42 protein-coding genes (2 of these 42 only partly in view) are annotated in these 57,671 nt (G+C 72.3%); 30 read left to right on the top strand and 12 right to left on the bottom strand.

Going from position 1 to position 57,671, the window contains the following annotated elements; translation table 11 throughout:
• The 5 genes in view from ACZ6AA_RS30770 to ACZ6AA_RS30750 are tightly spaced (at most 53 nt apart) and all read left to right on the top strand, a layout consistent with a single transcriptional unit that may run on beyond the window.
• Positions 1-1,252: the 3' portion of a Kelch repeat-containing protein gene (locus tag ACZ6AA_RS30770; protein WP_471461418.1), read on the top strand. 446 nt of this gene lie to the left of the window's left edge; 1,252 of the gene's 1,698 nt are visible here — the last part of the coding sequence; the start codon falls outside the window, past its left edge; its stop codon occupies positions 1,250-1,252.
• A 53-nt stretch (positions 1,253-1,305) separates the two neighbouring features.
• Positions 1,306-2,475, top strand: a complete 1,170-nt coding sequence (locus ACZ6AA_RS30765; RefSeq protein WP_471461414.1) for a Kelch repeat-containing protein — start codon at positions 1,306-1,308, stop codon at positions 2,473-2,475.
• A complete protein-coding gene (locus ACZ6AA_RS30760; RefSeq protein WP_471461372.1) occupies positions 2,472-5,651 on the top strand; it encodes a hypothetical protein in 3,180 nt (1,059 codons plus the stop codon). Before ACZ6AA_RS30765 ends, ACZ6AA_RS30760 begins: the two co-directional genes overlap by 4 nt.
• On the top strand, positions 5,648-10,858 hold the full coding sequence (locus tag ACZ6AA_RS30755; protein ID WP_471461370.1) for a hypothetical protein: 5,211 nt from the start codon (positions 5,648-5,650) through the stop codon (positions 10,856-10,858). The genes ACZ6AA_RS30760 and ACZ6AA_RS30755 overlap by 4 nt, the downstream gene beginning before the upstream one ends.
• Positions 10,851-12,668, top strand: a complete 1,818-nt coding sequence (locus ACZ6AA_RS30750; RefSeq protein ID WP_471461368.1) for a hypothetical protein — start codon at positions 10,851-10,853, stop codon at positions 12,666-12,668. Before ACZ6AA_RS30755 ends, ACZ6AA_RS30750 begins: the two co-directional genes overlap by 8 nt.
• A 5-nt stretch (positions 12,669-12,673) precedes the next feature.
• On the opposite strand, the gene ACZ6AA_RS30745 is transcribed toward ACZ6AA_RS30750, so the two are convergent.
• From ACZ6AA_RS30745 to ACZ6AA_RS30735, 3 genes are all read right to left on the bottom strand, one after another.
• Positions 12,674-14,068, bottom strand: a complete 1,395-nt coding sequence (locus ACZ6AA_RS30745) for a DUF6351 family protein (RefSeq protein ID WP_468484122.1) — start codon at positions 14,066-14,068, stop codon at positions 12,674-12,676.
• A 253-nt stretch (positions 14,069-14,321) separates the two neighbouring features.
• Complete coding sequence (locus ACZ6AA_RS30740) at positions 14,322-14,933, bottom strand: dihydrofolate reductase family protein (RefSeq protein WP_468461166.1); 612 nt, start codon at positions 14,931-14,933, stop codon at positions 14,322-14,324.
• A gap of 336 nt (positions 14,934-15,269) precedes the next feature.
• A complete protein-coding gene (locus ACZ6AA_RS30735) occupies positions 15,270-15,815 on the bottom strand; it encodes a dihydrofolate reductase family protein (protein WP_468484120.1) in 546 nt (181 codons plus the stop codon).
• 186 nt (positions 15,816-16,001) lie between these two features.
• Between ACZ6AA_RS30735 and ACZ6AA_RS30730 the strand changes: the two genes are divergently transcribed.
• The 3 genes from ACZ6AA_RS30730 to ACZ6AA_RS30720 all read left to right on the top strand — a co-directional run bounded on the left by ACZ6AA_RS30730 (position 16,002) and on the right by ACZ6AA_RS30720 (position 18,963).
• Entirely contained in the window at positions 16,002-16,967 is a 966-nt protein-coding gene (locus tag ACZ6AA_RS30730; protein WP_468461170.1) for a LysR family transcriptional regulator, read from the top strand.
• Between the two features lie 111 nt (positions 16,968-17,078).
• Positions 17,079-17,606 carry a DapH/DapD/GlmU-related protein gene (locus ACZ6AA_RS30725; protein ID WP_468484127.1) on the top strand — a complete coding sequence of 176 codons (528 nt, stop codon included), beginning with the start codon at positions 17,079-17,081 and terminating at the stop codon, positions 17,604-17,606.
• A gap of 94 nt (positions 17,607-17,700) precedes the next feature.
• Complete coding sequence (locus ACZ6AA_RS30720) at positions 17,701-18,963, top strand: FAD-dependent monooxygenase (protein WP_471461362.1); 1,263 nt, start codon at positions 17,701-17,703, stop codon at positions 18,961-18,963.
• A 14-nt stretch (positions 18,964-18,977) separates the two neighbouring features.
• On the opposite strand, the gene ACZ6AA_RS30715 is transcribed toward ACZ6AA_RS30720, so the two are convergent.
• Positions 18,978-22,022 carry a helix-turn-helix transcriptional regulator gene (locus tag ACZ6AA_RS30715; protein WP_471461360.1) on the bottom strand — a complete coding sequence of 1,015 codons (3,045 nt, stop codon included), beginning with the start codon at positions 22,020-22,022 and terminating at the stop codon, positions 18,978-18,980.
• A 286-nt stretch (positions 22,023-22,308) separates the two neighbouring features.
• Here ACZ6AA_RS30715 and ACZ6AA_RS30710 point away from each other — a divergent pair, with 286 nt between their 5' ends.
• The 11 genes from ACZ6AA_RS30710 to ACZ6AA_RS30660 all read left to right on the top strand — a co-directional run bounded on the left by ACZ6AA_RS30710 (position 22,309) and on the right by ACZ6AA_RS30660 (position 35,247).
• Positions 22,309-23,979 carry a Rossmann-fold NAD(P)-binding domain-containing protein gene (locus tag ACZ6AA_RS30710; protein WP_468484117.1) on the top strand — a complete coding sequence of 557 codons (1,671 nt, stop codon included), beginning with the start codon at positions 22,309-22,311 and terminating at the stop codon, positions 23,977-23,979.
• A complete protein-coding gene (locus ACZ6AA_RS30705) occupies positions 23,969-25,087 on the top strand; it encodes a Gfo/Idh/MocA family oxidoreductase (protein WP_471461358.1) in 1,119 nt (372 codons plus the stop codon). The genes ACZ6AA_RS30710 and ACZ6AA_RS30705 overlap by 11 nt, the downstream gene beginning before the upstream one ends.
• Positions 25,084-26,394 carry a B12-binding domain-containing radical SAM protein gene (locus ACZ6AA_RS30700; RefSeq protein WP_471461356.1) on the top strand — a complete coding sequence of 437 codons (1,311 nt, stop codon included), beginning with the start codon at positions 25,084-25,086 and terminating at the stop codon, positions 26,392-26,394. Before ACZ6AA_RS30705 ends, ACZ6AA_RS30700 begins: the two co-directional genes overlap by 4 nt.
• Positions 26,395-26,399: 5 nt before the next feature.
• The gene (locus ACZ6AA_RS30695; protein ID WP_471461353.1) at positions 26,400-27,521 is read left to right on the top strand and encodes a Gfo/Idh/MocA family protein; all 1,122 of its coding nucleotides are present in this window, start codon (positions 26,400-26,402) and stop codon (positions 27,519-27,521) included.
• On the top strand, positions 27,518-28,486 hold the full coding sequence (locus ACZ6AA_RS30690) for a class I SAM-dependent methyltransferase (protein WP_471461351.1): 969 nt from the start codon (positions 27,518-27,520) through the stop codon (positions 28,484-28,486). Before ACZ6AA_RS30695 ends, ACZ6AA_RS30690 begins: the two co-directional genes overlap by 4 nt.
• The gene (locus ACZ6AA_RS30685; RefSeq protein WP_471461348.1) at positions 28,483-30,249 is read left to right on the top strand and encodes a serine hydrolase domain-containing protein; all 1,767 of its coding nucleotides are present in this window, start codon (positions 28,483-28,485) and stop codon (positions 30,247-30,249) included. The genes ACZ6AA_RS30690 and ACZ6AA_RS30685 overlap by 4 nt, the downstream gene beginning before the upstream one ends.
• Before the next feature lie 47 nt (positions 30,250-30,296).
• Positions 30,297-31,415, top strand: a complete 1,119-nt coding sequence (locus ACZ6AA_RS30680; protein WP_471461346.1) for a methyltransferase — start codon at positions 30,297-30,299, stop codon at positions 31,413-31,415.
• A gap of 114 nt (positions 31,416-31,529) precedes the next feature.
• On the top strand, positions 31,530-32,753 hold the full coding sequence (locus ACZ6AA_RS30675) for a cytochrome P450 (RefSeq protein ID WP_471461344.1): 1,224 nt from the start codon (positions 31,530-31,532) through the stop codon (positions 32,751-32,753).
• Between the two features lie 166 nt (positions 32,754-32,919).
• Positions 32,920-33,222, top strand: a complete 303-nt coding sequence (locus tag ACZ6AA_RS30670; RefSeq protein WP_471461341.1) for a hypothetical protein — start codon at positions 32,920-32,922, stop codon at positions 33,220-33,222.
• A 210-nt stretch (positions 33,223-33,432) separates the two neighbouring features.
• A complete protein-coding gene (locus ACZ6AA_RS30665) occupies positions 33,433-34,173 on the top strand; it encodes a dienelactone hydrolase family protein (RefSeq protein WP_471461339.1) in 741 nt (246 codons plus the stop codon).
• 339 nt (positions 34,174-34,512) lie between these two features.
• Positions 34,513-35,247: a S1 family peptidase gene (locus ACZ6AA_RS30660; RefSeq protein WP_468461196.1), complete on the top strand. Its 735-nt coding sequence runs from the start codon at positions 34,513-34,515 to the stop codon at positions 35,245-35,247.
• 500 nt (positions 35,248-35,747) lie between these two features.
• On the opposite strand, the gene ACZ6AA_RS30655 is transcribed toward ACZ6AA_RS30660, so the two are convergent.
• Positions 35,748-36,308, bottom strand: a complete 561-nt coding sequence (locus tag ACZ6AA_RS30655; RefSeq protein WP_471461336.1) for an RNA polymerase sigma factor — start codon at positions 36,306-36,308, stop codon at positions 35,748-35,750.
• 398 nt (positions 36,309-36,706) lie between these two features.
• On the opposite strand from ACZ6AA_RS30655, the gene ACZ6AA_RS30650 reads away from it, so the two are divergent.
• Positions 36,707-37,522 (top strand): alpha/beta hydrolase, encoded by an 816-nt coding sequence (locus tag ACZ6AA_RS30650; protein ID WP_468461200.1) that lies wholly within the window; start codon positions 36,707-36,709, stop codon positions 37,520-37,522.
• 437 nt (positions 37,523-37,959) lie between these two features.
• Positions 37,960-38,847, top strand: coding sequence for a universal stress protein (locus tag ACZ6AA_RS30645; protein ID WP_471461334.1), 888 nt, complete (start codon positions 37,960-37,962; stop codon positions 38,845-38,847).
• A gap of 63 nt (positions 38,848-38,910) precedes the next feature.
• On the opposite strand, the gene ACZ6AA_RS30640 is transcribed toward ACZ6AA_RS30645, so the two are convergent.
• The gene (locus ACZ6AA_RS30640; protein WP_471461332.1) at positions 38,911-39,864 is read right to left on the bottom strand and encodes a phosphotransferase family protein; all 954 of its coding nucleotides are present in this window, start codon (positions 39,862-39,864) and stop codon (positions 38,911-38,913) included.
• Positions 39,865-40,038: 174 nt separating this feature from the next.
• On the opposite strand from ACZ6AA_RS30640, the gene ACZ6AA_RS30635 reads away from it, so the two are divergent.
• The 4 genes from ACZ6AA_RS30635 (at position 40,039) to ACZ6AA_RS30620 (ending at position 42,660) form a co-directional block, all read left to right on the top strand.
• Positions 40,039-40,821, top strand: coding sequence for a YqjF family protein (locus tag ACZ6AA_RS30635; protein WP_468483785.1), 783 nt, complete (start codon positions 40,039-40,041; stop codon positions 40,819-40,821).
• A gap of 4 nt (positions 40,822-40,825) precedes the next feature.
• Complete coding sequence (locus tag ACZ6AA_RS30630) at positions 40,826-41,095, top strand: hypothetical protein (protein WP_468483784.1); 270 nt, start codon at positions 40,826-40,828, stop codon at positions 41,093-41,095.
• 210 nt (positions 41,096-41,305) lie between these two features.
• Positions 41,306-41,968 carry a lysophospholipid acyltransferase family protein gene (locus ACZ6AA_RS30625; RefSeq protein WP_468483783.1) on the top strand — a complete coding sequence of 221 codons (663 nt, stop codon included), beginning with the start codon at positions 41,306-41,308 and terminating at the stop codon, positions 41,966-41,968.
• Between the two features lie 173 nt (positions 41,969-42,141).
• Positions 42,142-42,660: a hypothetical protein gene (locus tag ACZ6AA_RS30620; protein ID WP_471461327.1), complete on the top strand. Its 519-nt coding sequence runs from the start codon at positions 42,142-42,144 to the stop codon at positions 42,658-42,660.
• Between the two features lie 40 nt (positions 42,661-42,700).
• Here the strand turns inward: ACZ6AA_RS30620 and ACZ6AA_RS30615 are convergent, their stop codons facing one another.
• Together ACZ6AA_RS30615 and ACZ6AA_RS30610 are read right to left on the bottom strand one after the other, a co-directional pair.
• A complete protein-coding gene (locus ACZ6AA_RS30615; protein ID WP_468461209.1) occupies positions 42,701-43,237 on the bottom strand; it encodes a TetR/AcrR family transcriptional regulator in 537 nt (178 codons plus the stop codon).
• 469 nt (positions 43,238-43,706) lie between these two features.
• Positions 43,707-44,282 (bottom strand): CGNR zinc finger domain-containing protein, encoded by a 576-nt coding sequence (locus ACZ6AA_RS30610; RefSeq protein ID WP_468461211.1) that lies wholly within the window; start codon positions 44,280-44,282, stop codon positions 43,707-43,709.
• Positions 44,283-44,385: 103 nt separating this feature from the next.
• On the opposite strand from ACZ6AA_RS30610, the gene ACZ6AA_RS30605 reads away from it, so the two are divergent.
• A complete protein-coding gene (locus ACZ6AA_RS30605) occupies positions 44,386-45,558 on the top strand; it encodes an epoxide hydrolase family protein (protein WP_471461322.1) in 1,173 nt (390 codons plus the stop codon).
• Positions 45,559-45,675: 117 nt separating this feature from the next.
• On the opposite strand, the gene ACZ6AA_RS30600 is transcribed toward ACZ6AA_RS30605, so the two are convergent.
• Together ACZ6AA_RS30600 and ACZ6AA_RS30595 are read right to left on the bottom strand one after the other, a co-directional pair.
• Positions 45,676-46,248, bottom strand: coding sequence for a transcriptional regulator (locus ACZ6AA_RS30600; RefSeq protein WP_468461214.1), 573 nt, complete (start codon positions 46,246-46,248; stop codon positions 45,676-45,678).
• A 226-nt stretch (positions 46,249-46,474) separates the two neighbouring features.
• Positions 46,475-47,428, bottom strand: a complete 954-nt coding sequence (locus ACZ6AA_RS30595) for a RimK family alpha-L-glutamate ligase (RefSeq protein ID WP_471461316.1) — start codon at positions 47,426-47,428, stop codon at positions 46,475-46,477.
• 268 nt (positions 47,429-47,696) lie between these two features.
• Here ACZ6AA_RS30595 and ACZ6AA_RS30590 point away from each other — a divergent pair, with 268 nt between their 5' ends.
• The 4 genes from ACZ6AA_RS30590 to ACZ6AA_RS30575 all read left to right on the top strand — a co-directional run bounded on the left by ACZ6AA_RS30590 (position 47,697) and on the right by ACZ6AA_RS30575 (position 54,228).
• Positions 47,697-48,755 (top strand): vWA domain-containing protein, encoded by a 1,059-nt coding sequence (locus ACZ6AA_RS30590; protein WP_471461313.1) that lies wholly within the window; start codon positions 47,697-47,699, stop codon positions 48,753-48,755.
• A 217-nt stretch (positions 48,756-48,972) separates the two neighbouring features.
• Positions 48,973-49,899, top strand: a complete 927-nt coding sequence (locus ACZ6AA_RS30585; protein ID WP_468461218.1) for an NADP-dependent oxidoreductase — start codon at positions 48,973-48,975, stop codon at positions 49,897-49,899.
• Between the two features lie 170 nt (positions 49,900-50,069).
• Positions 50,070-51,014: an AraC family transcriptional regulator gene (locus tag ACZ6AA_RS30580; protein ID WP_468461220.1), complete on the top strand. Its 945-nt coding sequence runs from the start codon at positions 50,070-50,072 to the stop codon at positions 51,012-51,014.
• A gap of 403 nt (positions 51,015-51,417) precedes the next feature.
• The gene (locus tag ACZ6AA_RS30575) at positions 51,418-54,228 is read left to right on the top strand and encodes a LuxR C-terminal-related transcriptional regulator (RefSeq protein ID WP_471461310.1); all 2,811 of its coding nucleotides are present in this window, start codon (positions 51,418-51,420) and stop codon (positions 54,226-54,228) included.
• On the opposite strand, the gene ACZ6AA_RS30570 is transcribed toward ACZ6AA_RS30575, so the two are convergent.
• Both ACZ6AA_RS30570 and ACZ6AA_RS30565 read right to left on the bottom strand, forming a co-directional pair.
• On the bottom strand, positions 54,202-56,340 hold the full coding sequence (locus tag ACZ6AA_RS30570) for an ABC transporter ATP-binding protein (protein WP_471461308.1): 2,139 nt from the start codon (positions 56,338-56,340) through the stop codon (positions 54,202-54,204). The genes ACZ6AA_RS30575 and ACZ6AA_RS30570 overlap by 27 nt on opposite strands.
• A 19-nt stretch (positions 56,341-56,359) precedes the next feature.
• A protein-coding gene (locus ACZ6AA_RS30565; protein WP_471461306.1) for an ABC transporter ATP-binding protein crosses the window boundary here: on the bottom strand, positions 56,360-57,671 show its 3' portion. Its footprint extends 560 nt past the window's final position; 1,312 of the gene's 1,872 nt are visible here — the last part of the coding sequence; the start codon falls outside the window, past its right edge — the gene reads right to left on this strand; it ends in the stop codon at positions 56,360-56,362.

Here is a 57,671-nt window from a genome sequence, read left to right as displayed (position 1 = left end):
CCGCCGGGCATCGGGAGGGCCCGCGACGTTCCGCAGCCCGACCACGGCGGCCGACGCGCTCGCCGACTTCGTCGCCGCCGACCCGGCCCTCGACGGACTGCTGCACGTCATCCCCGCCTCGGAGGCAGCCGCCTCGCCCGCCGTCCCCGGCACCTGGACCGACGCGGGAACCCTGCCCGTTCCGGCAGCCCAGGTGGACGCGGTACCGCTGGCCACCGGCAAGGTGCTGGTCGCCGGAGGCACCGGCACGACGGGCTCGGCGCTCGCCGCGACCGCGCTGTTCGACCCGACCGCCGACGCCTGGTCGCCGACGGCCCCACTGGCGGCAGCCCGGCGCCTGCACACCCTCACCCGGCTCTCCGACGGCCGGGCGCTCGCGGCCGGTGGGCGGGGCGCGGACGGGGCGCCCCTGGCCTCGGCCGAGGTGTACGACCCGGCCGCCGGAACCTGGTCGGCGTCGGGGCCGTTGGGCACGGCCAGGTTCGCGCACTCCGCGACCCTGCTGCCCGGTGGCCGGGTGCTGGCCGCCGGAGGCAGCGGAACCCGGGGCGGGCAGGGCTTCGGTGCGCTCCGCTCGGCCGAGCTGTACGACCCGGTGACCCGCGTCTGGACCGGCACCGCGCCCATGAGCGACGCCCGTACGGGCCACCAGGCGGTGCTCCTGCGCGACGGCCGGGTCCTCGTCACGGGCGGAGCGCTGCCCACCGGCTCCACCGGCGACGCAGCACTCGCGTACTGCGAGCTGTACGACGTGGCCAGCGGCACCTGGACCCCGACCGGAAGCCTGCACACGGCCCGCAAGGGCCATCAGGCGACGCTGCTGCCCGACGGCCGGGTCCTCGTCACGGGCGGCGAGGCGGTCGTCGCGCCGGACGGCACGTTCAGCCCGCGCGCCCTCGACTGCGCCGAGCTGTACGACCCGGCCACCGGCACCTGGGCGTCCGCCGCCGCCATGCCGGGCGGCCGTGCCCGGCACCGCGCGCTCCTCACCCGCGCCGGAGACGTCCTGATCGTCGGCGGCACTGCGGGCCCGGGGTTCACTGCCGGATTCCGGAGCGTGACCGCGTACGACCCTGCGGCGGGCACCTGGACGACGCTCGCCGGGCCCACCCAGGGCAGGTGGTCCTTCGTCGTGGCCGAACTCGGCGACAGCCGCGTCCTCGTGGCCGGGGGCATCGCCGCCGCCGGTGCCGCTACTCCCGGTCCCGATCCACTGCAACTCGCCCTCACGGGCGAGACCTTGATCCCTTGACCTGCCCCCTGACCGCATTCGTGCCGGGTCCGCCCGGCGAGGGAGTTCACGCCATGACCAGCATCACCGCCCAGGCCACCGGGTCATGGACGTCCGCGCCCGACCTGCCCGCAGCCGCCACCTGGTACGGCCAGCACGACGGCGCCGTACTCCTCGCCGCCAGGAACGCCGTGCTCGTCGCGGGAGGAGCCGACAGCACGTCCGCCGCCGTCGACCGCAGCGCCGTCTACGACGCCGTCGCCGGAACCTGGCTCGCCGTCGGCGCCCTGAACACCCCCCGGCGGCTGCACACCTTGACCCTTCTCGCCGACGGCAAGGTCCTCGCCACCGGCGGCACCAGCGGATCGGCGCCGGGCGCTCCCGCGCTCGCGACGACCGAGCTGTACGACCCGGTGACCCGCGCCTGGACCGCCAGTGGCGCCATGGCGGGTCCCCGGGCCGGTCACAGCGCGGCCCTGCTCACCGACGGCAAGGTGCTCGTCGCCGGGGGCACCACCCTCCGCTCCGCGCAGACCACCAAAGCCCTGCGCACGACCGAGGTGTACGACCCCGCGACCGGAACCTGGTCCGCGGCGGGCGACATGACCGAGGCCCGCACCGGACACACCGCCGTCCCGCTGAGCGGCGGAGCCGTGCTGGTCTGCGGCGGTACGGCGCCGGTCGGCACCGCGGAGGACCCCGCGCTCGCCTTCTGCGAGCTGTACGACACCGCCGCGAGGAAGTGGGCGCCGACCGGGAGTCTGCGCGCGGCCCGCAGCCACCACCAGGCCACGCCGCTCTCCGCGACGAAGGTCCTGGTCACCGGCGGCACGGCGCCCGGAGCGCCGGGCGGTGGCCCGTTCGACCCGTTCAGTCAGCGCACCGCCGAGGTGTACGACCTGGCCTCGGGGACGTGGCAGGCGGTCGCGGACATGCCGTCCGGGCGGGCGTTGCACCGCGCGCTGCCGTTCGGCCAGGGCGCGGTCCTTGTCGTCGGCGGCGCCGCCGACGACAAGGACGAGGCCGGATACCGCAGCGCCGTCCTCTACGACTCCGCCACCGACACCTGGACCCCGGCCGCCGGACTGGCCACGGGGCGCTGGGCCTTCGCCGCCGCTCCGCTGCCCGGCGGGAAGGTCCTCGTGACCGGGGGCACCAGCCGCTCCGGCACGGCCGCCGCCGATCCCACGGTGCCCGAACTGACCCTGCGTACCGAGATCTTCGCGGCCGGAGGCGTCTCGTGAGCCCGAACGCCTACTCCTTCCTGCCGTGGCTGCGTGCGGGGATCGCGACACGGATCACCGGCGACCCGGGCACCGCGACCCGCGCCGCCCTCCCGGTCCGGCTGCGGATCTCCGGCGAGCCGCTCGCGGGCGGCCCGCTGGCCCAGGACATCGAGCGCACGGTCCAGCTGTACGGTCCCGGTGATGTGACGGGCGTCGACGCCCGCGCGATCACGCGCAGGGAACCGAGGCCCGGCACCACCAACTACGAGCCGAACCACCTCGCCCACATCGAGTTCTGCGACGAGGACTTCCCCTGGCGCTACAGTCCGGCCCCGCCCGACGACGCCACCAAGCGCCTTGCCCCCTGGCTCGCCCTCGTCGTCCTCGACGCCGGGCCCGGACCGGACGGCGCGGCACCGGAGTTCACCGAACGCCCGCAGGGAAGCGGGCCGCTGCCCGTGATCGCCGTGCGCTCCCCCGAGGCCACCTTGCCCAGGCCCGACCAGCTCGGCGCCTGGGCGCACGTGCACGTCAACGGTTCACTGGTGGGGCCGGTCGCCTCGGACAGCACGGGACCCGCGCTCGCCGCGCTCGGCGAGGTGCTGCGCACCAATGCCGACAACGCCTGCTCGCGGCTGCTGTGCCCGCGCCGCCTGCGCCCGGACACGGCATACGAGGCGTTCCTGGTACCGGCGTTCGAGACCGGGCGCCTTGCCGGACTCGGCCTCGAACCGGCGGGCTCGCCCGGCGCCCTGTACCTGAGCTGGGGCCCGCCGTATGCGGGCCGTCCCGCCCCGGGGCAGCTGCCGTACTACCACCGTTGGTCGTTCACCACGGGCAGCACCGGTGACTTCGAGTCCCTCGTGCGGCTGCTGCGCCCGCAGCAGCCCGACCCCCGCGTCGGGCGCAGAGACATCGACGTGCACCGCTCGCCGGGGCTCGGCCTGCCCGGCATCGACACTCCGGCCGGCCTCGGCGGCGTGCTGCCGCTCGGTGGCGCCCTCAAGGTGCCGCAGCCGCCGGGCACCGCGCCGGACGCGGCGGAGAACTGGGACAACTTCCACGACCGGCCGCCGCCCGCGGCGCCCTATCCGCACCCCTTCCAGCGGGCCCTGGCCGCGCTGGTCAACCTGTCCGACGACTACCAGCGCCAGGCTCCCGCGCAGGCGCACGCCGCGCTCCAGGCGCCGCCGCCGCTCGCGACGGCGTCCGACCCCGTCCTCACCCCGGAGCTGTACGGCCGGTGGCATGCCCTCACGCCCCGGCTGCTGACCCGTCAGGACGGCACCCCCGTCCCCGCGCCCGAGAACCGCAACTGGGTGCACCGGCTCAACCTCGACCCGCGCTTCCGGGTGGCCGCGCACCTCGGTGCGCAGGTCGTCCAGACCCGCCAGGAAGAGCTGATGGCCGCCGCCTGGGCCCAGGTGGGAGACGTACTGGCCGCCAACGCCAGGATCCGTGCGGCACAACTGGCCCGCGAGGTGGGGCACGTGCTCCAGACCAAGCACCTCGACCCGCCGGAGGGCACCACGGCGGCAGCGCTGACCGCTGTCTCGTCGGGACGTTCGCTCCGTCTGACCGCGCCCGCGCACTCGCGGGTGACGGCCGTCGTGGCGGAGGCCGCGGCGCTCGACGGGCAGGCGGTGAAGGTCGCGGTCGGGTTCCATGTGGCGGCCAGCCAGGTCGCGGGCGCGCCGCTCTCCGCGCCGATGCGCAGGATCACCCGGCCGGGATCCCGGCTGATGCGGACGCTGCCCTTCACCGCGGAGCGGCCGCCCGACGCGCTCGTTCCGCGGATGGACGCCCCCTCCGGTGCGGTCACCGCCGCGGCGCCGAAGGCCACCCCGGCCGGGCTCGTCACGGCCGAGCGGGTCGCCCGCGAGCTGCACCCCGGCCCGCCGGGGGACCCGGTCGACAGCCTGCCGCGCAGCCCCGACTTCACCCTGCGCGAGCTGGGCGATCCGGTGGCGCCACGGCCCGGTGCCACCGACAGCCCGGAGGCGCTGCGCTTCAAGGGCGCGCTGCGTGAGCTGTATCAGGGCCTGGCCGTCGCCACGTCGGTGGGCAGGGCCGGCCGACGCGGACGGCTCGACGTGGCCGTCACGATCAGCTCGGTCCTGACCGGTCTGCGCGCGGACACCACGGTGCCCAAGACCCTCCTCGGCTCGGTCGGCCTGCCCGAGCGGCTGCGGCCGTTCGCCGACGACTTCATCGAGGCCATGGCCTACCCGGTCTTCGACCTGCCCACCTACCAGGCGCTCCTCGACCAGTCCGTCGACACCTTCCTGCCCAACGTCGGCCTGGTCCCGCAGAACTCCCTCACCCTGCTCGCCAACAACCGCGAGTTCATCGAGTCCTACCTGGCGGGCCTCAACCACGAGATGGCCCGCGAGCTGCTCTGGCGGGAGTACCCCACCGACCAGCGCGGCACCTCGTTCCGGCAGTTCTGGGACCCGCGCGCCGCGCAGCTCCGCCCGGGCGAGACCCCCGAGCAGCGACGCGAACGCTGCTACGACATCCCGCCGGTCCACACCTGGCCCACCACCGCGCGACTCGGCCAGAACACCAACCCGCGCCCCGGCGGCGGCCCCCGCAAGGAGGACCTGGTCCTCGTCGTCCGGGGCGAACTGCTCAAGCGGTACCCGACAGCCGCCGTCTACGCGCAGCGGGCCCAGTGGCCCCCCGGCGAGGACGGCCTGCCCGACCTCACCCAGGAACGGGTGCCCGTGGACCCGCTGGAGAACGGCCTACCGCCCGCTTCCGTCCTCCGGCTGCCGCTGTACGAGGCGAGGATCGAGCCGGACATCACGCTCCTCGGATTCGACCTGGACGCCGACGAGGCGCGCGGCGCCCCACCCGCCGACGCGGGCTGGTTCTTCGTCCTCAAGGAGCGCCCGGGCGACCCGCGCTTCGGGGTCGACGACGCGGCGCCCACCCCGGTCGAGGTGTGGAACGACCTGTCGTGGACGGACGTGGACCCGAGCGGGCGCGGCTTCCTCGAACTCGATCCCCACGTGTCCGTACCCCTGGTCGGCTTCGACGGTTCCGAGGACGACCAGGAGAAGCGCGACCAGCGCGCCGAGGACGAGAACCTGCCGCTCTGGCACGCGGGGCTCAGCTCCGCCGACCTCGCCTACATCCTCTTCCAGGTCCCGGTCCTGGTCGCCGTCCACGCTCAGGAAATGCTGACATGAACACTCAGCTCAGTGATGACTTCCCCGTGCTCCTCGGCCCGGTCCGGATCGAGACGCGCTTCACCGAGGACGAGCTCCTGATCCGGGTGTTCCCCGACGAGTGGGCCGTAGACAAGTTCGAGCCCCGGCCCACCCCGGCCGAGATCGACGCGCTCGACGCGTACTGGACCGCGCGCTGGGCCGCCGCGCGCGACCCGGCGGCGCTGCGGGCCGCCGGTCTTGAGCTGTCCGCGCGCATCGCCCCCGGACGCGCCGCCTGGCTCCTCGGCCGGCGGATCCCGGCCAACCTCGCCCAGGAACCGGCCGCCGTACCCGCCGGCACGACGGTGCTCGTGGTCCGCAGCGCCCAGCCGGTGCCCGCCGCCGACGTGCAGCCGACGGTGACCTACTGGAGCGCCGTCTGGCGTGCGCACGGCGACCGGATCGCGCTGCGCCAGGCCGACGCCGCGCTGAACGCCGCCGTCGGTGCCACCCGTGCCGCAGCCGTCCGGGCTCGTCGCCCCTCCGGCGTCGAGGCGGCGCCCGTCAGCACGGGCGACGCCGTGCGGGTGGCGTTCCTGGTGCTGCCGCCGCCCGCCGCCGGGACCACGGCGGCCGAGTCCTGGACCCGATCGGCCCGGGCCCGCCTGCTGCCCGACCGCTTTCAGGTCCTCGGCTACGTCGGCGGGGCGCAGGTGCTGTCCGCGACCGGGGCACCCGTGCCGGACACGCTCCCCGTGAGCCCGGACCCGGCCGCCGCCGACCAGATCTCCGTGGACCCGGTCACCGGAGCCCTGCACGTCCCCGACGAGCTGCGCTGGCTGACCGACTTCGACCGTGCCGTCCAGTCCGGCATGGGGCTGCGGGTTCCCCTGGACGACCGTACGCGCGCCGGGCTCGACCGTCTGCTCGTGTTCGGCCTGCGCGGGCAGCCCGACCCGGTCACGTCCGCGCAGCAGCTCTCCGACCTGATCACGCAGCAGGTGCGGGGCCCCGACGGCTACGCCCTGCTGCCGCAGGGCACCCCGACGAACAACACCGAGCGGCTGCCCGCGGGGCAGAGCGAGGACGACGAGGCGGAGTCGGCGCTGCGCCCCGCGACCGCACCGGCCGCCGCGGCCACCGACTGGACCACCAAGACCGATGGCCGGCGCTTCGCCGAACTCCTCGGGCTCCCGCTCTCCGTGCTCGACGGCATGCCGCAAGCCGACGGCACGGACCAGCGCGACGCCCGCGCCGCCAACACCGCACTGTGGCCTGCCACGTGGGGCTCGTACCTCCAGACGGCGCTCCACCCCCTGCTGGACCGCGAGGCCGTCCGCCGGACGAGAGACTTCTTCCTCCGCTACGTCTCGGGGCGCGGTCCCGTCCCGGCCGTGCGGATCGGCGGCCAGCCGTACGGCATCCTCGTCACCACCGCGTTCTCCCGCCTCACGTGGCCCGACTCGGCCGTCCATCTGCGGGGGCTCGACCGCCTGCTCACCGCGGCCGCGCAGGACTGGCAGAACGCCGCCGCCGACGTCCCCCGTCTCGGCGCCGACACCGACGACCCGCACCAGCGCCTCCTGGACGTCCTCGCGCTGCACCCCACCTCGGCCGAGTACCACCAGCGGTACGCGCAGAGCGTCGAAGACGTGTTCAACCGGGAAAACCTCGGTGGCCAGGGTGCGGCCGTCCTGCCCGCGCTCGACCGGCTGAACATGCCGGGACCGCTGCGCGCGCTGCTGACCAGGCTCGGGCATCACAACGGCAGCCCCGCGCACGACCCGGACCTGCTGCGCAGGCTGTTCGTGGACTTCCAGCAGCCGCTGCTCGCACCGCTGGTCGACGACCGACCGCTGTCGGAGACCGAGCCGGTGCGCGCCTGCACCACCGACGACCGCAACTACCTGCGCTGGCTCGCGGACAAGGCGGCCCACGACCTCGACGCGGTCCGCCTGGAGATCGGCTTCGCCGACGACAAGCCGCCTGCCGCCCTGCTGTACCTGCTGCTGCGGCACGCGGTGCTGCTCGGCTGGGCCGACACGGCCCGCGATCTCGCCGTCGCCGCCGGTGTGGCCGCGCCCGACGAACTCGTCGCCGACCCGCCCTTCGTGCACATACGGATACCGGGGCCCGGGCAGTCGCTGCCGAGCGAGAGCCGGTTCCGGCGGCTGTACTCGCCGGAGCGCGCCGTGACCGGCAACGCGGACCAGCTCCTGGTCGATTTCATTCCCGGGGTGATCGGCGAGGCACCCGCCACCGTCGAACTCGCCGAGCAGACCAAGGCCCTCGGCATCCTCGCGGACCTGCCCACCGCGCGCCTGGAGCGGCTCCTCGCCGAACACCTCGACCTGGCCACCTACCGGCTCGACGCCTGGCGCATCGGCCTGGCCACGGCGCGCCTGGAGGAACTGCGGTTCGGCGTGAACGGCGACAGCGAGGCACGGCCCGGCCTGCACCTCGGTGCGTACGGCTGGCTGGAGGACCTCCGCCCCCGGGCCGCCCACCTCGCACCGGTCGAGTTGACCGGCAAGCTCGGGCAGATCTTCGCGGGGCCCGCGCCCCTGCTGCACGACCCCGAGAACGCGGGCTTCGTACACGCGCCCTCCCCCGGCCATGCCAGGACCGCCGCCGTCCTGCGCGCCGGGTACACCGCCAACTCCAGTCCCGCCAACCCCGGCGCCTTCGCCGTCGACCTGGGTTCCGCACGGGTACGGACCGCGCTCGGCCTCCTCGACGGGCTGCGCCAGGGCCAGCCGCTGGGCGCGCTGCTGGGCTACCGCCTCGAGCGCGGCCTGCACGACCGGCACGAGGAGGCGGAGGTGGACCGCTTCGTCTCCGCGCTGCGCGAGCGGTTCCCGCTGCGCGCCGGAAGGATCCCGCAGACCGCGACCGACCCGTCCCAGCAGGTTCCCATCGAGCAGGTCGAGGCCCGCAACGTCGTGGACGGCCTCTCGCTCGTACGGCACGTGACCCGCACCGATGTCCCGGACAGCTACCCGTTCGGGCTCGACGGCGTGCTGCCGCCCGCCACCGCGGGCCAGGCCGCGGCCCTCACCAGCGAGGTGCACGCACTCCTCGACGTGCACGACGCGCTCGCCGACCTCGCCGTCGCCGAGAGCGCCCACCAGGCCCTGGCAGGGAACACCGAGCGCGCCTCTGCGACCCTCGACGCCTACGCCAAGGCGGGCTTCCCGCCAGAGCCCACGGTGGTCGAGACCCCGCGCGGCGGCACCACTCTCACCCACCGTCTCGGCCTCCGGCTGCGCCCGGGGCTGCGTCCGGACAGCCGCACGGCGCCCCGGGCGCAGGCCGAACCGGCCGTCGACGACTGGCTGGAGGGGCTGCTGCCCGACGCCGACGACGTCGTCGCGCATGTCGCCTGGACCGATCCCGACGACGGCCGACCGCGAAGCCACGACGTCGCGCTGGACGACCTCGGCCTGGCCCCGATCGACCTGCTGTGGACCGTCCGTTCGGCGGGGGCGGCGGCGATGACCGACCTGGAGGACCGGATCGTCGGCGCGGTGATCGACCGGGCGGGCCCGCGGCCGGACGCCGTGTTGACCATCCGCCACACCGAACGGGTCCACGACAAGATCACCTTCTTTGAACTCTCCCCGCTCATCGACGCGTTGCGCACGCTGCTCACCACGTCGCGACCACTGCGCGCGAGCGACCTGGTGCCCGCGGCGGGCGGCGCGCCCGTCGACCGCGCCGCCGACGACGCGGTGTCCTTGCCCCGAGCCCGCCCGGCCGCCGTCCGCGCCTCCCTCGCCGCACTCGACGAGGAGGTCGCCGACTACGTCCACGACCTCTCGCCCCTCTACCCCGACCCGCCCGCGCCACCGTCCCGGGCCTCTGTGCTCCGCACCCTCGACGCGTTCCTCCACCGGTACGCCGAACTCGCCACCGCGGCGGCCGGGTTCGGGATGGTGCGCAGCGGCTGGGGCGAACTCGCCCAGTGGCGCAGGGGCGCCTACGCCGAGGTGCTGGCCGCCGTCGCCACCACGGCGGCCCGGATGACGCGGGCGCTGGCCGACGCCGACACGCTCCTCGCGCAGTACGACGTGCTGCCGCCCGCCACGCCGGACGGCGAACGCTTCCGCATCCTCCAGCAGGCCGAACGCCTCCTCACCACGGCCCCGACCGTCCCCCGACCGGATCGGCCCTCGCGGCTGCGCACGCTCGTCGGCAACAGCCGCCGCGCCTTCCAGCGCCGCCTCCGGGATCTGGACGAGCAGGCACACACCGACCGGGACACTCTCAGCGGACTGCTCGCCCAGGTCTCCGACCTGCTCCCGCTCACCGACATCGACCCGGCGGGGCTCGACCTCACGGCCGTCGAGGACCGGGCCGTCGCCTTCGGCCACGACCTGCTCGACCGGGCCCGCGCGCTGCGCACCGACATCGCGGCACGGCTCGCCGCGGCCGACGCCGCTCTCGCCGCGTACGACCAGGCAGTGACCGGGCCCGACCGGGTCGGCGCGGGCATCGAGGCGCTCCAGGCGCTGCTCGGGCCCGAGGTCCTGGCCGTGCCCGAGTTCACGCCGCCCGCCGCGCTCGTCACCGAGCTGCGCAAGGCCCGGGACGACAGCGAGCGGCTCGTCCGCCACCTCACCCGGCCGCCGTTCAGCCGGGACTTCCCGCTCGACGACTGGATCCACGGACTCGCCCGGGTCCGCGACATGCCGCGGCTCTGGGAGCGGGTCGTGCTGCTCAGCGGGGCGCTGCGGGACGAGGACGCCGACGACGAGGAACCGGGGCTCGCTCCGGTCCAGCTCCCCTACCGTACGGACGACCACTGGCTGGGCATGGAGTTCGCCCCCGGCGCCCCACTCGCCGAGGACCGTCTGCTGTTCACGGCGCACTACGCGCGCGGCGCCGACGACGACGCGCCGCACTGCGGCCTCCTGCTCGACGAGTGGACCGAGGTCGTCCCCGCCGAGCGGGAGACCACCGGGATCGCCGCCGACGTGGACCGGCCCGACTCCGAGCCGCCCCAGGCGATGCTCCTTGTCAGCCCACCGGCGCGGAAGGGGACGTGGGACACCGCCGACCTGGTGGCGGCGCTCCACGAGACGCTCGACCTGGCCCGGAGCCGCGCCGTGGAGCCCTCGCACCTCGAAGACGGCCCGTACGCGCACCTCCTGCCCGCCACGCTCATGTCGGCGACCACGCAGCCCATCACCATCAGCACCGATCTCGCGACCGCCAACGTGCGCTGGAAGGCCGACCATGACTGAGCCACGCATCGCCGACCTCGCCGGCGCGCTGCGGGACCGCACGCACCCGGCCGTGGGCGTCTGGAACCGGCTGGAAGGGCGGCCGCGCACCACAGACTTCGCTCGTGCGCTGCGCGCCGAAGTACGCGACGCGCTGTGGATGCTGACCCGGCAGTGGCAGCTCGGCGAGTTCCGCGGTGACGACGCGGGCTCGCCCGTGACCGCCACGTACGCCGTGACCACCAGCACCCCCAGCCGGTTCCGCCCGGAGGGCAGGGTGCCCGGGCCGCTGCCCGCCGACCGGCCGCTGGAGGCGGTCGCCGAACGTCGGCCCCTGCCCTTCGCGTTCGGCGCCGAGCGCGTCTCCTACGACCTCCGGCTCGCGCTCGGCCGCCGGTGGCTGAAGCTGGTCGCGGGCATCTCCGTCTTCCGCGCCCACCAGGTCCCCCGGCAGTACATCGACCGCTACCCCGTCCCACTCCCCGACCCGGCCGACGAGGCCGACACCGGGTCAGTCGCCCATCCCGAGGTGTGGGCCACCCTGCAGGCCCTGGCCGGGCGCCGCATGGACGGTCATCTCCTCTACCGGCACCTCAAGGACGGCGGGCGCGCCTCCGAAGGCATCGACCTCCCCCGCCCGCACCGCGCGGCCCTCGACGCGCTCGGCCCTCGCCTCACCGACTGGTTCGACGCGCTGATCGACCAGCCCGACGAGGCACGGACCACCTGGCAGCCGCGCGCTCTGGAACACTCCTTCGCCATCTCCGCCGCCGCGCCGGAAGGCGGCGAACGGGTCCTCACGGCGGCCGAGTACCCCGGCGGCACGCTCGACTGGTACGCCTTCTCCGCCGAGCCCGGCGGCTCACTCGGCGGCACGGATCCGCAGCCCGCACCCACCCCGCGCACCGTCTTCCCCACGCCGGTCCGATTCGCCGGGATGCCGCTGCCGCGCTGGTGGGCGCTGGAGGACGGACGGACCAACTTCGCCGCCGTCAACCCGGACAGCACCGACCTCGCCCGGCTGATCTTCCTTGAGTTCGCTCTGGTCTTCAGCAACGACTGGTACCAGCTCCCCTGCGACGTGCCCGCCGGGACACTGGCCACGGTCCAGGGTCTGGCGGTGACCGACGTCTTCGGACAGCGCCGGTGGATCACCCCGGCCGGCACCGGGGATCGCCAGGGCTGGCAGCGGTGGTCGATGTTCACCCTCGGCGCCCACGGCGAGACGGGCCTGCTCCTGCCGCCCGGCACGCCCAAGACCGCCACCGGACCCGCCCTTGAGGACGTGGCGCTCGTACGCGACGAGAACGCCAACCTCGTCTGGGGCATCGAGCAGACCGTCCAACTGGCCGGAGGCGCGGGCCGCAACGGCGACGAGGCTGCCGCCGAGACGCTCGCCCAGCGCCTGCGGCTGCACCCTCCCGAGCCGCCGGACGACCCGCGCGCGCCCCTCGCGTACCGGATCGCCGGTTCGGTCCCGGAGAACTGGATTCCCTTCATCCCGGTCCACGTGCCGGGCGACAGCCGCAGCGTCCAGCTCCAGCGCGCCGCCATGCCCAGCGCCGCCGACGGCACTCCGGTCCGGCCCCGTACCGCCCTGCTGCGCGAGGGACTCGACGCGGGGCGGCCCTACTTCGTGAACGAGGAGGAGGTCCCGCGCACCGGCACCCGCGTCACCGTCTCCTTCCATCGCGCCCGGTGGCGGGACGGCCGGGTCGTGGTCTGGCTCGCCGCGCGGCGCGCCTCCGGCCACGGCGAGCGCTCCAGCGGTCTCGGCTTCGACCTGTTGACCGACACCCCGGCCGCGCAGGACCGGTCGGCCGGGCAGTGATGCCGTCAGCGGGAGGGGCGGGGGAAGCGTGCGGGGGTGAACCGGGTGAAGGCGGGCGGCACGGTCTTCTTCTCGAACGTCGCCAAGTCAAGGACCTGCTGGAGCTCCGGCTGATGGCGGCCGACGGACCGGTTCAGTGTCCGCGGGTCGGTGCTGGGCCAGCGGCCGGTGTCGGCCTTGGCCAGCAGGGTCTCCAGTGCGGTGATCTCGTCGGCCGCGCTGAACGCGCAGTGCGAGCCGCGGTTCACGTACATCTGGCGCAGGCTGCCCGGCTCGCCGTTGCGGCGGACCTGGTCGGCGTACCAGCCGGTCTGGTCGGAGACCGCGCCGCCGTCCTGGGTGTTGTGGAGCGTCACCACGGGCTGCGGAGTCGTCCCCCGCGCGATGGTGTACCGCTTCATGTAGTCGACGGCCCTGGCGTCCGCCGTGATCCGGGTGCCGGCGTTCAGCTTGGCCACATCGGCGGCCAGGGCGGCGCCGGGCGCCCCGGCGGCACGGTACGCCTTGCGGACCAGGTCCTTCTGCGCCGAACCGGCGAGCTGCCGCCGGTAGTCGACGCCTGTGTTGGAGGACGGGTTGCCGCCTGCCCGGCGTTCCAGGTCGACCCGGCTGAGCGGGCCGGTGCCCGCGACGTACGCGTTGCGCAGCCACTGCGCCTGCGCCCGCACGCGGTCCGCGGTCTTCGTCGGCCGCGCCTCGTGCGCGGAGTTCCACCCGGGGATGTTGCCCAGGGCGCCGACGAGGGCGAGGCGCGCCCTGCCGTGCTCGGTCTCCAGGGCGCGGTCGACCGCCGCCACGAGGACCTTGACGCTGCGCTCTGGATCGCGTGGCCGCACCAGATCGATGTCCTGGTCCGCTTCGGGCACCAGGAGCGTCTTGAGCGCGTGCGTCATGTCCAGCGTGGTGTTCCAGGTCCCGTTGCCGTCGTACTCCGCGCACATCGCAAGGACGCCGTCGAACCGGCCCGGGTGCCGCTCCCCCAACAAGGTGGCGACGGTCCCGCCCATCGACTGGCCGGTGCTGATGGTGCGCCTGGGCCGACCGACGTTCTGGTCGAACCAGTCCCGCAGCGCGATCTGGTCGGTCAGAGCGTCCGCCACCGCGTACCCGTGCGTGCCCTTGTAGTCGGACGCCGCCAGGGCGAACCCCTTTGACAGCAGGGCCTCTTCGGCCTCTTCGCTGTTGGTCAGGGCGATCTTCTCCGGCTTCCAGTCCGCGGGATAGTAGCCGTGGCTGTACAGCAGCAGCGTCCCGTTCCACCGCTTCGGGACCTCCACGCGGTACTTCGCCCCGTCGATCTCCCCGGTGTACGAACGACGCTCGCCGACCGTGTCGGCCGACTCGGCGGCCCCCGCGGTGCCGGTCCCGAACATCGAGCCTGCCACCAGCACGGCAGTCACGACGACGCCTCCCCCTCGTCTCCTCATCAGGATCATCAGGAGCGTTCCTTTCCTCATCCAACGTCTGACGTATACAGGGACAGACCCTCGGCACACGGTGAACTCATCGGGGTCCGAGGTGTTTTCACGTTCTCGGCGAACCTCGAGGCCACCAAGGCCGGGGCACTCGGCCTGTGTGCGGCGGTCGGCGCACGGGCGCCGACCGCCGCACGGGAAGAGCCCCGACGGTGCCGTGGTGGGTGCCGCGCGGCGGTTACGCGGCGGCGGCCGCCGGGGCCTTGGGCCGGTACGTGCACACGTGCACGCCGGTACCGCTGGTGACCGTTGAGGCCAGCTCGAAGGAGCGCAGGACGCCGTCCACCGGGTAGATCGACTTCCCGCCGCCGAGGACCACCGGCATGATCATGAGTCGGAGCTCGTCGACCAGGCCCTCGGCCAGCAAGGTCCGGCACAGCGACGCGCTGCCCAGCACGGCCAGGTCACCGCCTTCGGTCTCGCGCAGCTTCTTGATCCGGTCGACGGCCTGGTCGCCCGGGATGAGCGAGGAGTTGTTCCAGGCCGTCACGTCGTTCTCCCCGAGGGTGCTGGACACGACGTACTTGGCGACGCTGTTCATGTGGTCGGCGAACGGGTCGCCTGCCCGGCCGGGCCAGGCCGCGGCCATGACCTGCCAGGTGCGGCGCCCGTACAGCATGGCCTCGGTGCTCTTGGACCAGTCGGCCAGGGCGGAGCCCATGACCTCCGGGTCGAAGAACGGGTGGGTCCAGCCGCCGTGGGCGAAGCCGCCGTCGCCGTCCTCGTCCGGGTGGCCCGGGGCCTGCACGACGCCGTCGAGGCTGATGAACTCGCCGATGGTGATACGCATGAGTGACTCGCTTTCCTGTGGGTCGGATTCGTACGGAATGCCGCGCGGCGGAATGCCGCGAAGCGGGGTGCTGGGAGCCGCGGGTGTCGCGGGTGCCGGGAAGCCGCACCGGCTCCGGCTGGCCCGCGTCGATCACCGAGGGGCTGACGAACAGGTGGACCTCGGCGACCGGTTCGCGGTCGAGGGGGGTGGCCGTCGACGGTCGTTCGGATCTGAAGCCGCAACTTGCGCATGGCGAAGCCCCTTTCGTGTTGCGTGGGTGTGATGACCTAGTGGTGAGAGGTGGGGCCCGGCGCGGTGGGCAGCGGCGCGAGCCCCGCTGCGGCGCGGGGGCGGTCAGGCCCGTGCCGGTACCCGGTACTCCAGGGCCACAGCGCCGGAGGGGAACAGCGACGTGCCGGTGAGGGCCCACGTGCTCGGGGCACCGCCCTGCGGGAACAGGCGCCGCCCGGTGCCCGCGGTCTCCGGATGGACGCACAGCTTGAGCACGTCGACCAGACCGAGCCGGACCAACTGCCCCACGAGTTCGGCCCCGCCCAGCACCAGCAGGTCCTGGCCCGGTTCGCGCCGCAGCTTCGCGACGTGCTCGGCGAGCCGACCGGGGATCAGCACGCCGTTCCACGGCACGTGGTCAAGGGTCGTGGACGCCACGTACTTCGGCGCTGCGTCCACCAGCCTGGTGTATTCCTCCGCCGCGTCCCGTAAGGGCCAGGCCTCGGCCATCTCCTGGAACGTCACCCGCCCCAGCAGCAGCGCCCGGCTCGCGGCGATCTGGCCGAGCTGGTACTTCTCGTGCTCGTCGTACCGCGACGGCCGGGCCCAGGACGGGTTCGCGACCACGCCGTCGAGAAGGACGTGCATCAGGACGACGACTTCACTCATGTGCGGGGCTCCGATCGATACGACGGGACACCGGCGTCCGGCACAGCCCTGGCCAGGAGGAAGGCCTGTCGAACGCCGCACCGCCAGAGTGCGTGATCCATGGTTGAGCCAACAAGATCGGAGAGTGGCATGCTCCGTTGAGCGGTGCTAAACGCTGGGGGGCGGCACCACGCACAGGGGGTGGCGATGCTGGAGCGACTGGAGCTGGAAGCGTTCCTGACACTGGCCGAGGAGCTGCACTTCGGGCGTACGGCCGAGCGTCTGCATGTGACGACGGGCCGGGTCAGCCAGACCATCCAGAAGCTGGAACGCCGCGTCGGTGCCCCGCTCTTCGAACGCAACAGCCGCAAAGTGACCCTCACCGAGGTCGGACGCCAGCTGCGTGACGACCTGTTGCCCGCCTACGAGCAGATCAGCGCGGGGCTCGCGCAGGCCATCGCGGTGAGCCGCGGGGCGCTCGTCAGGGGGATGGTGCGGGTCGGCTGGTCCGGGGCGTGGTGCGGGAACCTCATGGTCCAGGCGGCGGACCGGTTCCGCGTGCGCCACCCGCACTGCGACGTCGAGATCGTGGAAGTGCAGTTGTGCGACCCGCTCGGAGGGATGCGGGCGGGCACCATCGACCTCCAGCTCACCGAATTCCCCATCCGCGAACCGGACATCACGATAGGACCGCTGCTCTTCACGGAGCCGCGGGCGCTCATGGTTCCGGCGGACCACCCCTTCGCACGACGGGAATCGGTGTCGCTCGAGGACCTTGCCGACGCGACCCTGGTCACCCTCAACGACGCGCACATACCGCGCTACTGGATGGACCGCTACTTCCCCCGCAAGACCCCGTCCGGCCGCAGGATCCCGCAGGGCCCGGCGACCAACTTCTGGCCCGAGGTCCTCGTGCACATCGCCAACGGCGTCGGAGTCAGCACGGTCTCGCTGCGGGCGGAGAACTTCCACCAGCGGCCCGGCATGGTCTTCGTACCGTTCCACGACGCCCCGCCCATCGAGTACGGACTCATGTGGCCCACCGCTGGAACGAACCCCCTGACCGGCCCGTTCCTGGACATCGTGAACGAGATCGCCCGCCCGGTGCGCGGCGCGCCCCACACCCCCGAGGAGCTGCCGCAGCCGGACACGTCCGGCAGGCCGCTGGGCTGACGTGAAGGATGTTCACAACCATTGGTTGTGTCTGGCGTGGTGCAGGGTTGTTTGATCGAGTGCTCTGCGCGGTGGTGGGATCAGCGCATGTCTACACGCACAGAGCAGGTCATGTATGTCCGGACGCCTGAGTTCGCGCGTCATGCGGAGCGGATCGCAGAAGTGACCGATGCGACGTCTCGGCTGAACGTGCTTCCGTTCAGCGACGGAGAAGGTCGCGCGGAACTCCTTTCTGTTGTGTTCGGTGGTCCGCTGCCGGAGTCGGTGACGATCTACCCGCCGTTCTTCACCGAGTACGGGCTGAACACGACGTTCGGGGAGAACGTCTTCGTCAACCAGGGGTGCACCTTCATGGACAAGGGAGGCATCCGCATCGGGAACGGGGTCATGATCGCCCCGAAGGTCAGCCTCATCACCGGAGGCCATCCACTGCCCCTGGCCGAGCGCCGCGCGTTCCTCTCCTTCGCCCCGATCGTCATCGAGGACGACGTCTGGATCGGGACGGCTGCCGTGGTCACGCAGGGGGTGACGATCGGTGCCGGGGCGGTGGTCGCCGCCGGTGCGGTGGTCACGCGTGATGTTCCTGCCGGCACCATGGTCGCGGGAGTGCCCGCCCGGGTGATCAAGACGATCGACTGAGCCACGCCGTGGACGGTCAGGGCCGTCTCGCGGGACTCGGAACTCGGCTGCGGGGCCCTGCGTTGTGCTTTCAACAACAGAACGGGGGCGGCCGATGCGGGTCACCATCGTGGGAGGGGGCATCGCCGGGCTGACCTGCGCTCTCAGCCTGCACGCCACGGGGTTCCGTCCGCGGGTGCGGGAGGCGGCGCGGGCCATCGAGGCAGTCGGCGTGGGGATCAACCTGCTGCCGCATGCCGTACGGGAACTCGCGGAGCTCGGCCTGGCCGACGGACTCGCCGCCATCGCGCTTCCCCCGTACCTGCTGAGCTACCGCGACCGGTCGGGCGAACCGGTGTGGGAGGAGGCACTCGGTCTCGCGGCCGGTTACCACTGGCCGCAGTACTCCGTACACCGCGGCCGTCTGCATCTGATGCTCCTGACGGCGGTGCGCGAGCGCCTGGGGGCGGACTGCGTCCGCACCGGCCTGCTGTTCCGGCACTGCGAGCAGACAGCCGGCGGAGTCCGGGCCCACTTCGTGGACCGGACCAGCGGTATGCCGATGACCGAGGACGCCGACGTGCTCATCGGCTCCGACGGCATCGACTCCGCGGTACGCGCCCAGCTCCACCCGTCCGAGAGCCCCGCGCACTTCAACCGCGTCCACATGTGGCGCGGGGTCGCCCCGTACCCGCACATCCTCGACGGCCGGACGGTCCTGGTGGCGGGCGGCACCCCCGGCGCGAAGTTCGTCGCCTACCCGATCGAGGACCCGGTGGCCGAGGGCGGCGAAGCCCTGATGAACTGGGTGCTCGAAGTACGTTCCGGGAACGGGAAGCGCGCCGCATCACCGGACCGCGCGAGCCGCCGCGTCACGACGGCTGAGGTCCTCACGGGCGTGGCGGACTGGAGCCTTCCGTGGGTCGACCTGGCGAAGCTGGTCGAGCGCTCATCGGCGATCTTCGAGTACCCCATGCTCGACCGTGCCCCCCTGCCCCGTTGGAGCTTCGGCCGGGTCACGCTGCTCGGTGACGCCGCACACCCGATGTTCCCGATGGGCATGAACGGCGGATCGCAGTCCATCGTCGACGCTCGGGTGCTGGCCTGGTGCCTGGCCCGCGAGCGCGACCCCGTGACCGCGCTCCGCCGCTACGACACGATGCGCCGGGCAGCGGTCAACGCGATCGTCCTGGCCAACCGCGAGTTGGGGCCGGAAGCAGTCATCGCCCGGGCCGAAGAGCGCGGCGCCGCGTTGCCCGTCGACGAGGCCAGCGCGGTGGCGAACGGTTACAAGGAGTTGACCCAGGCGACAGTGGAGCAGGTCAACTCCCACGCGTCGTGGACCATCCCGGACCAGGCCACCGACCTCGCCCCCTGAGGACGCACCGACGGTCACCTTCCCTCGTCGAAGGCCATGCCCAGGAGTTGGGCTCGGGAGCCCACGCCGAGCTTGGGGAAGGCCTTGTAGAGGTGGTAGCCGACGGTGCGGGGGCTGAGGAAGAGACGGGCGCCGATCTCTCCGTTGCTCAGGCCCTGGGCGGCCAGGCGTACGACCTGATGTTCGCGCGCGGTCAGGGCGGTGTGGTCGGAGGCCTTGGCGGGGGCGGCGGCCTGGGCGGAGCGGTCGCCCGCCGCGGCGAGTTCCATGCGGGCGTGCTGGGCCCAGGGCCGGGCGCCGATCCGGCGCAACTGGATCTCGGCGAGGTGCAGTTGCTCGCGGGCGAGCTTGATGCGGCGGTCGCGGCGCAGGCGCTCCCCGTACAGGAGGCGGGTGCGGCCCGTCTCGAAAGGTGAGGTGTCGGCCTTGTCGAGGGCGGCGGTGAACAGCTCCTCGGCCCGGTCCCCCTGGGCGAGCAGGGCCTGGCAGCGCAGCCGGGCCGCGAGCAGGTGCGGTCCGTCGTGCGCCTGTGGACCCCCGAGGCGGCGCATCGCCTTCTCCGCGCGCTGGTGCTGCCCCGCCCGGGTGGCGGCCTCCACGTAGTCGGGCAGGACCAGGCGGCGCAGCATGAAGTGTTCGGCCGAGCCGCCGGGTGTGCAGACTTCGCCGAGGACTTGCGCCGCGTGTACGGGGCGGCGCTCGGCCAGGCCGTTCAGGCCGAGGGCCCAGTGGGCGAGGGTGACGGCGCTGGCGATGCGGCGCGGCACGGCGACGTCGAGGGACTCCCTGGCCAGGAGCAGGCAGCGGGCGCTGTCGCCCTGGGCGGCGGCCATCCAGGCGAGCATGGCGCGCAGATGGCTCGCGGCGCCGAGCTGTCCGGTCTCCCGGGCGAGGGTGAGCGCTTCGCTGCCGTGGGCGGTGGCGTCGGGCCAGGGTCCGGTCACCAGTTGGAGGGCGACGAGCGGGGCCAGGGACATGGGCAGGGCGCCGATCGCGCCGTGGCGGCGCAGGGTGTCCACGGCGCGCTCCAGGTCGTCGCGCCAGGGCAGCGTGGCGTTCAGGAGGTGGGGCAGGAACGTCGGGGGCCATACCCAGGGGTGGGGGTCGTCGGGGTCTAGCCAGGTCTCCGGGATGCGGGCACCGCGCACGTCGGCGCCGCCCTCCGCACTCGTGTGCGGGGGTGCGGTGGTGGAGTCGGCGGCGAGGCCGCTGAGGTAGCGCAGGTGGCAGCCGAAGGCGTCATGGGGGCCGCTCGGTGCGGTGGCGTCCGGAGCGGTGGCGTCGGCTGCGGCGGTGTCTGTCGCGGTGGCGTCCGCACGGGCGGCGCCCGTCACGGCGGCGCCCGCCTCGGCGCCGTCCGTCACGGTGGTGCCCGTCCCGGTGGCACCCGCCGTGGTGGCACCCGCCGTGGTGGCACCCGCTCCGGCGCCGTCCCTCCCAGCAGCATCCGACGCGGCGGCGCCCGCCCCTGCGCCGCCCCTCCCGGTGGCGCCCGCCGCTGCGCAGTCCCTCACAGCGGCACCCCCTCCGGCAGTGTCAGCGGCAGCCAGCTCATCCAGAACGCCCGCGATGTGCGCCAACCGCCCGGGATCACCGGCGACCCACGCCGAGCGGGCCGCCATGGCCAGGGACTCACGGGCGAGGTGCGGATCGCTCTCCCGGACCAGCGCGGCGCCTTCGAGGAGGGTCGCGCAGGCCCTGGACGGGTCGCTCGAGGCGTGCGCGATGGCGCCGCGCACCTGCATGAGGCGGGCGCGCAGGACGGGCTGGTCGGCCAGCGGCTCGGCCTCGGTGAGCATGGCGTGGGCCTGGCCGGTCTCGGCGGCGGTCCAGGCGCAGTCGGCGGCGTCGATCAGCAGGTGGGCGCGCAGACCGTTGGAGGGCGCCAGGTCGGCGGCGCGGCGCAGCGCCTTGGTGGCGGTGGCGACGCCGCCGCTGCCCCGTACCCGGTCGGCGAGTTCCGCGAGGAGGTGGCAGACCTGGGCGTCGGGGCCCATCGCGGCGGCGGCCCGGTGCCAGACGTGGCGGTCGTCGCCGGGGTCGAGGGCCTCGGCCAGGGCGATGTGGGCGGCGCGGCGGCGGCTGAGGGGGGTGCCCTGGTAGAAGGCGGAGCGGACCAGGGGGTGGCGGAAGCGCAGGCGCCGCTGGTCGAGGTCGAGCAGTCCGGCGCTCTCCGCGGCGCCCAGCTCGTCCATGGCCCGGTTGGTGTCGTCGGCGGCGCGCAGGATGACGCCCAGGTCGCCGTCGCCCTCGGTCGCGGCGAGGACGAGGGCGTTGCCGGGGCGGGCGAGGAGCTTGGTGACGCGGTGCCGGTAGAGGCGCTGCAGGCGTTCGGTGAGCGGCAGTTCCTCCGGCAGGACCGCGGCGCCGTCGAGCTGGGGGCGGCTGAGGGCGCGCGGGAGTTCGGCCAGGGCGAGGGGGTTGCCGTCGGCCTCCCGCAGCAGCCGGTCGCGGGTGGTGGGGGCGGCTTCCGGCAGGTGGTGGGTGAGGAGGGTGCGGGCGGCGGACGCGTCCAGCGGGCCGACGCGCAGTTCGGGCAGGCCCGGTGCGGCGAAGGGGCGGGCGCCGTCGCGTACGGCGAAGACGATCCCGACGGCTTCCGCGCCCAGGCGGCGGGCGACGAACAGCAGGGCGTCCGCGGAGGGGGTGTCGAGCCATTGGGCGTCGTCGATCAGGAGGAGGAGCGGGTCGCTGTGGGAGGCCTCGGACAGGAGGGTGAGCGCGGCGAGGGCGACCAGGAACCGGTCGGCGGGGGCGCTCTGGAGGCCGAAGGCCGAACGCAGGGCGGCGCTCTGGGGCGGCGGAAGCCCGTCCGCGTCGGGGAGCAGGGGCAGCAGGAGCTGGTGCAGGGCGGCGAAGGACAGCTCGGTCTCGCTCTCGACGCCGACCGCGGTCAGTACCGTCACCTCTGGTTTCAGGGTGTGCCGCAGGTGCTGCAGCAGTGTGCTCTTGCCGATCCCCGCCGACCCTCGCAGGACGAGGGTCCCGCTCTGCCCCTCGTTCAACGCGGCGGCGACGCGTGCGAGTTCGCGCTGTTCCTGTTCCCGACCGACGAACATGCCAGATTGCCCTCCGCTGTGACCGCTCCTTTCGACTGATGCATTGACTGATGGTCCGCGGTCTATCCCGCCCCGTATGACGGATGGCCGAAGATCTATGCCGCCATGTCGGGGAATTCCTGGCTCTTTTGCCGCTCGGAGAGGCTCGTCGTCCGACAGATGCCCCGGCACGCGCTCCCGGCGGAGAGTGGCTCCCGAGGCCGTCCGTCGGCGCTGTGCACAGAGCGCCGACGGGGCGACACGGGGCTGTTCTCACGAGGAATGCACGCCTGGCTGGGGTGGATATATGTCGGTATCTGAAGTGGGTTCGCAGCACGTTCAGTACGAGGAGGAGGTGTCGCGGTCCGGGCCGTCGGGCCCGTTCGAAGTGGTGGACGGCTGTCTTGATCCCGCCGCCGTCCTGGCGGCGGTGCGCACGGTCATCGCCGGGCAGACCTGGCCCAGGGAACCGGCCCGTCTGCAGGAGGAGGGGCCCGGCGGGTGCGCGGTGCGCGTCGAGGGCACCGTCCTGTCGGTGCGCAGCGCTCCCCTGCCCGCCGGGCCACCGGGAACGCTCGACGCCGTGGCGTCCGCGGCGGGCGGGCACCGGGTGCTGGTGTCGGCGTCCGGGCCGCTGCCGCCGCGCGCGCAGTCGGTGTTCGCCGCGCTGGTGGAGGAGCTGGGGCGGCGCGCGCGGTGCTACACGCAGGCCGAGGCCGACTCGATCGTGGCGGCGATGCCGCTGCTCGGCCGCTACGACGCTCCCGAACCCGCCTTCGCCGAGTGGGCGTTGATCTTCCGCGACCACTACGTGGAGAACAGCGTGGGCCTGCTGCTCGCCATGGAGCGGGCCGGGATCGCCCCCGAGTGGATCTACGCCCTGTCCAAGGGCGACCGCACACTGCACCGCGACCGGGTGCACGCGTGGTTCCTGCACCGCGGCTACGCCAGCGACGTCCTGGACAACTCCGTGATCAACGGGACGGCGGACGAGGCCGCCCGGGCCGAGGCGCTGGCCGTCGACGCCCGCGTGGAGGACTTCATCCGCCGGGCGCACGCCGTCGGTCGCAAAGTCCTCGTCATCGACGACGGCGGGCTGCTCGCCCAGGGCCGGGGCAGCGACAGCGGACTTGTCGAGCCGGTGGACGCGGCCATCGAGCTGACCGTGAGCGGTCTCAAGCGCATCAACGACGCGCCGGGCCGCCTTGCCGTGCCCGTCCTGAACATGGCCCGCTCGCAGCTCAAGTCCCGTCTCGGCTACAACGAGATCGCCGACTCCTGCGTGCGCCGGCTGCGCGCCATCGTGCCCGGTGAGAAGTTCATCGGCCGCCATGTGCTCGTCCTCGGCCACGGCACGCTCGGCAACCGCGTGGCGCACGCCCTGCGCGCGCTCGGCTGTCGCGTCCATGTCGTGGACACCGACATCCTGGCGCTCATCACGGCCGCCGAGGACGGTTTCGAGACGCACCGCACCATCGCCGAGGCGCTCACCGACCACCGGCCCTTCCTCATCGTCGGAAGCAGCGGCGGCACGGCCGTCACCGAGCAGGACGTCCCCCTGCTCGCCGACGGCACGCTCCTCGCCGGTTTCGCGACCAAGGACTTCAGCGTGCTGAGCGAGGGTCGCTGCGGCGCGACGTCGACGCCCGTCCCCTACGTGGGAGTACGCCACCACCTGCCGCACGGCGCGACGGTCACGCTCCTCGGCGACGGCCGCTCGCTCAACCTGTACGAGTACGAGGGCATCGCCAACCGCGGGTACGACGCCTACCGGGCCGGAACCCTGCTCGCGGCCAAGCGCCTGTGCCGGGACGTGGACTCCCTCACCCCCGGGGTTCACCTCGACGTCGTCGACGAACTCATCGACGAGGCCGGCCTCTTCCCCGCGTACTACGACTGCTACCTGCGGGAAGGACGGCCTGCGGGCACCGGGCCGTACGACACCGCGACGCCCGGGGGAGACGCCCATGTCCGGTAGGACACATGTGTGCGTCGTCGGCTATGGAGTCGCGGGACAGCTGCACCACCGGCTGCTCAGCGGGCTCGGCGTGCGCGTCTCGGTCGTCGACCCGGCCGCCGCGCGCCTCGCGCCCTCCCTGCCCGCGTTCACGCGGATCGAGGACGTGCCGCGCCACCCGCCGGTCGACGTCTGGTCGGTGTGCACGCCCACCGCCACGCACGTGGAGACGGCCGCCGCCGTCCTGGACCGGGACCCACGCGCCCGCCTCCTCGTCGAGAAGCCGGTGTGCCGCTCCTGGGAGGCCCCCGACCTGTCCGCGCTGCTCGCCAAGTACGACGAGAGCCACCTGGTGGTCATGGACCAGTACGCGCACGCCGCGGCGCCCGGCATCCTCAGGGCCGCGCGCAAGGAGTGGGCGCCGGGCCACCCGGTCGACGCGGTACGGGTCGCCTTCGGCAAGGACCGGCGCGCGGACATCTCCTCGGGCCGCTTCGTCGACCGCGACTACGGCGTGTTCGGCTACGAGTGGCTGCACATGCTCGCGCTGCTCGGCACGGTCCTGCCGCCCGGTGTGCACGACCGCTACCTGGCCACCGAGCCCGGCCCCCACGACCTCAGGGTCGCCCATGACCCGGGGCTGACGAGCGTCGCGGCCCACGACCTGACGTGCCCGCAGGACGGGCCCGCCGTGGAGCTGTACTCGACGATCGTCGGCCCCCAAGCGGGGCCAGGCTGCCCCGTCCCCGCCTGGTGCCCGCGGACACCCACCGGCGCCCAGACCAGACAGCGCCTCGTCCAGGTCGACACCGGCCCGGTGTCGTTCAGCCTCGAACTGGACCCGGTGGGGCTGCCCGGCGGCACTCCCCTGCCGCGCAACATGCACCGCCTGACCATGCGCCGGGCCGAGGGCGCCCGCGAGTGGCTCATCCACGACTCGCCGATGGAGAACGCCCTGCGCTGGGCCCTGTCCACGCTCTTCGCCCCGGGCGCGCGCCCCGCACCGGACCTGCGCGGCATCACCCGCATCAGCGGGCTCGCCGCCCGGGCCCGCGCCCAAGAACAGCTGCCCGTCGGCGCGCCGTCACCGGCGCGCCGGACCCCGACCGTGGAAGTGAAGTCGTCATGAGCAGCGTCTGCCTCGTCATCCCCAGCAATCCCTTCGACCGGTACTTCATCCAACTGCCCCTGGACGCGGTGACCGCCGCCGGTCAGCTGCGGGCCGCGGGCCACTCCGTGACCATCTGGGACCAGCGTCTGCAGGACGCTCCGGCCGACGCGGGACCGTTCGACGTGCTGGTCGTCTACAGCGCCATCGCGGACCGGGCCCAGTGCTACCCCCTGGACCTCGCCCCGGTACGTGCTGCCGTGGAACGAGCCGTCGCCCGCTTCCCCACGGCCCGTACGGTCGCGGTCGGCCCGCACGGCACCCAGCTGCCCGAGTCCACCCGCGCCGACCTGGCCGTGGACCACGTGGCCGTCGGCGAGACCGACTCGGCGACCGTCGGCGCTGTCGCCGATCTCCTCGCGGGCGTCGAGGACCGGGTCCTGTGCGACCGGAGCACTCCGCACAACTTGCTCGACTCCCCGTCCCCGCGCCCGAAGCCCTACCCCGCCATCCCCCTGGACTCCTTCGCCTTCCCCGCCTTCGACCTGGTGCCCACCGCCGACTACACCGCCGAGGTCATCTCCGGCGGCCTGCCGCTCCCGGGCCCGTGCGGAATGGTCCTGGCCGCCCGCGGCTGCACGTACGGCTGCACCTACTGCCATCTGCCGTTCGGCACCCGCATGCGCACCCAGCCCCTGGACCGGGTGGTCGCGGAGGTCGAAGCCCAGCAGGAGGCGGGCCTTGAGTTCGTGTTCTTCCTGGACTACGTCTTCGGCATCAACCGCACCTTCTACGGCGAGCTGTGCGAGCGTCTCCAGGGCCGCGGTCTGGGCTGGGTGGGGCAGACCCGGGCGGAGATGGTGCTCAAGAGCGATGTGACGCAGTGGGCACGGGCGGGCTGCCAGGGCATGTGGCTGGGCGCCGAGTCGCCCGCGGTCGCCGACACCGGCGTGCACAAACGGGTCACCGAGGAGCAGATCAAGCAGGCCGTCCTGAAGCTGCGCGACGCGGGCATCGTGCCGTTCGCGTTCGTCCTGATGGGCCTGCCGGGCGACGAGGCCTGCATCTCGGGCCGACTCGTCGACTGGGCCGCCGAGATGCCCGCCTGGTTCGGCATCAACCAGCTCTATCTACGTCCGGGCACCACGCTGTACGACCAGCTCGCGCCCGAGCACAACGGCGGCCGGATGCCGACCACGTGGCGCGAGGTGGAAGAGGTCACCCGGCACTACCGCGCCACGTACCCGATCGACCTGGACGCCCAGCAGCAGCGCCTGACCGAGCTGCCGAACTTCCTGGGCAACTCCATCGTCCCGACGGCGGGGTGAGGCACGTGCTCCGCTTCGGCGTCATCGGCTGCGGGGTGCTCGGCTCGTTCCTGGGGCGTCTGCTCACCCACGAGCAGGAGGGCCTGCCCGATGCGGCCCGCCTGGTGGCGGTGGCCGGCCGTGATCCGCGGCGCACGAAGGCCGCGGCCGAGGCCCTGGGCTGCGATCCGCTGACCGTCACCGACCTCCTCGCCCGGCCCGACGTCGACGCAGTGGTGGTCTGCACACCGAGCGGCACGCACGCCGACGTGGGTGTGCGGGCGTTGCGGGCGGGCAAGCACGTGCTGGTCGAGAAGCCGGTCGACGTCAGGCTCGACGCCGCCGACCGGCTGCTCGACGCCGCGCAAGGCAGCGGCCTGGCCCTGGGGGTCGTCTCCCAGCACCGCTTCGACCCGGCCGTGCGCCTCGTCAAGTCGGCCGTGGACGGGGGCCGGTTCGGGAAGCTGACCTCCCTGGTCGTCGAGCTTCCGTGGTGGCGCGAGCAGTCGTACTACGCCTCCGGCTCCTGGCGCGGCACTCCGGACCTCGACGGTGGCGGCGCGCTGATCAACCAGGCGGTGCATCTGGTGGACCTGGCCCAGTACCTGGCCGGTCCGGTCGCGGAGGTCGCGGCGCACACCGGTCTGCTCGCCCACCACGACATCGATGTCGAGGACGTGGCGAGCGCGAGTCTGCGCTTCGCCGAGGGCGCCTTGGGGGTGCTCCTCGCCACCACGGCCGCCTATCCGGGGCGCACCGCCCGCCTCGCGGTGCACGGGGACCGCGGCAGCGCGGTGATCGACAACGACGAGCTCATCTACTTCCACGCGGCGCGCGAGGGCGAACGGGCCGCCGCCTACGGCGCGTTCGGGACGGGCAACCAGGCCGCCGACGTGCTGCCGCCACAGCGGGCCGAGCCAGTGCGCGACCGGGGCGGACTGCTCTACGGGCCGCATCGCGACCAGCTCGCCGACTTCTGCGCCGCCGTGCGCGAGGGCCGCCCGCCGCTGGCCGACGGGGACGGCGCCCGCCGCGCCCTGGAGGTGGTGACCGCCGTCTACGCCTCGGCCCGCTCCGGCGCACCCGTGCGCATCGGGCACCCCGCTCCGCCCAGCTGTTCACCCGCACTCGAAGGGACCTCGCCATGACCGAGACCGCCGCGTCTCCCCCGCCCGCCTCCCGCCGCTCCACCCAGCCGGTCTCCCGCTCCACCCGGACCGTCGAGCGGCCCGCCACCGCCGACAAGCGCAAGGCCGCGCTCGCCGGGCTCTTCGACCGCAGCGCCCCCACCTATGAGCGGGTCGGCGTCAACCACTTCGCCGAGCTCGGCCGACGGCTCGTCGCCCGGGCCGACGTGCTGCCCGGTGACCGGCTCCTCGACATCGGGTGCGGCACCGGCGCCGTGCTCGTCCCCGCGGCCGAGGCCACCGGCGCCACGGGCAGCGCGGTCGGCGTCGACCTGTCGGCCGGGATGGTCGCGCGCTCCCGTGCGGCGCTGCGCGAGGCGGGTCTGGCGCACGCCCACGCCGTGGTCGCGGACGCCGAGACGGTCGACTGGAGCGCCCAGGACGGTGTGGTTCCGCCCGCGGACGGCACGCTGGACGTCGTTTTCGCCGGTATCTCGCTGTTCTTCCTGCCCCACCCGCGCCAAGCCGTCGCCCGCTACCGGGAGTTGCTAGGACCCGGCGGCCGCCTGGCCGTGTCCTGGTGGGGGCGGCCCGACCCCCGCTGGGACCCGGTGTTCGCGGCCAGCGCCCCCTACGGGCGCGGTGGTTCCTCGCACGCGCTGCCCGACGACAGCCCCTTCCGTTCTGTGGAGGCGCTGCACGCGATGCTGGAGGAGGCCGGTTATGCCTCGGCGGAGACCGTCGAGCAGCCGTGCGTGACCCGCTTCCGGGGGCCGCACCAGTGGTGGGACTGGGTCTGGTCCACCGCGGGGCGAATGTTCTGGGAGGGCGTGCCCGCCGCGTCGCGCGAGCGGGCCGAGGCGGCGGTCAACGCCGAGCTCGACCGGCTGCGGGCGCCCGATGGAAGCCTCTCGACCACATCGGCGGTGCGCTTCACGGTCGCGCGGGCGCACGGGTCGCCGGGCGGCGCGGGGGCGGTGCGGTGACCGGGGTCGGTGACGTGATGCGGGCCGACGCTGCGCCGCGGGTTGGCGGGGCGCCGGGGGCGGGCGGAACTCCGGACGCGGGCCGGGCGCAGAGGGCTGACGGGGCGCCGGGGGCTGGCGGAACACCGGACACAGGCGGAACGCTGCACGCGAGCGCGCCCGCGCCGAGCCCGCTCTTCTCCGCCCGGTGGCTGCGGTGCGCCGCCGACCTGACGGCCGCCGAGCCACTGGACGAGGGCTCGGCGGTGCGCCTCGGCCTCTGTCTGACCGACGCTCCCGCCGGAACCGCGGAGCGCGTCCTCGTCCAGGCCGACCTGTCCACCGGGCACCTGCGCCTCAGCGACGGGGACTGGGGCGAGCGGCCCGCCCTGGTGCTCACGCTGAGCGTCGCCGACGCCGCCATGTTCCTCTTCGGCGACGCGGTGGGCCGGGTGCGGCTCTTCGAACGTGACGGGGTGCGCCTGGAGGGCGTGTTCCTGTTCGTCTTCTTCCTGGACCGGATGCTCCAGCAGGACCGGGCGGGTGTCCTGGCGCGGCTGCGCGCGGTGACCACGGACCTGCCCCCGGCCCGGGACACCGCGCCCCGCGCCCGCCACTCGCACCCGGCGCCGGGCCGGGCCGACGCCGTGGAGGAGCAGCACGAGGACGAAGCCCGCCGCCAGGCCGAGGAGATCCTGCCGGGCACCCTGGCCGTCCTGCGCGGGGAGCTCGGCCGCAGCACACCGGGCGCCCAGCTCGCCGTCGTCCACCGCGCGTCGGGCACCCGCCTCTCCGTGGCCCTCGGCGACTGCCGCCCCGGTGTCCCCTTCACCCGCGCCGCCCTGCCCATCTGGTACTGCTGCTCCAAATCGGTGGGCGCCGCCGCCGTGGGCCAGCTGTGGGAGCGGGGCCTGCTCGATCCGCTCGCGCCCGTCTCCGCGTACCTGCCGTGGTTCACCGGCGACGGCCGGGAGACCGTCACGCTGTACCAGCTCCTCACCCACACCTCGGCCGTGCCCATGGGCCTCGATCCGCTGCACGGCACCATGGCCGCTCCCCTCGCACTGCGCCGGGAGCGGCTGCGCACGATGACGGTGCCGCCCGACGCCCGGCCGGGCACCCGGATCGCGTACGCGCCGTGGTGGGCGTGGTTCCTGATCGCCGAGGTGGTCCGGGCCCTCGACGGGCGCGACTACGAGCGCTACCTCACCGAGGAGGTCCTCGCGCCCTGCGGCATGGACGCCACCCGGGTCGTCCTCAGCCCACGGGAGTACCGCGACGCCGCCGACCGGCTGCCGCTCATCCACCTCGCCGGGGGCGGCGCCCCCCTCCAGGCCACGCACTGGTACGCCACCGAGGCGTCCTGCACCCGCCCCATCCCGGGGCTCAACATCCGCGGCCCGATGTCCGATCTGGCGCTGTTCTTCGAGGCCTTGATGGACGGTGGACAGGGCCGGACCGGCCGCGTGCTCGGACCCCAGACGGTGATGGCGCTGACCGCGCGCCACCGGGTGGGTCTGGTCGACGCCTTCGGCAACGCGGACTGGGGCCTCGGCTTCCGCAACGAGTCCCACCATCTGGGCGAGATCTGCACGGCCTTCAGCCGCCACGCCTCGCTGCGCGCCTTCGGCCACTACGGCCTGTGGACGTCGTCGGCCTTCGCGGACCCGGACGCCGGGCTCGTCGTGGCGCTGCACCTCAACGGCAAGACATGGCAGGAGGAGCACCAGACACGCATGATCGCGATCGGCGACGCCCTCTACAAGGACCTGGGCCTGATGTAGACCGTCAGCCCCTCCCCCAACCCCGCATCCCATGAACGGAGTTCGGTATGACCAACCCCACCCCGCCCGGGCCCGCCACGCCCGATTCGCCGCACGCCATCATTGATCTCGCCGTCGCCTTCTGGAAGTCCAAGGTCCTGCTCAGCGCCGTGGAACTGAAGGTCTTCGCCGCCTTGGCCGAACAGCCCGCGACGGGCGAGGAGTTGCGTGGCCGCCTCGGCATCACCGGGCGCGGCGCCGCCGACTTCCTGGACGCCCTGGTCTCGATGGGCCTTCTGGAGCGACGGGGCGGCGTGTACCACAACTCCCCGCTCGCCGACCGGCACCTGGACCCGGCCAAGCCCGCGACCGACATCTCGGGCTACCTGGAGTTCCTCAACGCGGGCTTCCCCTGCTGGGCCGGTCTCACGGAGGGGCTGCGCACCGGCGGACGGCTCGACTTCACCCGCGCCCTGGCCGCGTCCGGCAACTCCGACGGTTCGGGTGAGGCGGCGCCGACCGAACCCTCCCTGGTCGAGGCCGACGCCGACAGCGACACCTTCGGTGAGGCCTTCGCCGCGCCGGACCAGGTCACCGGATTCCTGCGGGCGATGACCGGCTACAGCATGGGCGCCAACCACGCGCTCGCGGAGACCCACGACTGGCGGCACGTGCGCACGGTGGCGGACGTGGGCTGCGCCGAGGGTTCCCTCCTGGCCCAGATCCTCACCCGCCACGAGCACGTGGAGGGCATCGGCTTCGACCTGCCCGTGGTCGAGGAGGGGTTCACGGCGCACACCAAGCAGCTCGGCATCGCCGACCGGGTGCGCTTCGAGGGCGGTGACTTCTTCACCGGCCCGCTGCCCACGGCCGACGTCCTCGTGATGGGGCACGTCCTGCACGACTGGGACCTGGACATCAAGAAGATGCTGATCCGCAAGGCGTACGAGGCGCTGCCCGAGGGCGGTGCGCTGCTCATCTACGAGTCCCTGATCGACGACGACCGCAGGGACCGCACCACCGGCCTGCTGATCAGTCTGAACGTGTCGCTGGTCTCCGCCGGGGGCCTCGGCTACACGGGCGCCGACTGCCGCTCCTGGCTGGAGGAGGCCGGTTTCGCCGCGACGTCCGTACGCCATCTGGACGGCCCGGAGTACCTCGTCGTCGGCACCAAGAAGGCCAAGTAGCACGGAGCGCGTGGCGAGCTGACCGAAGCCCGGAGGGGCGGCGGGGGTGGTCTCCGTACGAACAGCCGGTACCGCGCCCGCCGCTCTCCCTTGAGCAGGAGCACACGTATACCGATGAATCCTCTGAACCTGCCGAGCCGTACGGCCGGCCAGCTCGGGCCGCTTCCCGACTTCCTGCCCGCCGAGGACGGCGTGGCGGAGGTCGTGCCCGTCGTCGCGCCCACGGGCGACCGCGTCTGGCTGGTCACGGCCTTCGACCTGGGCCGCGCGGTCCTCACCGACGAGCGGTTCAGCCGCGCCGCGGCCGTCGCCCCCGAAGCGCCCGCCATCCACCCGATGCGCCCTGACCCGGCGGCCCTGACCAGCCTCGACCCACCGCAGCACACCCGACTGCGGCGCCTGGTGAACCGTCCGTTCATGCCCCGGGCCGTGGCCGGTCTGGAGGAGGGCATCCGGTGGCAGGCCCGCCGTCTCCTGGCCGGGCGGGACCGGATCGACCTCGTCGCGCAGTACGCGATGCCGCTGTCGGCCACCACCATCTGCCGCGTCCTCGGCGTGCCCGAGGCCGAACACACCGAGTTCGCCGGTCTCGCGGACCGCGCGCTGGGCGTCACCACCGGGACCTTCGAGGAGCAGGGCCCGGCCCGCGACGCGCTGCGCGCCTACATCGGCGAGCTCGTCGACCGGGCCCGCCGCGCCCCCGGCGAGCACGTCCTGGGCACCCTGGCCACGGCGTACGACGAAGGCGGCGCGCTGAGCCACGACGAGCTGACGGCGCTGGTCGAGCTGCTCCTCAACGCGGGCTATGAGACGTCGATCGGCCAGCTGGGCCTGGCCGTCGTCTCGTTGCTCGAACACCCCGAGCAGTGGCACCGCCTGGCGACAGCGCCGCGCCGCGAGGCGGCCGCGGCGGTGGAGGAGCTGCTGCGCCACGCGCCAGTCGTGCCGATGGGCTTCACACGCGTCGCACGGCAGGACGTGCGACTCGGCACGGTCGTGGTGCGGGCCGGGGAGGCGCTCGTGGTGTCGCTGCTGCACGCGAACTTCGACGCACGCGCCCACCACGACCCCACCCGCCTGGACCTCACTCGCCGCCCCGCCCGCCACCTGACCTTCGGCCACGGCGCGCACACCTGCCTGGGCGCCCAACTGGCGCGTACGCAACTCCGCATGGCCCTGGAGGAGCTGGCCACGGCCGCCCCCGACCTCACTCCCCGCATCCCCCTGTCCGCCCTGAGCTGGCGCCGCCCCGAGGCGGTCGTCCGCGGCCCGCTCACCCTGCCCGTGAACCTGACCCCACCCCGAACAGGAGCCGCCACCGGGCGACACCGCCCATGACCGGACGCCACGCACCAACTGCGAGCGGACGGCCCCTGCACGCCGAACCCGTTCCCGCCTTGGACGAGGCAACGAACGCGCCCCACAACGCTGTTCGATCCGGCCTCGTTCAGTACTGTGCCAAGTACCCCGATTCGGCGAGCGATCAGGGAAAGGGATGAGGACGATGAAGGTGCGCACCCGGGCCCGACCGGCCGTCGCAGGAGCTGTCCTGTCCGTCCTCGTGATCGGCTCCCCACTGGCCATGGCCGACTCAGGCGCCCCCGCCAAGCTGTTCACGGGCGGCGGTCGCGGGACGACTGCCGCGGTGGCGATCCAGAGCGCCATCTGGGACGCGGAGGCATCGGCCGGCGCCGAGCAGCTCTACACCTGCACCCTCGCAGGCGAGCCCCTCGTGTTCGAGACCATCAACGATCCGAACTTCGGCCACGTGTTCCGCGCCGAGGCGACCGTCAACTGCACGCCCTGAACCTCCAGGATCCTTCACGTGCCGTCGGTGGCCCGCGCGAGAAACCGTTTGGCGGGCCCTAGCGGCCCCTGCTACTTTCACGGTGGCCGTGCGAGAGAACAAGGAGGTGGTACCCGTGAACGAATCGACATGGGTGCTCTCCTCCGGGGTCACGGTTGGGCGATAGGTCGTCCGGGAGCGCCGTTCAGCAGCACTCCGAAAGGCACGACCATGGCCCTTCACTTCACGTCCGAACAGCGCCTCGACGACGGCGTCCTCGAACGCGAATTCCTCCTCGGCGAGATCCCCGGCATTCTGTGGACGCCGGAATCCGTATCCGTACCAGCGCCGCTGATCCTGCTCGGCCACCCTCCTCTCGGGCTGCGCAAGATGTACCCCCGACTGGTGGACCGGGCCCGGCACTCCGCGGCTGAGGGCTTCGCCGCCGCCACCATCGAGCTCCCCGGGGGCGGTGACCGGTCCGGTTGGGCCGGCGCCGATCAGGCCCGGGCCGACCTGCGCCGGGCTCTGGAGGCCGGCGAGCCGGTCAGCGACGAGATCATCGACGCTCTCATCCTCCCGCTCGTCGACAGGGCGGTCCCGGAATGGCAGGCCGCTCTGGACGCCCTCCTGTCATTGCCCGAGATCGGCGGCCCGGTCGGGTACTCGGGGGGAGTGATCTCCATCGGTGTCCGCCTTGCGGCGGTCGAGCCGCGCATCGTGGCCGCCGGTCTCTTCGCCGGGAGTTTCGTGCCTCGCGCCATGTTCGAGGAGGCCCGCCGAGTCACCATTCCGCTGCACGTCCTGCTGCAGTGGGACGACGCGGGGAACGACCGACAGGCGGCCCTGGACCTGTTCGACGCCTTCGGCTCCAAGGAGAAGACCCTGCACGCCAACATGGGCGGGCACACCGGCGTCCCGCAGTTCGCGGGAGATGCCGCGGCCCAGTTCTTCGCCCGGCACCTGAAGTGAGGCCGGGCCGTCAGGCCATGAGCAGACGGTAAGCCAGGTCGGCCGGGATGCTGCTCGTCGAGGGCAGCTCCCGGGGCTCCGCTGCTGTTGAAGCTGTGGGCCCCTGCCGACTCGGCAGGGGCCCACGCTGGTACTCGCCCGGCCGCCGGTCAGGCAAGGAGCTCGTCGGCGTCACCTCGTGAACGTGTAGCAGGGCGTCGGCCCGGGGGGGGCTCCCCTTCTGTTGTCCTGATGTCACAGGAGCTTGTGCGGAACGGTTTTGCTCAGCTGTGGAACGGTTTTGATCGGCAGGGCCTCTCCTTATCCGTACAGCTGTACCCCTAAGAGGAGTTGTTCCGTATGGTGCGTCGCTTTCGTGTCCTGCTGCTGACCGCCCTGGCGCTGGTCGCAGGCTCGGTGATGTCGTCCCCACCGGCCTTCGCTGTCATCGGCGGGTCGAAGAGCACCTACGGCCCGTGGGCGGTACGCATGCTCGTCGACGGCAAACCGGCGTGCACCGGGACAGCGGTCAGCCGCCAGTGGATCCTCACCGCCTCTCACTGTTTCTACGAGCAGGCACGGCCGGTCGCCGACAAGCGGATCTCCTTCCGGGTGGGCCACCTCGACATGCGCAAGGGCACCACGGTCCGCCCCCTGCCCCACAAGCGTGTGGGCAGCGCGCACGCCGACATGATGCTCATCAAGGTCGCGCCGATGAACGTCCGCCCGGCGCGCCTGTCCACCGTCGGCGTCCACCGCGGCCAGGCCGTGCGGCAGTACGGATGGGGCGCCACCTGCACCACGGACGAGAGCGCCTGCCAGTCTCGCGTCCTCAAGCAGGCGGACCTGAAGGTCGTCCGGCCCAACGACCCCGTGTGCGCGCCGCACATCACTCCGAGCGGCCCCGACTTCTGCATGAAGAAGGTGTCCGGGATTCCCGCCGGGGGCGACTCCGGAGGCCCCGTGATGACCGTCGGCCCGCGTGGCACCGAAACCCTCGTCGGCGTCTTCAACGGCTCCGACCGGGACAAGGGCGCCGAGGCCGGAAAGGTCTCCCAGCAGCTCTCCTGGATTCGCTCGGTCATCCGGCGCTAGCGCCTGCACCGCGGGCGGCCACCGCCTCGCGCCCGGCGCGCCGCACTGCCGCCCCCTGCCCCCTCTGCTGGCCCTTCTCCCTGTGGTGAGAAGGGCCAGCAGCTTTTTGAACGGCGCCGGGTAGATGGTGTTGCGTCGCGGGCGGGCGGATTGTCGCCTATCGGCTCAGTGCGCTGTGCTCGTGGCGTGGGGCGCTGTGGGGTCGCGGTGCTCGGGGCTGTTCGACGTCGGCTCCGTGTGAACGGGTGTGCCGGGCGACGGACAGCTCGCAGCGACCGTCCGTACACGAGCGCCGCAGTCGGCCGTTCGAGATGGTCTGGAGCAGCCCGATCGTCCAGCACAGGGGGCACCCGCGCAGTGCGAGCAGCCCCAGGGGTGCCAGCAAGAGACTGGTCAGCCCGACTACCGGGATGAGCAGGACCGAACCGGCCAAGGCGCCGAATCCCAGGGTGCCGCGCGCCAAATGCCTGGGCAGCGACGTGCTGGCGAAGTTCTGCCGGTCAGTCATGGCGGGCTCCCGGAAGAGGATCGGGTGTTCCCTGCAGTGCCTGGCGAACCGCCGCGCGGGCGCGATGCAGCCTCGATTTCATCGCGGCGGTACTGAGTCCGAGCGCATCGGCGACCATCCGTCCGCTGTAGCCCTGGATGTCTCGCAGGATCAGCACACGTCGTTGATCGGCGGGCAGGTCGGCGATCGCCTTCGCCACCCGACTTGCCTCCAGGCGTTGCAGCACATCGTCCTCGAACGACGGCATGACGGTGTCCGGGACCGGCCCGTGGCTGCGCAGCGTCAGTCGCGCCCGCCGCAGACACTCGTTACGGACGATGCGGAACATCCACGACGCCAGCGCACCGGAGGCCCGCAGCATTCCGATCTTGCGATACAGGATGATCAGCGCTTCCTGCGCCGCGTCCTCGGCGTCCTGGGGAGTGGCGCACAGCGAATACGCGAACCGCTGGACATGCGGGTGCGAGCCGGTCACCAGAGCGGCGGTGGCTTCGACGTCGCCCTCCTGTGCCGCGGCGATCAGCTGATCGCCGGGCCATGTGTAGTCAGCCACGCGAGCGCCCCCGCTGACGCCGCACGATGAACGTGCACACACAGATGAGCACAGCCGCGACGATGACGGCACCAATGATCACGACAAACCTCCGGTTCCTGTGCCGACGCTGCTGTCCGCACATGCTAGAGAGGCACGAGCGCCGCCAAAGGATTCACCTCAACCCGACGGAGCGGTGCGTGCTCACTGCGTGACCGGGCTGCGCGGTGGTGGCCGCCGCATGCTGTAACCGCCACAGGGGCCTGTGAACGTGCGCGTACGACCCTGCTGGGGTGGAATGGAAGAGTCCGTGTGGAGCAGGGCCGGCCCCGACTCTGCTCCGTAAGAGCAGCAGCCGCTCAGTGCTCCACGGCCCCAGGTCATGCCGCGCAGTGACTGCCGCATTCCAGGAGGCCACGATGACCACACATCGCACTCCCGTGATGTTTATCCACGGTTTGTGGCTCCACTCGACGAGCTGGCAGGGGTGGGCGGACACGTTCCGCGACGCCGGATACGAGCCGATCATGCCTGAGTGGCCCGGCGTCCCCGCGACCGTCGCCGAGGCGCGACGCCGCCCCGAGGACCAGGCCGGTGTCGGGCTCGCGGAGATCTCCGAAGCGCACGCCCAAGTCATCCGGACCCTCGACACCCCGCCCGTACTCGTCGGGCACTCGGTCGGCGGCTTCATCGCCCAGCACCTGCTCGGCCAGGGCCTCGGCGCCGCGGCCGTCGCGATCTGCCCCGGCCAGATCAAGGGCGTCAAAGCCATCGGCCCGGCCCAGGCGAAGTCGGCGTTCGCGTTCCTGCGCAACCCCGCCAACACCAAGCGCGCCGTCTCCCTGAACCAGGCGCAGTTCCGGTACGCCTTCGCCAACGCCGTACCCGAGGAGGAGTCCGACGAACTCTTCGAGCGGTGGACCATGCCCAGCCCGGCCCGCCCACTGTTCCAGCTGGCTCTGGGCAACTTCACCCCGAACTCCGCGGCGAAGGTCAACACCGAGAACGAATCCCGGGGGCCGCTGCTCCTGCTGTCCGGCAAGCTCGACCACACCGTCCCCGATGTGCTGACCCGCTCCACTTTCAAGCAGTACCGGAACTCCAGCGCCGTCACCGAGTACCAGTGCTTCGAAGACCGGGGCCACTCCCTGATCGTCGACCACGGCTGGCCCGAGCTCGCCCGGACCTCCCTCACCTGGCTCCGCAATGCGGCACCCATGGCCGCGGCAGGCTGACCGCTGCTGAGGGTCCCGCATCGGGGCGACGTTTCGCCTGGCCGGGGGCGGCTGGCGCCGTAGCGGCGCCGGGGCGGGGGCCAGGGGACCGTAGGGGCGAGGCCGTTCGGTGTCTTCGGGCCTGCGCGGCGTCCTAGTGGTGAGCTTCAGTTCGGTCCTTCAGTTCGGTCTTGGCGCAATTCGTCGCGTGACATGAGCAAGCACCGCACGTCAGCCACCCGAGGTGGTCCATACCTGCCGGGCCGCCTTGCCGTGCCTCATTGTTCGACGCCGAGCCCGATGCCACGATCGTCGTCCAACGCCATGCGCCCCTGCGGGTCTCCTCCCCCAAGGACCGAACGCCTGAGGCCGGGACCATCGGCCTCTTCAGCCGCAGGCGGAGCGTCACGAGGCTCGGAGCACGGCCCGCACACCTCAAGACCACGGAGGTCTCCATCATGCGACCCGTCACCGCCGGTCTGGACGGCTCCCGCGAAAGCCTGGCTGCCGCCGAGTGGGCAGCTCGCGAGGCCCAGCGTCGCGGCCTGCCCCTGCGCCTGGTGCAGGCCTGGATCTGGCGTCAGCAGGACGTGCCCGTCGCGGAGGAGCTGGACACCCAGAAGCGCTGGGCCCTGAGCGTCCTGGACGAGGCAAAGGACCTGGTGTGCGACCGGCATCCGGGCCTGGCCGTCAGCACGGAGCTCATCTCCGACACGGCCCCCGCCGTGCTGTTGGCCGAGTCGGAGGCGGCCGAGATGCTCGTGCTGGGTTCCAGCGGCCACGGGGCCGTCGCGGGATTCCTGCTGGGCTCCGTCGGGCAGCAGGTCCTGGCCCGGGCGAAGCGCCCAGTGATCATGGTGCGACCCGGCCATCGCCCGCCCCAAGAGCTCGGCGGCGAAGCGGAACACGACAGCGGCAAGGTGGTCGTCGGTCTGCAGGAGCCCGGTGAGGTTCCCGCGCCGCTCCTCGAATTCGCTTTCGGCGCGGCCGCCGCCCGTGGGGCCACCTTGCATGTGGTCCACGCGCCCGACCTGCCGCCGCTGTACGGATACGGGCCTGCCGTCGGGCGGCTGGCCGGGCAGGAGGGCGGGATCACCGGGCAGGCCGAGAAGGCGCTCACGGACGTCTTGAAGCCGTGGCGCGAGACGTTCCCGAAGGTGCCTGTGACGCACACCGTCGAGCTGTCCCACGCCTCCGGCGTCGTCCTCGCAGCCGCCGCCCGGGCCGCCCTGGTGGTGGTCGGCCGCAAGGTCCACCGCCGCACGCTCGGCATGCGCATCGGACCGGTCGCGCATGCCGTGCTGCACCACGCGAACGCCCCCGTGGCCGTCGTACCGCACGACTGACGGCCGTGTGCTCGGCGACTTCCCCACCGGCCTGGAAGCCCCCAGGGCCGGTGGCGGTCGCAACTAGGTGCTGAACACGGCGTTGCGGCGCAGCTGTTCCGCGCACCACCGGAAGTGCCCGTCGCTGTCGTCCAGACCGAAGAGGTCGTAGGTGGTGAGGGCGTATGCGGCCTGGTAGGCGGTGAGGGTCGCGGGCGCGTACCCGAGCTCGTGGGCGAAGAGCATGGTGAGTTCCGTGGTGTGCTCCTCGGCGTGGGGGCCGTACATGTCCCAGACGGCAGCGGTGACGGCGGCCTCGAAGGCCGGGTCGCCCGCGGTCGTCCAGAAGCCGAAGTCGAGCACCGCGACGGGCTTGCCGACCGCGTCGATGTGGATGTTGGGCGCGACGAGGTCGCCGTGGATCGCTGTCACCGGGGCGTCGGGGAGCGAGCGCAGTGCCTTGCGTGTGCGGGCGACTCCCGCGTCGAAGTCCGGCACGTGGACGGCCAGGGCGTCACCGTGCCGGGCCGCGGCCCGGGTGACCAGGGCCGCAAGGGCGTCGCGGAAGCTGTCGTGATCCCGCCACAGCGGGCGGTCGTCGCCCTGGACGGTCAGCCGGCGCATGGAGTCGGTGCCGGGCACGGAGGCCAGGCCGCGCAGAACGGCGAGCAGCGCGTCGCTCTCCTGGGTGGGCAGTTCGCGCTCGTAGTCCGCGTGGGCGGAGTCGACCCGCATCGAGGCTCCGGGCAGTTCGCGCTCGTACGTCACCAGGACGTCCTCGTGGTCCTCGACATCGAGGATCTCCGGGGTGGAGAACGGCAGCGGATGCCGCGCGATGTCCGCGTACACCTGGCGGGTGAGGTCGAAGTCGGCCGGCGGCCGACCGCTCCAGACCTTGGCGGCCAGGCCCTCGCTCAGCCTGTAGACGACCCCTTCGACACCGGCGCCGATGCGGCGGACCTCCGTGTGCCCGCGGTCGGCGAAATACGCGAGCCATGGGTCGGAGAGCGGGGCTTCCACGCTCGGGGTGTTCTCCATCCTCGTATTAGAGCAGCAGCCGTACCGACCTCTCCGGGGGTTTTCGTGCTGCGTCTCGCCCGCACCCCGAGGAAGCGTCAGCAGGGCAGGCGCGCTTTCGGAGCAAGCCCTGGGGAAATGGTCGTGCCGAACATTGGGTGCCTTCGGCGACATCGATTGTGCGACAGTGACCCGATGTTGCGTTTCGCTGCCTCGCCGGAACCGGTATCAGCTGATCCGGTACGCGCTGTGCCGAGTACTCTGCTGACCCAGTCCTGGCTCGACTTGTCGTTCCTGCATTGGGCCGTCGACCCTGCGGACGTGGCACCGCTGCTGCCGATCGGGACCGTACCGGACACCTACGAAGGGCTGACCTACGTCGGCCTTGTGGCGTTCCGGATGCACCGGGTGGGCTGGTTCAGGGCGCCGGGGATCCCGTACTTCGGCACCTTCCCAGAAGTCAACGTGCGGCTCTACTCGGTGGACCGGCAGGGTCGGCGTGGCGTGGTCTTCCGTTCGTTGGAGGCGGCCCGGCTGCTTCCGGTGGCCATTGCCCGCGCCGCCTTTCAGCTCCCCTACACCTGGGCGAGGATGGCGATTCACCGCGACGACGACACCATCACGTACTCGAGCAGCCGCCGCTGGCCGGGACCGCGCGGATTGCGCTGTCGGCTCAAGGTCCGGATCGGCGAGCGGGTGGAAGAACCGACTTCCCTGGAACACTTCCTCACCGCCCGTTGGGGGATCCACAATTCGCTCTCCGGCCGATCGGTCTACCTGCCCAACAGTCATCCTCGTTGGCCACTGCACCGAGCTGAACTTCTGCATTGTGAGGACCATTTGGTGTCCGCCGCGGGGCTGCCGACGCGTGCCGGGCCTCCCGTGAGCGTGCTGTACTCCCCCGGTGTGCCGGTCCGCATGGGCTACCCGGCCGGGCCGGGCTCGGTGCGGCCGACGCCGGACCTGTTGGGATCATGAACCTGTGAAGCTCATTCTGCGCCGCGTCTGCGCGGTCATTGTTCTGCTCTCGGGTGCGTCCCTGGGCCTTTGGACCGTTGCCGGATCTCCTCAGGACTGGACGGGCGGGATGTGGTGGGTCCGTCTCGTGCTGGGCATGAGCGGGCTGGGACTGGTCGTCGCCAGCGCGCGGTTGATGTTCCCGGATGACCGCGGAAAGGACCGGGACGACGACCGCGACCCGACAGCGGCGTCGTCCACAATGGCCGGGCCGGTGGACGACCTCTTCCAATGACGCGGGCGGATCTTCGATGACGACCGGCTCCTGGCCCGTCCAGGCGGCGTGTTCGTGGAGCCTATGTCGGCGGTCGGCGGTCGGCGGTCGGCGGTCGGCGGCATGCTTCTGGGTACGGGGCGGCGAGAAGATGAGTGCGCCTACTCACGCCCGGGCAGCCACCGGCGGCCGACGATGAAGATCCACCTTGTCGAGCCCGGGAGACCGAACATGCTCAGCCGCCTCGCCGACGTCCTGGCGCCCGCCGTCGGCCGCCTCACGATCACCGCCGACGCGGGCGCCGAACTCGCCCCCGGCAGTATCGTCGCCGCCAATCACACGTCACTGGCCGACCCTCTCCTCGTACTCGCCGCACTCCACCGCCTCGGGGCCCGGCCGGTCGTCATGGCGGCCGCCGGGCTGTGGCGCGTCCCCGTGCTCGGCCGCGCGCTCGCCCACGGCGGCCACATCCCCGTCCACCGCCGGGACCGACGCGCGGCGAACGCCCTGGACGACGCCGCCGAGGCCCTTCAGCGCGGCCACCTCGTGTTGATCTACGCCGAGGGCGGTCTCCCCCATCGCCTGGACGCGGCGGAAGCCTCGCCCGGCACCTTCCGCAGCGGCTTGGCCCGGCTCGTCCAGCGCACGGGCGCTCCGGTGGTGCCCGTGGGGCAGGCCGGCGCCCGCCGGATCACATCGGGCAGCGTGCCCAAGCAGCTCACCGGCCTGCTCACGGCGCCGTTGCGCCGACCCGGGCTCCACGTACACGTCGGGCGTCCGCTCGAGCTGAGCGGGCACGGCACCGCGCCGACGGAACAGGCTCACGCGGCGGTGACAGCGGCCTGGCACACGGCGGCCGCACAGCTGGGGGAACGAGCCGCGCTCGCCGCGTAGCCCACTACGCGTCGCGTGACGCGCGGGAGGCCGAGCGCGTACGGCGCGCCGATCCACGCGAAACGCTCGGCTGCGGCGGGATCCCGGCGCCGGGCGGCAGATCCTTGCCCGTCGAGCGAATGTCCCCTCTACGATGGGTGATTGAGCTGTTGCCCAGCGTCCGGGAGGCCGCCATGGATCCGCGTACGGACCCTGAGGCCGTCAAGCCGCGCCCGGACTGGCCGCCCAGGACGCCCCCGCCGCCGAAGAAGCCGCTGTCCCCGCCTCCCCCGCAGGCCTGCCCGGAGTGGGGCTCGCCGGTGAAGCTCGACGCGCTGCGCGGCCGCACGGTGATGGCGGACCGGAAGGGCGCTGCCTGGACTCTGGAGGCTGAGCCCTGGGCCGCGAAGAGGGCGGTCGCCGAGGTTGCCGCGAAGCTCACTCAGTGGGGGCTGCGCGGCCCGGTCCGTCTGGACGACGTGGTGCGGTTCCTGATCATGGCTGTCGTGAGCGACGGGGGGCGCCACGTCAGCCTTCATCTCGGTGAGCAGGACGACCAGGCACTCATCCTCGCCTTCAGCCACCGACCGGGGCCCGCCGACCTCGGCCATCCCGTACTGCCCCGCCTGCGGGAGCTGGGGGCCGTGAGCTGCGGCATGGAGGTCACGGCGGAGGGGCGGCAGGTCTGGGCTGTCCTCGACCTGGCCTCCTGACCTGGCTGCTGGAGAAGCACGGCCCGCCTGTCGGAGCGCCCTACGGTGTGCGGTGCTGCTCGATCAGGGTGCGGGCCATCGCCTGGGCCCGGCGGGCCGCCTCGGCGTCGCCCTCCGCCGCTGAGATGATCGAGCCTTTCATCAGGATGTGCCACGAGCGGGCGAAGGAGTCCGTGTCGCGCAGTCCCGCCTCCTCGGCCATGGAACGCACGATGGCGCGGATGTTCTCCAGGTGCTGGATGCTCGCCCGCCCCAGCGGGTGGCTCCAACGCATTTCCAGGAGAACGTTGATGAACGAGCAGGCGTCGAAGTCGTCCCGGCGGAACCACTCGTCGAACACGTCGAAGACGGCGAGCAGCCGCTCCTCCGGGGTGCGGCCACGCTCACGGGCCCCGGCCTCGACGGTCCCGAGGGTCCATCGCTGCTCCCGGCAGGCGAGGAAGGCCAGCACCAGGGCGTCCTTCGACGGAAAGTGCCGGTAGAGCGTGGCCTTGGCCACCCCGGAGCGAGCCACGACCTCTTCCACTCCGACATCACGGATACCGCGCTGCGAGAAGAGCTCATAGGCCGCGTTCAAGATCCGCTCACGAGGAGGGAGTTCTGCCTGCATCGTCTGTCCAGAATAGGGCTGTACGGCGACACTCGCCGCTGCCAACGTGAGGCATGCGGTAAGAGACAGACCGGTCTTACTCCCTTCAGTCCACTCTCTCGCTCATGCGTGCACACTGCCGAGAACTGTCGACTCCGACAAGGACGTTGCCACAAAGTCGCCAGCGGTGGGTCCGCCGCATGGTCTGCACTTGCTGCCGGGAGATCTCCCGGCAGCAATCGTGAGCGTCAGGAGCAGTACGTGGTTCCTGATGCGGGAGGCCCTCCCTGTGCGGAATGCGCGGGATCACAGCCCGCACAGGGAGGACAAGGTCTTGCGGTACGTTGCGGGTTGCGGGCCGTGCACACCCTCAGCCAGACCGTAGGTCGGCCCGGTGCCCCGGACAAGGCGTGGCTTGGACAGAGTGGGGCTCACTCGGGTGTGCCGAGGGTAACGGTCACTTCGCTGAGCTTGAATTCTTGCGCTGATTGGCGTTGAAGCGCGCTTTCTTCTGACGATTCCCGCACGTGTTCATGTCGCACCATTTGCGGGTGCGACTCTGACTGGTGTCGAAGAAGGCGGCCAGGCAGGTCGGTGAGGCGCACAGGGCCAGTTTTCCGTCGCGCTCGCCCGCGATGATGCTGATCGCGTCGGCGGCGATCACGCCGAGGGCGTCTTCCACGCGGGAAGCTGAGCCGAGCCGCCACCGCCGCGCTCCCTCGGGCGTCAGGACCGCCGCGGCCCGACCCTGAGCACTGCGGTCATTGATGACTTGGACGGCAGGCGCGGGGAGAGCGTCCTGGAGCGCGGCCGCTGTCGCGGCGGCGTGGATCGACTCCCGCAGTTCCCGGGCGAGGTCGAGCTGGGCAGTGGTGCAGGAGTCCACGGCGAGGCCGTTTGCCGCCAGCCAGTCGACGAGTCGGTGTGGTGCGGGAATGCGCTCCACGGGGTTGCCATGACGCTCCGACAGGGTCCCCGTGAAGCTGGTCGCCAGCACGGTGCCGAGGCGGAAGTCAGGGAAGCCAGCGCTCATGGAACCACCTTAGCCGGTTGCCGCGTGACGCGGAGGACTGCTAGAACCGTCTTAGCCGGTTCACGCCAGGACGTAGCCGGTTCCTCGATGGTCAGGAGGTCTCATGCCCCGTCTCACCAGCGACGTACAGCCATATGAAGCCCGTGCGACTGACACTGAACTCGACGACCTGCGTGCGCGGCTGGCCGCGGCGCGGCTGCCGGAGACCGAGACGGTCCGCCGCGCCGCGCCCGACCCGCGCCGCTGGGAGCAGGGTGTTCCGCTCGCCGACCTCGTCGATGTCGTGGACTACTGGCGCACCGGGTACGACTGGCGGTCGTTCGAAGAGCGCCTCGACCGGATCGGCCAGTTCCGCACGACCATCGATGATCTGGGAATCCACTTCCTGCACCGCCGGTCCGCGCGCGCGGATGCCACTCCCCTGGTCTTGACTCATGGGTGGCCGGGCAGTGTCGCCGAGTTCATCGATGTAGTGGACGAGCTGGCAGATCCGAAGGATGCGGGCGCGCCGGCGTTCCATGTCGTGGTCCCGTCGCTTCCAGGGTTTGGTTACAGCGACAAGCCGGCCGTCACCGGGTGGGGAACGGAAAAGATCGCGGCCGCCTGGGTGGAGCTGATGGGAAGGCTCGACTACAGCAAGTTCGTGGCCCACGGCGGCGACTGGGGAGGCAATATCACCACAGTGCTCGGCGGCAGGTTCCCGGAGCACGTTCTCGGCATTCACACGACGTTCGCGGAGGGGCCGCCCGGGTTGACGACGAACGGGCTGACGGCGGTCGAGCGCAAGTGGACCGAGGAGACCCGCCATTTCTGGCGCCATCGTGCGGCGTACGCCAAGCAGCAGGCGACCCGACCGCAGACCATCGGCTATTCGCTCGTCGATTCACCGGTCGGGCTTCTTGCCTGGATCCTCGACAAGTTCGCCGAGTGGTCGGACACCGAGGACAGCCCGTTCGAGAGGATTTCCATGGACAGGGTCCTTGACGACGTCACCCTGTACTGGCTGACGCGGACCGGCGCATCGGCGGCCCGCATCTATTACGAAAGCCACAACTCGCTCGATCCCGAACTTCGGGTCGATGTCCCGTCGGCGATCACTATGTATCCCCGTGACATCGAGAAGTGCCCGCGCCCCTGGGCGCAGGAGCGGTACCGGCAGATCGTCCGATGGGGATCGCCCGAAATCGGGGGGCATTTTCCGTCGCTGGAGGTTCCCGAGTATTTCGTCAAGGATCTCCAAGAGGGCCTCGCGGCGGTGCTGGCCGCTCGGCGGTGAACGCGGCGGGGCGCCTCGGTGAACGCGGCGGAGTGCCAGCGGTCGGTCACCGCTTGATCCGGCTCAAGCTGTTGCCCGGCGGATTCCGGCCGGGCTCATCGAGACGGCAGGGTGGCCTCAGGCGGCGAATCCCACATTGGTCACGTACTCGTACTGACCCCACTGGCTTCCCAAGTCCACGATCTTCTCCACCCAGGCGTCATCCAGCGCCGCGTCGTCCGCATCGGTCCAGGCCCGTACCAGCGCGTCCCACTGACGGACATTCAGGCTCCGGAATTCCACGACCCGCTGGCGCGGCCTGGGCACCTGGGACTGATTCAGCGGGTGAATCTCGACGCGCGTGCCGCGGCCTCCCGCGTTCAGGCGCCGCAGGAGATACCGGGCGACGTTCTGTCGCCGCACCGCACGGTAGGACGTCTCGATGCGGTCCAGGTTCCTCTTCGAAGGCCTGCGCCTGCCCTCGAGCCAGGCCTTGAGCGTGCGGTCGGTCACCGTCAGACCAGCAGTCCGTGCGGCCTGGCGTGCATGGTCGCTGCGCGTCAGGTAGTGCAGCCTCGCCAGGAGGCCCCTGCGAGACGTCACGGACGTAGTGAAATAACCGGCGAGAGCATCGAGCTGACGTGCGACAGCCTCATGACCCTTGACGCCACGAGCACCGTACTTCCCGAAATCACGAACCCTCTCCGACACCTAAACCCTCCGATGCAGCAAGCTATTCACCAGCAGCCAGAATACCCCAACTCCGGCCACTGCGCACGCAATTACACACCCATCCGGGTGTCTCAATACAACACCATGACTCGGAATTGATGTGCGACTTCACTGCAACAAGGGCTGTAAATTCCAGGAGACTGGGCAAGGGTTGCCTGCTGTGGATTTTCCCTTATGCGAAACGGACCTGGTGAGTTTCTCCCGTTCACCGTGGCGCCGGAGGGCGACGGGCCGAGAGAGCCTGGGCGATGCAAGCTGTCACCGCGGGGATGACGGCGGTCATCTCCGGGCGCCAGCCCGGGACGGCATTCACTTCGCAGATGGTGAAGGTGTCCTCGGTGGCGAACAACAGGTCCACCCCGGCGATGTCCAGGCCCAGGGCGCGGGCCGCGCGCGCCGCCAGCTCTTCCGCCTGCGGGTAGCGGCCGGTGCAGCGCGTGGCGGCGCCGCCCTTGGCGATGTTGGCGGCGAGGCCGCCGTTGCCGGAGGTGTGCAGGACAGCGTCCACCGGCTCGCCGTCGACCACGATCACGCGCAGGGTGCGGCCGTGCGAAGGGGACACGTACTCCTGGAAGAGAAACGGCGCCTCCCGTGTGAGGCTGCCGGCCACCGTGCTGAGCAGGTGCGCGTCAGGGGCGAGGAAGACCTGTTCGCCCTTGGCGCCGCTGACGGACTTCACCACGCACGGCGTGCTCAGGTGGGGGCTGCGCACAACGCCTTCCAGAGGAGCGGTGGCATAGGAGAGGGTGTCGGGAACCGGCAGCCCGTCCAGGGCGAGTGCTTGCAGTTGCCGGACCTTGTTACGGGACTTGAGCTGGGCGTCGGCTGTGTTGATGAGGGTGCTGCCCATGTGTTCAAGGTGCCGCAGCAGGGTCACCTCGCGGTCGTCGTGCATGGTGCCGGCCACCTGGCGCACGCACACCACCTCGGGCGCGGGCACGTCCGCGCCTCCCAGAGTGCGCAGCACCAACTGGCCGTCCTGGACGCCGAAGAGCAGTTCGTCGGTGTGCCAGACCGCGAAGCGTGGGCCGTACACATCGGCCAGGGCTGCTGCCAGATCGCGAGTGGACCGGCGCAGCACTGCTGGTCGCTGCCGCACCAGCATCCACACATCGGCAGGTTCCGAAATCGCCGACAGGGCATGGGGCGGTGCGACCACTCTGGCTCCTCACAACTTTGCCGCCCACTGCGTGCGGGCCGTCGAGGGAGCAAGTCTCTCAGTTCCGTGATCGTGACGTCACGACGGGTAGAGGTCGGCTAGAGGTCGGCGCCCCTCCGCGTCGCTCTCCGGCCGTGCGCCCTCGGCGGTGCGGGCCACCCCGCTCCGGACCGCATCACCGCAGGTGATGGCACGTCAAAGGGCGTTGTCAGTGCCTCCCCATACAGTGAAAACATCACTCGGGGAGCCTCGGAGGGGGAGGACAAACATGTCCGCACACAGGATCCAGCACAAGGTGAATCACGTCGCGCTGGTAGTGGACTGCTCGGGTTCCATGCGACCGCACGAGAGTCAGCTCATTCGCGTGGTGGACGAATTCGTGGCCGGTTTGAAGGCCGAGTCGGACAGTCTTGGGCATGAGACCCGGATCAGCCTCTACTCCTTCGACCACAGGGTGGAGAATCTGGTCTGGGACATGGACGTGAAGCATTTGCCGTCCATGCGGGGCCTGTATCAGGTCAACAATGGTGCTACGGCCCTCATTGAGGCTTCTTTGAAGTCTCTGGATGATCTGGGTCACATCTGGGAGGAGTACGGCGAGCACAGTTTCCTCCAGATCGTGGTGACGGACGGCGAGGAGAACGCCTCCGGCGGTGACCGGCGGCACGACGGGGACCCGGCCATCCTCGGGCCCTGGCTCGACAGGATCACAGCGACGATGGGCGGGCTCCCCGGGCACTGGACTTCCGCGATCCTCGTGCCCAACTCCCTGGCCAAGCGCACCGCACAGAACTACGGGTTCCCGGCGGGGAACATCGCCATCTGGGACGCCGACTCCCAGAAGGGGGTCGAGGAGGCGATCGGCACCGTGCGCGCCGCCGCCACCAGCTTCCTCCGGGGCCGCGAGCAGGGTGTCCGGGGAACGAAGAACCTGTTCGCCGTCGGGCAGGACATATCGGTTGACGAGGTGCGGGCGAACCTCGAGCCGATCCCTGCTGACAAGTACCGGCTTCTGAAGGTGGACAAGGAAGCCGAGATTCGGTCCTTCGTCGACTCGCATCCCGGCGTGACCTATGAACGGGGGGCTTGTTACTACCAGTTGGGGGCTCGGGCTCAGGTTCAGCAGAACAAGGAAGTCATCGTCGTGGAGAAGGACACCGACCGCGCCTACACGGGGGATGCGGCACGCAGTCTGCTGTTCGGTACAGGTATCCAAGGGACCGTTTCCGTGAAGGCGGGGAACAATCCCCAGTTGGAGGTGTACGTGCAGAGTCGTTCCGTGAACAGGAAACTCAAGCCGAAGACGCGTCTGCTCATCATGCTCTGAGGTACGGCAGCAACTGCGCAGCCCTCTCTTCTCCCCTGGCCTTCCCTCGGGGGCCTTCTCCAGCCCGTCCGCCCATGTAGACGATGAGACATCTTCGGGAGACTGGGGGATATTCATCGGCTCGTTCGATCTTCCTAGAGTGATGCGCATCAGCCAGTCGGGGCGGCTGGGCGCGGGTCGCGCTCAGCCGCTCTGGGACATGTGAGGGAGATCGGTCATGCGTGCTGTCAGGCAGGAGAACTTCGGTGGGCCCGAGGTGCTGCGGGTGGTCGAGGTGGACCGTCCTGTCGCGCTCGGCGGGGAGGTGTTGGTGCGGGTGCGGGCGGCCGGGGTGAACCCTGTCGACGTGGCGGTGCGTTCGGGTGCCTATCCGTTGTTGGGTGAGCCGCCGTTCGGAGTCGGCTGGGACATCTCCGGGGTCGTGGAGGAGGCGGGGCCGGGGGCCCGCTTCGCCGTGGGGGACGAGGTGTTCGGGATGCCGTTCTTCCCACGTGCCGCGAACGGGTACGCCGAGTATGTGGCGGTGCCCTCGCGTCAGGTGGCCCGCAAGCCCGCGGCGGTCGATCACGCGCAGGCCGCCGCCATACCGCTTGCCGCGCTCACCGCGTGGCAGGGGCTGGTCGACGCCGCCGGGGTCGACGAGGGGCAGCGGGTGCTGATCCACCGGGCGGCCGGGGGTGTCGGGCACTTCGCCGTACAGATCGCCAAGGCCCGCGGCGCTCACGTCATCGCGATGGCCAGCGCGCCCAAGCACGACTTCGTGCGCGGCCTGGGGGCCGACGAGGTCATCGACTACCGCACCACCGACTTCACCGAGGCGGCCGGTGACGTGGATGTCGTGTTCGACTCCAGCTCCGAAGGGGAGCGTTCGCTGTCCGTCCTGCGGCCCGGCGGCACGCTCGTCAGCATCATGGAGCACGGGGACCGGGAGTTGGCCGCACGGGTGGAGGCCGCGGGGCGCCGCTTCGCCGGGATCTCCGTCGAGCCCGACTACGCCTCCCTGGAAGCGATCGCGCGGCTCGTCGACACCGGCGTCATCCGCCCCCACGTCGCCGAGACCTTCCCGCTCGCCGAGGCCGCCAAGGCACACGAGCTCGTCGCATCGGGTCGGGTCCGGGGCAAGGTCGTGCTGAGTGTCGACTGACGGCGGGACCGGACCGGGGGCGGCGGGAACGTAAGGTGGGGAGCCGGTTCGTCCGAGCTGGTGCGTCAGGGTCGACGCCACAACGGCCCGTGCGTCGATGCCTGGGCCGGGGCACAAGCCGGGGCAGAGCGAGGTCGCCGCGGAGCGGAAGTCGGGGGCTGGGGGAAGTGGTGGATGTCCTGACGGAGGCGCTGTCCTCGATGCGCACCGGGCGGCCCGCGTCCGTGCGTACCCTCGGCCGTGCCCCCTGGGGGCTGCGTCTGCCGCCGGTCGCCGGGGCCGGATTCCACGTGGTGCTGTCCGGGGCGTGCTGGCTGGTCCCGCTGGAGGACGCGCCCCATCTGGCGCCGGTGGCTCTCGCCGCGGGGGACGTGGTCTTCCTGCGCGACGGCCGGGGTCACATCCTCGCCGACGACCCCGCCACTCCGGCGGTGGAGGAGCGGCCCGAGCAGTTCAGCGCGGGGCCCGTCCTCGGCACCCTCACCATCGGCGGCGACGGGCCCCGGACGAGTCTGCTCTGCGGCAACTACCACCTGGACCAGGGGCGTCCGCATCCGCTGGTGGGCCAGCTTCCCGAGATCATCCATCTGCCCACCGGGCACGGCCGCCACAGCGAGCTGAGTGCGGCCGTGCAGCTGCTCAAGGCCGAGCTGGAGTCTCCTCGTATCGGATCCGCCGGGATCGTGCCCGCGCTGATCGACTCCCTGCTGCTGTACATCCTGCGGGCCTGGCTGGAGGACCAGGCGCCCGCCACCGCCCGGGGCTGGGCCGCGGCCCTCGGTGACCGGGCCGTCGCTCCGGCCCTGTCCGCCATACACCAGTCACCGGCGGCTCCCTGGACCGTCCAGTCGCTGGCCCAGCGGGTCGGGCTGTCCCGCGCCGCGTTCGCCCGGCGCTTCACGCACCTCGTCGGCGAACCCCCCATGGCGTACCTGACGCGGTGGCGCATGACGACCGCCGCGACGCTGCTGCGGGAGACGCAGGCGCCGCTGAACACCATCGCGACCCGCACCGGATACAGCTCCGAGTACGCGTTCGCCAAGGCCTTCAAGCGCGAACACGGGCAGGCTCCCGGGCACTATCGTCGGCAGACCCATGCCGCCTCACGGCACTGAGCGGCGACTGCGGAGCGGCGGCTGAGCGGTGGAGCCGACCGGGCGTCGGCGGGCGGCGTTGAGTGGGCATTCATGGGTCGTTTATCGGGATGCCGTGGGCTTGCTGTGTTGCCGCGCAGAGCGCTCCGGTCCCCGGGCCGGTGCTCGGCCGTCCTGGAGGGGCGGCTCGCGCGCGGCGTGACGCGGCCGGTGCACGGGAGAGCACCGGACATACGACCCGCCCCTGGGCCCCATCGCGCGGCTCGTCCGGGCCGCTCAGGCCCGTTCTGTCAGGCAGGTCACCCGAGTTCGCTCATGAAAGGGAGGCCGCCCGTGCCCGCGGGGGCCTCCTGAAACGGTGCGGCGGAGCCCGGCCAGGACGTCAGGTGTCAGCGGGCCGCGCCGCGCGTGGGGGAGAAAACCGATGCGAGACAACCAGGGCATGGGTGCGTTCGTCGCCAGGGACGAAGAGCTCCGCACCACATTGGCGGCCGTCGTGGCCAGGCGGGGTACGGCGATCGTCGGTCCGCCGGGGGTCGGCAGGACGGCGTTGCTCTCCGCCGTCGCGCGGCGGCTGGCTACGTCGCGGTTCGAGGTGGTGTGGACGGCCGCGACGAGGGCGAGCCGACAGGTTCCCTTCGGGGCGTTCCGCTCCGTCCTCGGTGCCTGCGACCGGCTCGACGACCATCAGGCGTACGGTGCGCTCCACACCGAACTCTTCCGGCGTGCCGGGGCGCGGATACCGGTGCTCGTCATCGACGACGCACACCGTCTGGACGACCGGGGCGCGGCGCTGGCGCTGGGACTGGCCGCCGAGGGGGTGGTGCGATTGATGGTCGCCGCGCGTTCCCAGCCGGCCTGTGCGGCGGACCCGCCGGTGTCGGACGCCGTGGTGGCGCTGTGGAAGGACGGCTATCTGGAGCGCTTGGACCTGGCGGCTTTCGGCCGCGTCGGAACACAGCAGCTCATCCGCACTCTGGTGGGCGGCCCTGTCGCACAGGCCACCGTGGACTGTCTGCACCAGTGGACCGGCGGGAACCCGCTGCTCCTGACCGAACTCGTCCGCCACGCCCGTGTCTCGCGCCATCTCGTGGCCGAGGGCGGGCTGTGGCGCTGGCGCGGGCCGCTGACCGTACCGCCGCGCCTGGCCGAGCTGTTCGACCACGAGTTGAACGGCCTCTCCCCCGCCGACCACGACACGCTGGCCGCCGTCGCGCTCGGCGAACCGCTGCCCCTGCCCGTCCTGGAAACGGTCGCCCCCGGCCTCGCCGGGCGCCTGGAAGACCTGGAGGGCCAAGGGCTGCTGCACACCGTCGACGGGCCGGGGCGCCAGCTCCTGGTGCGCCTGGGTCAGCCGATGCTGGGGGCTGCCGTACGGCAGCGCCTGCCCCGGCTGCGGCGGCGCCGACTTGCCGCCGCGCTGCTCGACGCGTGCGCGAGCCCGCCCGATCCGGTGACCCTGGCCCGCTGGCAGTTGGATGCCCACGGGCCCGTCGACGCCGGGCTGTTGATCCGCGCGGCCGAGACGGTCCGCGGGCACGACCCGCAGCTCGCCTGCCGCTTCGCCCGGCGTGCGCACGAGCAGTCCGGCGCGGCCGCCGTGCCGCTGGCCCACGCCCTGGTCGAACTCGGCGACACCGCGCAGGCCCGTGCCGTACTGGAACAAGCACACGCTCAGGCCGGTACGCCCGGGGGCAGGCTGGGCGCGGCCATCGCGCTCGGCGCTCACCGCTGCTGGGCGGAACGGGATCCAGCGGGCGCCGACCTCCACCTCGCACAGCTCCGCCCGGCCTCGCCCTCGGCCACGGCCGCGGTCGAGGGCATGCGCGCCCTGGTCCTGCTCTGCGCGGGGCGCACCGACCTCGCTCTCGACCTCGCCGAGCGGGTGCTGCGCCACGACACACGCGGGCCGGGTTCCGGCTACGCCCGGCTGGCCCTGACCGTGTCCCTCGCCCTGACCGGACGGACGCTCGACGCGGTCACGCTCGCCGAGACCACGGCCTCCAACCCGGCCAGCGCCCCCTGGGAACGTGAATGGGCGGCCGCTGTCTGCGCCTTCACCGAGATCTGGCGGACCACCGATACGCAGGCCCTCGTCGACGACCCCGTCCTCGGGGGTGTGCCGGAGGGCCTGCGGGAGACGGGGCGGACAGGTCGGGAGACGGGACGGACAGCTGGGGGGGCCGGGGTCCGAGGGCCGGAGAAGTCAGGTCCCGCGCGCCCGGCAGGCTCAGTGCATGCGGAGGGCTCGGCGCACGCGGCAGGCTCGGCGCACGCGGCAGGCCAGGGCCACCCGACAGACCCGGCACGCCCGACAGGCCGTCCAGGCCCAGCGGTTCGTCCGGGCCAGGCTGCTCCCTCCGGGCACATGAGCGGAGCCGTCGCGACGCTGCTCGGGGGCTGTCTCGAGTGGGCCCTCGGCAACCGGCCCGACGCGATCACCCGGCTGCGCGAGGCGATGGTGCACCAGCTGAGCGGCAGGCGGCTGTTGCGGACCGAAGCGGTCTGCTGGCTCGTCGTGTGCCTGGCCGAGGAGCAGCGGCCGGACGACGCCGAACGCGCGCTCGCGGCCTGCCCGCCGGACGCGGTCTCGATCATGCCCGGGCGGTGGCAGTGGGCCCACGCCGCCGTGGCCGTCGCGCGCGGCGACACGACGGCCGCGACCGGTCACATGCGCGGTGCCGTCGAGGCCGCGCGGGCCGCCGGATGCTGGACCGTGGAGGTGGAGTACTTGGTCTACACGGCCTGGTTGACGCCCGCCCGGCCGCCCGCCGATGTCATCGACCGGCTCACCACCGCCGTCCGGCACGTCGACGCGCCCCGGCTGATCGCCGCGGCCGAGGCCGTCCTCGCGCTGTCCCGCGGCATCGGCACCGAGCTCCTCGACCACGCGACCCGCCTGGACACCCTCGGCATGAACGCACCGGCATGGCGGCTCGCCGAGCACGCCGCGACGACCCTGCCCGCGCAGGGCCGTCACCACAGCGACGCGGTCGTCCTGGCCAGCCGTTTGCGCCACCGCCTCGGCCTCACCCCGCCCCGGCCGCTGCCCGACGCGCTCACCCTGCGCGAGGTGGAGATCGCCACGCTGGCCGCCGCGGGACTGCCCGACCGCATGATCTCCCATCGCCTGGGCGTGTCCGTCCGCACCATCGAGAGCCACCTCACCCGCATCTACCGCAAGCTCGGCGTCCACTCCCGCAAGGAGCTACCGCCTGCCCTCCACCGCACCTGAGCCCGCGCGCGCCGCCGAGGCAGCAACGGGGGCGGGAGCGGGACCGGGCTCAGGAGTGGGAATGGCGGCGGGCGCCGGGCGGCCGACCGTCTCAGGTGCCGGGACCGTCTCGGCCGGGGCCACGTCGGTCGGCTCCGCCCCGGCCGGAACCGTCTCGGAAACCGCCCCAGCCAGGACCGTCTCGGCCGGGACCCTCTCGGCCGGGGCGGTCTCGGCCGGGCCGCTCCCGGCGTACGCGGCAGCATGCAACGCGTACATGCTCGCGTACCGCCCCTGCCGTGCGAGCAGTTCGGTGTGCGTGCCCAGCTCCGTGATCCGGCCGCCGTCCAGGACGACGATGAGGTCGGCCTGGCGGACGGTGCTGAAGCGGTGCGACACGATGACGGTGATGGTGTCCGCGTGGGCACGGTCGGCGCGCAGGTAGTGGCGCAGGAGTTCGGCCTCGCTGTCCGGGTCCAGGCTGGCGGTCGGCTCGTCGAGGAGGACGAGGAGGGGGTGGGTGCGCATCCGGGCGCGGGCCAGGGCGAGTTTTTGCCACTGGCCTGCCGAGAGGTCGGTGCCGCCCGGGTACGTGCGGCCCAGTTGGGTGTCCAGGTCCGCGTCGAGCCCGGCCACGACGTCGGCCGCGCCGGCCTTGGCGAGCGCTGCCCGTACCGCGTCGCGGTCCTCCAGCGCGTTGAGGTCGCCGAGGCCGACGGATTCGGCGACGGGCAGCTCGAAGCGGCAGAAGTCCTGGAAGCAGGCCGTCACTCCGGCCCGCCACACCTGCGGCGACACCTCGCCGAGGTCGCGGCCGCCGAAGGTGATGCGCCCCTCCCCCAGGGGCTGCAGCCCGGCGAGGAGGGCGACGAGGGTGGACTTGCCCGCGCCGTTGTCGCCCACCACGGCCACGGTGGCGCCCGACGGCAGGCGCAGGTCGAGGGGTCCCAGGGCCGGTTGGGTACGGCCCGGATAGGTGAACGACACGCCGTCGAGGACGAGATCGCCCCGGGGCGGCAGGGTGCGGCTCTCGCCGGTGAGTACGTGGCCCTGCGGGTAGTCGACCAGGCTCAGGTAGTGCGCGACGGTGTCCAGGGCGCGGCGCAGCCAGCCCAGGAGCCAGCCCAGCCCTGTGGTCGCGCCGACGAGCCGGGTGCTGAGCAGCAGGACAAGGACCGCCTGGCCCGCGGAGCCGCTGCCGTCGATCACGGCCCGGGAGATCAGGTACAGGCCGCCGATGAGCGCGGCGCTGAAGAACAGCCAGCCGCCCGCCACGGCCCACGCGCCCTTGGCCCGTGCCGCCTCGCGCGGGGTGCTCGCCTCGAGGAAGGCCGCCCGGTGTCGCGCCGATAGCTCACCGCCCAGCCGGTAGAGGCGTACCTCGCGGGCCGGGACCGGGTCGGTGGCCAGGGAGAACAGGCCCATGCGGTGGCGGTCGGCCGCCGCGCCCGCCCGTTCCGCCTCCGCGACGAGGCGGGCCTGCCAGCGGTTGGCGGACGCCAACGGCACGATGGTGAGCGGAAGCAGGGCGAGCAGCGGGTTGGCGAACGCCAGCAGGACCAGGGCGCCGATGCACCGGGCCACCAGGTTGGCGTTCTCCACCAGGGCCGCGAAGCCGGTGCCGAATTCGCCGCGCCGTTGGCGTACGACCTCGGCGGTGTCCAGGAAGTCCGGGTCCTGGTAGTGGCCGATGTGCGCGGGCGACGAGCACAGGTTCATCAGGCGGCGGTCGAACTCGAGCCCGATGCGGTGCTGCAGCACGAGGCGTACGTCCGTGGCGATGGCGGCCGCCTGGTGCACGAACACCGTGACCACGAGCAGGAGCAGTCCGCCTCGCACCGTCTGCGCGCGGTCGTGGCCGGTGCTTCCGTCGACCATCCACTGCAGGCCGAGGGCCTGGAGTGCCGCGACGACGTTGAGGAGCGGGGAGAGGATCAGGACCAGCAGGGCGCGGCGGGGGTCGACGTGGATCGCCGTGCCGACGAGCAGGCGGATCCCGGCGAGACCCCTGCGGACCCGGGTCCGGTGCCCCTTCCCTGCCTCCCCCGACTTCCCAGCCTTCCCAGCCTTCCCGGCTTTCCCGGCTTTCCCGGCCGTCCCTCGCTTCCCGGACTGCTCTGGCTTCCCGGTCATCCCTGACTTGCGTCGGCTGTCAGCCACTGTGGCTCCCCTGGCGTACATCGAAGGGTTCGGACTGCACGCGGAACATCCGCGCGTACCGCCCCTGGGAGGCGAGCAGTTCGTCGTGGGTGCCGTACTCGCTGATCCGGCCGCCGTCCACGACGGCGATCCGGTCGGCGAGACGCACGGTGGCGAAGCGGTGCGAGACCAGGATCGTGGTGAGTCCGGCGGTGATCTCCAGGAAGCGGGCGTACAGCTCGTGCTCCGCCTCGATGTCGAGATGGGCGGTGGGCTCGTCCAGGACGAGCACGCGGGCGCCGTGCCGAACGGCGTACAGGGCGCGGCTCAGCGCCAGTCGCTGCCACTGTCCGCCCGACAGTTCCGTGCCGTCGGTGTAGGCGCCGCTCAGGAGGGTGTTCCAGCCGCCCGACAGTTCCTCTTCGATACCGAGGAAACCGCCGAGGCGTGCGGCTTCCACGAGGTGGTCGTCGGCGGTGGCGGCCGCCTCGACGTGGCCGAAGATCACGTTGTCGCGTACGGAGAAGGGGTAGCGGACGAAGTCCTGGAAGACGACGGCTACTTGGCGCCGCCAGGCCGCGGGGTCGAAGCCGGTCAGGTCCTGGCCGTCGACAGTGATGCGGCCCTCTTCGGGGAGGTAGAGGCCGGCGAGGAGTTTGGTGAGGGTGCTCTTGCCCGCGCCGTTGTCGCCGAGGATCGCCAGCGAGGAGCCCGCCGGGATGGTCAGGTCCAGGCCGTCGAGTACGCGGGCTCCGGCGCCGGGGTAGGTGAAGGACACCTGGTGGAAGCGGATCTCCCGGTCGGGCAGTGCCGCTGTCGCGGTACGGGTTCCGGGCGCGGCCCTGGTGTCCAGTTCGCCGACCGCGAGTGCCGCTGGCACTGCGGCGCTGGCCGTGTGCAGGGTCCATTGGAGGTCGCCGCTGAATCCGAGGGCGAAGAGGCCGAGCAGCGCCTGCAGGGCGACCGTCAGCTCCCGTACCGAGAGGGAACCACGGGCCGCCGAGAACGCCAGCGTGAGGACGACGGCGAGGTGCGCGGCGAGGAGGAACACGATCGCCAGGGCGTGCCGTCGCGGGCTCACGCGCGCCCGGCGCATGTGGACCATGCCGTCCCACCAGGCCGTGCTGAAGCGTTCGACGAGCCAGGAGCGCATCCCGAAGAGCCGTACTTCCTTCGCCGCGGGCGCGGTGGTCGCGAGTTCCCGCAGGTAGGCGGCGCGCCGCAGTTGCACGGTGTTGCCTGCGTGTGCGGACACCGACCGGCCGATCTCCTTCTCCTGCCAGCGTCCGGTGATCACCCAGGCCGCCCCGAGGACCAGCGGCATC

The organism is Streptomyces sp. NPDC040610 (assembly GCF_055594065.1).
Note: the sequence above shows the minus strand (reverse complement) of the source record. Positions and strands in the feature narration are given on the sequence as shown.

Coding starts and splice junctions, on each gene's coding strand:
- ACZ6AA_RS30765 (WP_471461414.1), top strand. CDS start 1,306: ATGACCAGCATCACCGCCCAGGCCACCGGGTCATGGACGTCCGCGCCC.
- ACZ6AA_RS30755 (WP_471461370.1), top strand. CDS start 5,648: ATGAACACTCAGCTCAGTGATGACTTCCCCGTGCTCCTCGGCCCGGTC.
- ACZ6AA_RS30750 (WP_471461368.1), top strand. CDS start 10,851: ATGACTGAGCCACGCATCGCCGACCTCGCCGGCGCGCTGCGGGACCGC.
- ACZ6AA_RS30740 (WP_468461166.1), bottom strand. CDS start 14,933: ATGCGTATCACCATCGGCGAGTTCATCAGCCTCGACGGCGTCGTGCAG.
- ACZ6AA_RS30735 (WP_468484120.1), bottom strand. CDS start 15,815: ATGAGTGAAGTCGTCGTCCTGATGCACGTCCTTCTCGACGGCGTGGTC.
- ACZ6AA_RS30730 (WP_468461170.1), top strand. CDS start 16,002: ATGCTGGAGCGACTGGAGCTGGAAGCGTTCCTGACACTGGCCGAGGAG.
- ACZ6AA_RS30725 (WP_468484127.1), top strand. CDS start 17,079: ATGTATGTCCGGACGCCTGAGTTCGCGCGTCATGCGGAGCGGATCGCA.
- ACZ6AA_RS30720 (WP_471461362.1), top strand. CDS start 17,701: ATGCGGGTCACCATCGTGGGAGGGGGCATCGCCGGGCTGACCTGCGCT.
- ACZ6AA_RS30715 (WP_471461360.1), bottom strand. CDS start 22,022: ATGTTCGTCGGTCGGGAACAGGAACAGCGCGAACTCGCACGCGTCGCC.
- ACZ6AA_RS30710 (WP_468484117.1), top strand. CDS start 22,309: ATGTCGGTATCTGAAGTGGGTTCGCAGCACGTTCAGTACGAGGAGGAG.
- ACZ6AA_RS30705 (WP_471461358.1), top strand. CDS start 23,969: ATGTCCGGTAGGACACATGTGTGCGTCGTCGGCTATGGAGTCGCGGGA.
- ACZ6AA_RS30700 (WP_471461356.1), top strand. CDS start 25,084: ATGAGCAGCGTCTGCCTCGTCATCCCCAGCAATCCCTTCGACCGGTAC.
- ACZ6AA_RS30690 (WP_471461351.1), top strand. CDS start 27,518: ATGACCGAGACCGCCGCGTCTCCCCCGCCCGCCTCCCGCCGCTCCACC.
- ACZ6AA_RS30680 (WP_471461346.1), top strand. CDS start 30,297: ATGACCAACCCCACCCCGCCCGGGCCCGCCACGCCCGATTCGCCGCAC.
- ACZ6AA_RS30675 (WP_471461344.1), top strand. CDS start 31,530: ATGAATCCTCTGAACCTGCCGAGCCGTACGGCCGGCCAGCTCGGGCCG.
- ACZ6AA_RS30670 (WP_471461341.1), top strand. CDS start 32,920: ATGAAGGTGCGCACCCGGGCCCGACCGGCCGTCGCAGGAGCTGTCCTG.
- ACZ6AA_RS30665 (WP_471461339.1), top strand. CDS start 33,433: ATGGCCCTTCACTTCACGTCCGAACAGCGCCTCGACGACGGCGTCCTC.
- ACZ6AA_RS30660 (WP_468461196.1), top strand. CDS start 34,513: ATGGTGCGTCGCTTTCGTGTCCTGCTGCTGACCGCCCTGGCGCTGGTC.
- ACZ6AA_RS30650 (WP_468461200.1), top strand. CDS start 36,707: ATGACCACACATCGCACTCCCGTGATGTTTATCCACGGTTTGTGGCTC.
- ACZ6AA_RS30645 (WP_471461334.1), top strand. CDS start 37,960: ATGCGACCCGTCACCGCCGGTCTGGACGGCTCCCGCGAAAGCCTGGCT.
- ACZ6AA_RS30640 (WP_471461332.1), bottom strand. CDS start 39,864: ATGGAGAACACCCCGAGCGTGGAAGCCCCGCTCTCCGACCCATGGCTC.
- ACZ6AA_RS30635 (WP_468483785.1), top strand. CDS start 40,039: ATGTTGCGTTTCGCTGCCTCGCCGGAACCGGTATCAGCTGATCCGGTA.
- ACZ6AA_RS30625 (WP_468483783.1), top strand. CDS start 41,306: ATGCTCAGCCGCCTCGCCGACGTCCTGGCGCCCGCCGTCGGCCGCCTC.
- ACZ6AA_RS30620 (WP_471461327.1), top strand. CDS start 42,142: ATGGATCCGCGTACGGACCCTGAGGCCGTCAAGCCGCGCCCGGACTGG.
- ACZ6AA_RS30610 (WP_468461211.1), bottom strand. CDS start 44,282: ATGAGCGCTGGCTTCCCTGACTTCCGCCTCGGCACCGTGCTGGCGACC.
- ACZ6AA_RS30605 (WP_471461322.1), top strand. CDS start 44,386: ATGCCCCGTCTCACCAGCGACGTACAGCCATATGAAGCCCGTGCGACT.
- ACZ6AA_RS30590 (WP_471461313.1), top strand. CDS start 47,697: ATGTCCGCACACAGGATCCAGCACAAGGTGAATCACGTCGCGCTGGTA.
- ACZ6AA_RS30585 (WP_468461218.1), top strand. CDS start 48,973: ATGCGTGCTGTCAGGCAGGAGAACTTCGGTGGGCCCGAGGTGCTGCGG.
- ACZ6AA_RS30575 (WP_471461310.1), top strand. CDS start 51,418: ATGCGAGACAACCAGGGCATGGGTGCGTTCGTCGCCAGGGACGAAGAG.
- ACZ6AA_RS30570 (WP_471461308.1), bottom strand. CDS start 56,340: ATGACCGGGAAGCCAGAGCAGTCCGGGAAGCGAGGGACGGCCGGGAAA.